Here is a 57,671-nt window from a genome sequence, read left to right as displayed (position 1 = left end):
TCTATGGGCGCCCCGGGAAACCGGGCCAGTGTCGTGCCGGCGGCCGCGCCCGCGGGGCCGCCGCGGGCGGCGCGGACCGGCCCGCCGGCCGGCCCTCGGGTCAGTTCAGCGTGGGGTCGTCCGGGTACGTCGCGAGCAGCGCCAACGGGCCGCGCTGGCGGCGCAGCACGGCGCGCCACAGCCGCTCCGGCTCGGGGCTGGAGATGTCCCCCGGCTCGCAGTCGACCAGGTACCAGGCCCCGGTGCCCAGCTCCGCCTCCAGCTGCCCCGGCGACCAGCCCGCGTACCCGGCGAAGATCCGCAGGCCGCCGAGCTCACCGGCCAGCACCTCGGGCGGCGCCTCCAGGTCCACCAGGCCGATCGCCCCGTGCACCCGGCGCCAGCCGAGCGGCTCCACGGTCTCCGGCTCCCCCGGCGCCACCGCCAGGCCGAGCGCGGAGTCCAGCGCCACCGGCCCGCCCTGGAACACCACGGCGGGGTGCCCGACGAGACCGCCCCAGCCGTCCAGCACGCTGCCCACCTCGACCGGCGTCGGCCGGTTGAGGACCACACCGAGCGCCCCCTCGGCGTCGTGGTCGAGGAGGAGCACCACCGCCCGGGCGAAGTTCGGATCGGTGAGCACGGGCGTAGCGACGAGCAATCGGCCGGTGTGCGACCGGCCTCCGTGCGTATGGGCCGCCGTCATGTCTCACATGATCCCGCAGAACCACCGGGGCCGGACACCTCGACGCGAAGCCGGCCGGCGAGGGCCCGCCACCCGCCGCGGACGGCGGCGCGAACACCCGTACGGACGCACCGGCGGGCGCGACACCCCCGGACGGGAGCACCATCACGGGAGAGGCAGACGGGAACCACCGATACGCCTACTACCATCTACTGATGGTGGACGCCCTTATGCGGTGCCGACTCGGTCACGCCGGGGGCCCGAGCGCGCCCGTACGACCGGTCCACCGCCCGGCTCCCACCCGGAGCCGCACCCACTCCTCTGGCACCCCGGATTGCGAGAACGATGACCGACGACGTCCTGCTGGTCCACGGCGGAAACCCGCTCGAAGGCGAGATCCGCGTCCGCGGTGCGAAGAACCTGGTCCCCAAGGCCATGGTCGCCGCCCTCCTCGGGCAGGGCCCCAGCAGACTGCGCAACGTCCCGGACATCCGCGACGTCAAGGTGGTCCGCGGCCTGCTCCAGCTGCACGGGGTCACCGTGCGCACCGGTGACGAGGACGGCGAGCTGATCCTCGACCCCTCCCACGTGGAGAGTGCCAACGTCGCCGACATCGACGCGCACGCCGGCTCCTCGCGCATCCCGATCCTCTTCTGCGGCCCGCTGCTGCACCGCCTCGGCCACGCCTTCATCCCCGGCCTCGGCGGCTGCGACATCGGCGGCCGCCCGGTCGACTTCCACTTCGAGGTGCTGCGCCAGTTCGGCGCCAGCATCGAGAAGCACCCGCAGGGCACCTACCTGGTGGCCCCGCAGCGCCTGCGCGGCACCCGGATCGAGCTGCCCTACCCCTCGGTCGGCGCGACCGAGCAGGTGCTGCTCACCGCCGTCCTCTGCGAGGGCGTCACCGAGCTGCGCAACGCGGCCGTGGAGCCCGAGATCGTCGACCTCATCTGCGTGCTGCAGAAGATGGGCGCGATCATCACCATGGGCACCGACCGGACGATCCTGATCACCGGTGTGGACGAGCTCTCCGGCTACAACCACCGCGCCCTGCCGGACCGCCTGGAGTCCGCCTCCTGGGCCTGCGCGGCGCTGGCCACCAAGGGCGACATCTACGTCCGCGGCGCCCGCCAGCTGGAGATGATGACCTTCCTCAACACCTTCCGTAAGGTCGGTGGCGCCTTCGAGGTGGACGACGAGGGCATCCGGTTCTGGCACCCGGGCGGCGAGCTCAAGGCGATCGCCCTGGAGACCGACGTGCACCCCGGCTTCCAGACCGACTGGCAGCAGCCGCTGGTCGTCGCGCTGACCCAGGCGACCGGCCTGTCCATCGTGCACGAGACGGTGTACGAGTCGCGGCTGGGCTTCACCGGGGCGCTGAACCAGATGGGCGCGCACATCCAGCTCTACCGCGAGTGCCTGGGCGCCACCCCGTGCCGCTTCGGCGCCCGCAACTTCCTGCACTCCGCGGTCGTCTCCGGCCCGTCCAAGCTGATGGGCTCCGAGCTGGTCATCCCGGACCTGCGCGGCGGCTTCTCGTACCTGATCGCGGCGCTGGCGGCCGAGGGCACCTCGACCGTCCACGGCATCGACCTGATCAACCGCGGCTACGAGAACTTCATGGAGAAGCTGCGCGACCTGGGCGCCCACGTCGAGCTGCCCAACGAGCGGCTGGTCACCGCCTGACCCGGGGCCGGGTTCCCTTCGGGGAGCCCGGCCGCACGGCGAGAGGCCGGGCTCCCCGAAGGGAACCCGGCCTCTCGGCGTTCAAGGGGTTGCTCAGGCGCCCTTGGCGGCTTCCTTGAGCTTGGAGCCCGCGCTCACCTTGGCGCTGTAGCCGGCCGCGATCTGGATCGGCTCACCGGTCTGCGGGTTGCGGGCGGTGCGGGCAGCGCGGTGGGTGCGCTCGAAGGTCAGGAAACCGGGGATGGTGACCTTCTCGTCGCCCTTGGCGACGACCTCGCCGACGATCTCGGCGAAGGCGGCCAGAACGGCGTCGGCGTCCTTGCGGGTCACCTCGGCGCGCTCGGACAGCGCGGCCACCAGCTCACTGCGGTTCATGTGTACTCCTGTGGTCTGTTCGCTTGCGGTGTGCGGGGGCCCATCGGTGCTCCCCTCCGGGGGCACCCGGACAGGCCGCAGGTCCGCACACAGTGCTCATTCAGGCAATGCGTGGTCGCAGGCCGGGTTCGCGCCCTGTGCCGCGGTCGGTGCCGTCGACGGCCCGTCTGCCTGCCTGGATACGAATCCTGCCCCGACCGGCCCCGAGAAAGCCAATCGGGCCCCGGCCGTGCCACCCGAACAAAGCCCGCCCGCCGGAGGTGTGACGCTCCGTCGGCTCCGGCGGACCGGGCGCGGGCGGCGGTCGGGACGACGCGCCGGAAGACCAGGGGGACGTTCCGTACTTGTCGGACACGCCTGCCCCGTGCAGGGCTACCGTACGCCCTAGGCCCGACAAGCCCAAACACGCCCCTCGCCCTTGTGTCGCAAGGGTTCGGGGCGGACTTGGGCGGGTAAGGACGCTAATCGGTCATTTGACCGATCCGCGACACCTGTCGCGTACCGCCATCAGAGCTTGAAGACGGGGAAGGACGAGGTGTCGAGCGTGCCGACGATGCCCGGGGTCGGCCGGGACGGCGCCTGCTCCTCCTGGGGGCCGGCCAGGGCGGCGTCCCGGACGGCGGCGGCCACGGTCTTGGCGACGTCCTTGTGGAAGACGCTCGGGATGATGTAGTTGGCGTTCAGCTCGTCGTCCGCGACGGTGGTGGCCAGCGCGCGGGCGGCGGCGATCATCATCTCGGTGTTGACGGTCCGGCTCTGCGCGTCCAGCAGGCCGCGGAAGACACCCGGGAAGACCAGCACGTTGTTGATCTGGTTCGGGAAGTCGCTGCGGCCGGTGGCGACCACCGCGGCGGTCTGGCGGGCGATCGCCGGGTCGACCTCCGGGTCCGGGTTGGCCAGCGCGAAGACGATCGCGTCCTCGGCCATGGTGGCCAGGTCGTCGCCGTCCAGCACGTTCGGGGCCGAGACGCCGATGAAGACGTCGGCGCCCGCCACGGCCTCCTTGAGGCTGCCGGTGCGACCCGAGCGGTTGGTGTGCTCGGCGATCCAGCGCAGCGAGTCGTTGAGGTCCTCACGGCCCTGGTGGACCACGCCCAGCACGTCCGCGACGGTGGCGTGCTCGACGCCGGCCGCCAGCAGCAGCTTGAGGATCGCGGTGCCGGCGGCGCCGGCGCCCGACATCACCACCCGGATGTCGCCGATCTCCTTGCCGACCACCTTGAGCGCGTTGGTCAGCGCCGCCAGCACCACGATCGCGGTGCCGTGCTGGTCGTCGTGGAAGACCGGGATGTCCAGGGCCTCGCGCAGCCGGGCCTCGATCTCGAAGCAGCGCGGCGCGGAGATGTCCTCCAGGTTGATGCCGGCGAAGCCGGGGGCGATCGCCTTGACGATGGCCACGATCTCGTCGGTGTCCTGGGTGTCCAGGCAGATCGGCCAGGCGTCGATGCCGGCGAAGCGCTTGAACAGGGCCGCCTTGCCCTCCATCACCGGCAGCGCGGCCGCCGGGCCGATGTTGCCCAGGCCCAGCACCGCGGAGCCGTCGGTGACCACGGCGACGCTGTTGCGCTTGATGGTCAGGCGGCGGGCGTCCTCGGGGTTCTCGGCGATCGCCATGCAGACCCGGGCGACGCCCGGGGTGTAGATCATGCTCAGGTCGTCGCGGTTGCGGATCGGGAGCTTCGAGGACATCTCGATCTTGCCGCCGAGGTGCATCAGGAAGGTGCGGTCCGAGACCTTGCCGATCGACACGCCGTCGATGGTGCGGAGCTTCTCGACGATCTCCTCGCCGTGCGCGACCGAGGACGCGGCCACCGTCACGTCGATCCGCAGGGCCTCCAGGCCGGAGGCGGTCACGTCGAGGCCGGTGACCGAGCCGCCGGAGGACTCGACCGCCGTGGTGATCGCACTGACGGCGTTGCCCCTGGCCGGGACCTCCAGCCGCACCGTGATCGAGTTGGAGACACTGGGCACCGTCGCCATCGACGTTTCCTTCTTCCGTCCGTCAGCTGCTTCAACAGAATGTTGAAGCCCTTCGCCTGCGCATGCTAGACCTCGATCGTCGCACCTACCAGGGCGAAGCCAGAAATAACGTTCATTGAGTGTGCGGACTCGACAACTTCTTGCCTCCCCGGGCAGATGCGTTACATTGGACGGGACACCGGCTCGATCCAAGCCCCCGGGCCCAACCTTCGTCCCTTCGAGGGACCACTTGCCGCGAGGCGAGCATGGCGGGTCGGTGTCATCAACGTCTGAAGGCCCCTCACCACCGGTGGGGGGCCTTCTTCGTGCCCGCGGCACGCGACGGTCGGTCAGCCGTGCAGCAGCGCCGGCACCCCGGCCGCGTCCGGCAGGTCGTCCGGACCGGAGAGCACCGTCAGCCGCTGGGTCGCCCGGGTGAGGGCCACGTAGAGCACCCGCAGACCGGCCTCCGACTCGCCGGCGATCCCGGTCGGGTCGGCCACCACGGTCGCGTCGTACTCCAGGCCCTTGGCCTCCAGGCTGCCCAGGGCCACCGCACGGGCGCCCAGACCCTCGATCCAGCCCGCCGCCTCGGCCCGCCGGTCCATCGGCACGACGACCGCCACGGTGCCGTCCACCTCCGCCAGCAGCCGCTCCAGCTCCGCCCGGGCCGCCGCGCCGAAGGCCCGGGGCGACGGATCGGTGACGGCCGCGAAGCGCGGCTCCACGCCGACGTGGCGCACCGCGCTCGGCGAGGGCGTGCCCGGGGCCGCCAGCGCCAGCACCTTGGCCGCGACCTCGGCGATCTCGGCGGGGTTGCGGTAGTTCACGGTCAGCGTGAACCGCCGGCGCGGCTTGCCGGCCAGCACCTCGTCCAGCGCGGCCTGCGCCTCCTGCGGGAACGGCCAGGAGGACTGCGCCGGGTCGCCGACGATCGTCCAGGTGGCCATCCGGGCGCGGCGCCCGATCATCCGCCACTGCATCGGGGTGAGGTCCTGCGCCTCGTCCACGATGATGTGCGCGTACTCGGTGCGCTCCACCGGCACCTTCTCCCGCTGTCTGGAGCTGCGGTCGGCGAAGGTGGTGACCTCGTCCAGCCCGCTCAGCAGGTCCACCGCGTCCACCTCGCGGACCTTCGGGCGGGCCGCCTCGCCGAGCAGCACCTGGAGCTCGTCCACCAGCGCGACGTCGTGCGCCGACAGCGCGCCCTCGCCGCGCTCGGACAGGTGACGCCAGGAGCCGGCCAGCACCCTGGCCTCCTCCGGGGTGACGGCGCGACGGGCGATCCGGTTGGTGTGCCGGCTCTGCTTCAGCGTGGCGAGCACCCGACGCGGGGTCAGCGCGGGCCACCAGGCGTCCAGGAAGTCCAGGAACGGCGCCTCGTCCGAGACGTAGTCGTCGAAGGACTCCTTCTCCTCCTGGCGCTGCTCCCGGGCGTAGTGGTCGGCGGGCCTGGGCAGGTGCCGGGTGAGCTCCTGCCAGAGGGCGTCCAGCAGCAGCCTGCGGGCGCGCGGGCGCAGCAGGTTCAGCGGGGTGCCGCCGGAGCCGATCACGTGGCCGCGGACGGCCTTCAGCCGGCCGGCGTCCAGCCGCAGCACCTCGCCGCGGGCGACCACCTTGAGCTCCTGCGGCGCGCCCAGCTCCAGGGCGCCCCTGGCGGCCCGGCGCAGCAGCTGCGTCATCCGGGCCGAGCCCTTGATCCGGGCCGCCTCCGGGGTGTCGTAGGTGCCCGCCTCGATGCCGTCCACCAGCGAGCCGACCGCGCGGACGGCGACCTGCCCCTCCTCGCCGAGCGAGGGCAGCACGCCCTCGGTGTAGGAGACCAGCAGCGGGGTCGGGGAGACCACCAGGATGCCCCCGGCGTAGCGGCGGCGGTCCTGGTAGAGCAGGAAGGCGGCGCGGTGCAGGGCGACGGCGGTCTTGCCGGTGCCGGGACCGCCGGTGACCAGGGTGGCCCCGGCCGCGGCGGCGCGGATCACCTCGTCCTGCTCCTTCTGGATGGACGAGACGATGTCGCGCATCGAGTGGCTGCGGGCCCGGCCGAGCGAGGCCATCAGCGCGCCGTCGCCGACCACGGCCAGCTCGCGGCCGTCCAGGGTGGGGGTCAGATCGGGGCGGAGCAGGTCGTCCTCGACCCCGATCACCCGGCGGCCCTTGGACCGGATCACCCGGCGGCGGACCACCCGGCCCGGCTCCAGCGGCGTGGCGCGGTAGAAGGGCGCCGCCGCGGGCGCCCGCCAGTCGATCACCAGCGGGCCGTACTCGGCGTCCAGCACCCCGAGCCGGCCGATGTGCAGGGTCTCGGCGACGGCCGGGTCGGCCGGGTCGAGCGGGGTGTCCGAGGGGATGCCGTGCTCCTCCGGCGCATCGGCCTGCTGGAGGTCGATCCGGCCGAAGAGGAAGTCCTCGAATTCGTTGTTGAGCCGCTGGAGGTGCGCGCCGGCTCGGTACACCTGGGCGTCGCGCTCGGCGAGCGCGCCGGGGGTGCCGACCTGCACGCGCTTGGCGGCGTCCTCCAGGATGTACTCGGCCTCGGCGAGCTTCTCCTCCAGGCGGTGGTAGACCGTGTCGAGGTGACGCTGTTCCCCGGCGATCTCGCGCTCGCGGACGGTCTCGGAATCGGTGACGGCGGTGGTGTCCGTGTTGCTCTGCATGGCCTCGGTGGTTGCGGCGGAGTACTGGGTGGAGCCGGTCTCGCCCAAGAAGCCCCCCGACGTACGTCCTGCGATGGATGGGGTCCGGCCCGGCGAAACGAGCGGACGGAAAATCCTACGCCCCCACCCCTCCCCCGCGCCGCACCAGGGCCGGAATGTGGCGCGGGAGGCTCCGGACGGGACCCGGGACGCACGAAGGCCGCCCCCCGCTGAGCGGTGGGCGGCCTTCGATCTTCAAACATGGGGTGGTGGAGATGCCGGGAATCGAACCCGGGTCCAGTGGAGTGGATTCAGGACTTCTCCGAGCGCAGTCCGCTGTGATTTTCTCGGCCCTGGCGGTCACGCGGACAAGCCGCCAACAGGCCCAGCTGCTGTTTGATTTCCCCTCCACCCCCGCAGCCCGGGTGGACGGTTGAGTTCCCTAGATTATGCCAGGATCCGGGTCGGGAACTCCCCGGTCTGACACCCAAGCGCTATCGGTGCTTATTAGGCAGCGAGAGCGAACTGCTGGGAATCGCGCTTAGAGTTGGCGATTATTTGTTTGCGACAGATGGTTAACGAGATCATTGCCGCGTTCCTCGGCTCGCTTCTCCTGTTTCGACTTCCCCTGTCGAAACCGATCATCCCCATGTTTTGTTGAGAAACAACTCGGACGGCGAACCGTCCGTGGTGCTGGCGCCATACTACGCGAGGCGGCCTGCGAGGGTCCAGCGGATTAACTCCGACGTGGCCGCCGGGTCACTGCTGGCGCCGCCGGGCGGCGGCCACGGCGCGGGCCGTCTCGCGGGTGTCCTGCTTCTCCCGCAGCGTCTGGCGCTTGTCGTACAGCTTCTTGCCGACGGCGAGTGCCAGTTCGAGCTTCACCCGGCCGTCCTTGAAGTACAGCGAGAGCGGGATCAGGGTGTGACCCGCGTCCCGGACCTTCGCCTCGATCTTGTGGATCTCCAGCCGGTGCAGCAGCAGCTTGCGCTTGCGCCGCGCGGCGTGGTTGGTCCACGTCCCCTGGGTGTACTCGGGGATGAAGACGTTGTCGATCCAGGCCTCGTGGTTCTGGATGTAGGCATAGCCGTCGACCAGGTTGGCCCGCCCCTCGCGCAGTGACTTGACCTCGGTGCCGGTGAGCACGAGACCGCACTCGTAGGTGTCGAGGATGGTGTACTCGTGTCGCGCCTTCTTGTTCTGCGCGATCAGCTTGTGTCCGGTTTCCTTTGCCATAGCGCCGCCATTCTCGCACCTCGACGCGGTGGCGGGCAGCTCCTTTACCCGCGGTGCCTCAGGTCCGGGTGCCGAGGCCGGCGAGCACCCGCAGGGCCAGCGCGCCGGCGTCCTCGGTGCCGGACGCGGGCACGTCGGGCACCAGGCCGACGCCCTCCGGGGAGCGGCCGGCGGGGGTGTAGTAGCGCCCGACGGTCAGCTCCAGCACCGCGCCGTCGGCCAGCCGGCTGGGCTGCTGGACGGTGCCCTTGCCGAAGGTCCGGCCGCCCACCACGACGGCCCGGCTGCGGTCCTGGAGGGCGCCGGTGAGCAGCTCGGCGGCGCTCATGGTGCCGCCGTCCACCAGCACCACCAGCGGGGTGCGCTGGTCGCCGCCGGGCGGGGCGGTCAGCTCGCGCGTCCCGCCGCGCTCCTGGTAGGAGCCGACCGGGCCGCCGTCCAGGAAGACCGCGGCGGTGCCGGCGGCCTCCTCGACCAGCCCGCCGGAGTTCCCCCGCAGGTCGAGCACCACCCCGTGGGCGCCGTGCAAGGCGGCGCGCACCTGCTCGGCGACGCCGCTGGTGAAGGCCCGCACGGTGATCCGCACGACCCCCTTGTCCAGCCGCTCCACCGCGACCTGCTGACTGTCCAGCAGGGCCCGCCGCAGCCGGACCTCGCGGACCTCGCCATCGCCGCGCCGGACGGTCAGGGTCACCTCGGAGCCGGCCTGGCGCTCGCCCTCGCGGCCGCGCAGCCGGGCGACCACTTCGGTGACCGGCAGCCGGTCGGCCTGGTCCGCGTCGATCGTCAGCAGCCGGTCGCCCACCGCGATCCCGGCGGCGGCGGCCGGACCGGCCGGCAGCACCTGGGAGACGGTGGTGACGCCGTCCTGGCCCCGGCCGACCGAGAGGCCCACGCCGAGGTAGCGGCCGTCCAGGCCCTGGCTGAACTCGGCGTACTCCCGCGCGCTGTAGTAGGCGCCCCAGCGGTCGCCGGTGGCGCCGATCAGGTGCTCGGCCTGCTGCTCGGAGAGGGCCGCGCCGGCCGGGTCCTGGCCGCCCCCGACCGTGGCGACGGCGGCCGGGGCCGCGTCGCCGGAGGGCCGCGGGTGCGGCGCGGCCGGGTCGCCCCAGGCACCGGTCGCGGCCCCGGCCAGCAGCACGGCGCCGAACACCAGGCTGAGGGTGACCACCTGACGTGCTCTGCGCGGAGTTTCTGGCATGGCATCGGAGTGTAGGCGCAGCGTGCGGGGCGGTGGGCCGGATCGGCCGACGGCGAAACCCCGACGGCCCCGGACGGCGCAGTGCCGTCCGGGGCCGTCGGGGCCGTGCGGGGTCAGACCTTGAGGTACTTGCGCAGGGTGAAGAACGCCGCGATGCCGGCCATGCCCATACCGACCACCACCAGCAGCGGTATCACCGCCAGCACCGAACCGAGCCCGATGAAGTGGATGAACTGCACCCGCTCGGCCAGCCAGCTGTGGACGAAGAAGTGCCCGCCGAGCAGCAGTCCGGAGGCCATCACCGCGCCGAGCAGCGCGGCGAACGCCGCCTCGGCGATGAAGGGCATCTGGACGTAGAAGTTCGAGGCACCGACCAGGCGCATGATGCCGGTCTCGCGCCGCCTGCTGAACGCCGACACCCGGACGGTGTTCACGATCAGCAGCAACGCGACGAAGAGCATCAGCACCATGATCACGAAGGCCGCGGTCTGGAGGCCGTTCAGCAGGCCGAACAGGTTCTCCAGGATCTTGCGCTGGTCCTCGACCGACTTCACCCCGGGCTTGCCCGCGAAGGCGCTCTGGATGACGTCGTACTTGGTCGGGTCGTTCAGCTTCACCCGCCAGGACTGCGGGATGGCCTCCGGCCCGAGGACGGAGATGAGCGGGTTGTCCGGGTTCATCTCCTTCCAGTGCTTGTAGGCCTCGGCGGAGTCCTCGAACACGGAGGACTGGACGACCGAGTCCATCTTGTCGAGCTGGGTCTTGATGTCGGCGATCTGCTGGTCGGTGGCCGCACCCGCCTGGCACTGCGGCGAGTTGCGGGCATCCGCCTTGGTGCAGAAGTAGATGCTCACCTCGACCTTGTCGTACCAGTACCCCTTCATGGAGTTCACCTGGTCACGAACCAGCAGGGAGGCACCGGCGAGGGCGAGGGAGAGCGCGACACTGACGACCACCGCGATGGTCATCGTCAGGTTGCGGCGGAGACCCACACCGATCTCCGACAGGACGAACTGGGCGCGCATGCGGGTAACAACTCCAGGGTCGGTTGCTGGTCGGGCGAGACGGGCCGGCGGCCTACGGGATCAGTGCTGGTACCCGTAGACGCCGCGGGCCTGGTCGCGGACCAGCAGCCCCTTGTCGAGTTCGATGACGCGCTTGCGCATCTGGTCGACGATGGCCTGGTCGTGCGTGGCCATCAGCACCGTGGTGCCGGTGCGGTTGATCCGGTCCAGCAGCTTCATGATGCCGACCGAGTTCTGCGGGTCGAGGTTGCCGGTGGGCTCGTCCGCGATCAGCAGCATCGGGCGGTTCACGAACGCCCGGGCGATCGCGACGCGCTGCTGCTCACCACCGGAGAGCTCGCCCGGCATGCGGTCCTCCTTGCCGCCGAGGCCGACCAGGTCCAGCACCTCGGGCACCACCTTGTTGATGGCGCTCTTGGGCTTGCCGATCACTTCGAGGGCGAAGGCCACGTTCTGCGCGACCGTCTTGTTGGGCAGCAGGCGGAAGTCCTGGAAGACGGTGCCCAGCTGGCGGCGCATGTGCGGCACCTTCCAGTTGGACAGCTTGCCCAGGTCCTTGCCCATCACGTGCACCTCGCCGGTGCTGGGGCGCTCCTCGCGCAGGCACAGGCGCAGGAAGGTGGACTTGCCCGAGCCGGACGAACCGACCAGGAAGACGAACTCACCCTTCTCGATCTCCAGCGAGACGTTGTCCAGGGCGGGACGGTTCTGCTTGGGATAGGTCTTGGAGACGTTGTCGAATCTGATCACGGCTGCATCACGGAGGCCATCCTAGGCGGCGCCAGTCCTCGGTCGGTCCACCCCGGGCGCCCGGCCCGGGGGCGGGCGGCGGGAGCGGAAAGGGCCGCTCCCGGCTTGGGACCATACGCGAACCGGCGTCCGGCTCGCAGGGCCGGCCCGGGACGGAAACCTCATCTTGGGAGACAATGTCCGGTTATGCCCGGAAAATTTGGGGGCATCTCACAGCCCAGGGGCCGGAACGGTCGGAACCTGGCAGAGTGGAGGTGGTGGCCGGGGCCGGCCACTCCCCCGCACAGGGCAAGAACAGGAACCAAAGCCCCGTCCGGTGCGTTGGCAGTAGCAGCGAGGAGGAGATCGCATGACCTGCGACCATCTGGTGTGCGCCAACTGCAACGGCCGCGTGAGCGATGGCCGCTGCCCCGTGTGCCGCGCCAACCGGGCCCGGCTGCAGGAGCAGCAGGGCCCGTTCGCCGCGCTCTCCCCCGTGATGCTGCTGGCCCTGCTGGCCGGGCTGATCGCGGTGGCACTGATCGCCCGGCAGGCGCTGGCCTGAGCCACGACGGACAGCCGGAAGGCCCCCGACGGATCTCCGTCGGGGGCCTTCCGTCGTTCACGCTCAGTTCGCGGCGGTCTCGCGCTGCTTGCGCCAGCGGATGCCGGCCTCGATGAAGCCGTCGATGTCGCCGTCCAGCACGCCCTGCGGGTTGCCGACCTCGTACTCGGTGCGGACGTCCTTCACCATCTGGTACGGGTGCAGCACGTAGGAGCGCATCTGGTTGCCCCAGGAGCTGCCGCTGTCCTTCAGCGCGTCCATGGCCGCCCGCTCCTCCTGGCGCCGCCGCTCCAGCAGCTTGGCCTGGAGGACGTTCATCGCGGACGCCTTGTTCTGGATCTGCGAGCGCTCGTTCTGGCAGGAGACCACGACGCCGGTCGGGAGGTGCGTGATGCGCACCGCCGAGTCGGTGGTGTTGACGCCCTGGCCGCCGGGGCCGGACGCGCGGTAGACGTCGATCCGCAGCTCGGACTCGTCGATGTCGACGTGGTCGGACTGCTCGACGACGGGGAGCACCTCGACACCGGCGAAGGAGGTCTGCCGGCGGCCCTGGTTGTCGAAGGGCGAGATGCGGACCAGGCGGTGGGTGCCCTGCTCGACCGAGAGGGTGCCGTAGGCGTAGGGCGCCTTGACGGTGAAGGTCGCGGACTTGATGCCGGCCTCCTCCGCGTACGAGGTGTCGTACACCTCGGTGGGGTACCCGTGCCGCTCGGCCCAGCGCAGGTACATCCGCATCAGCTGCTCGGCGAAGTCGGCGGCGTCCACGCCACCGGCCTCGGCACGGATGTTGATCAGCGCCTCGCGGGCGTCGTACTCGCCGGACAGGAGGGTGCGGACCTCCAGCTCCTCGACCGCCTTCATGACGACCCCGAGCTCCTGCTCGGCCTCGACGCGGGTGTCCGCGTCGTCCTCGGCCTCGGCGAGCTCGAACAGGACGCCCAGGTCGTCGATGCGGCTGCGCAGGCCTTCGACGCGGCGCAGTTCACCCTGGAGGAAGGAGAGCCGGCTGGTCACCTTCTGCGCGTTCGCGAGGTCGTCCCACAGGTCGGGGGCGGCTGCCTCCTCCTCCAGACGCGCGATGTCGGCCCGGATCTTGTCCAGGTCGAGGACTGCCTCGATCGACCCCATGGTCGTGTCGAGGTTCTTGAGCTCTTCGGAAGGATCGACGGCTGCCACGCACCCAGGGTAATGGTTCCGGGGGGGCACCTGGCGACACCGGGGTCGCCGGGCCTCCTACGGGGCCCGCGGCGGCGCGGAGTGGACGGCCGGACGGGGCGCCTGCCCGCCCTCCGGCGCGGTGGCGGCGAAGGCGGTCCAGGCGGCGGCCGCACCGGCCAGCAGCAGCACGGTGGCCAGCAGGACGGCCAGCAGCCGGCGGCGGCGCAGCAGGGCCTGGCGGTCCCGGCGGTGGGTGGCGCCCGGGGCGGTGCGCTGCGCCCGGGACTCGGCGGCGTAGGAGGCCAGCTCCTGCGCGGAGGGGCGGCGCAGGCTGGTGTGGGTGTCCCGGGTGGAGTCGGGGGCGACCCCGGGCACCAGCGGGACGGCCGGGCCGCGGCGGCGCTTGTGGGCGCCGGGGGCGGCGTCCACCTCGGCGTACACCGCCTCGCCGGGGGTCAGCTGCTCCTCGGCCGGGGTCCGGCCCTGCTGCGGGACGGCGAGCACCGGCAGTCCGGCCAGCGCGGGCAGCTGCTCGCGGAGCCGGGTGGCCAGCTCGGCGGCGCGCAGCCGGGAGGCCGGGGCCTTGGCCAGGCACTCGGCGATGATCCGCCAGAGGCCGTCGGGCAGCCCGGGGACGGGCGGCACCTGCTCGGTGACGTGGCGGCGCAGCACGGCGCCGGTGTGGCCGCCGCCGAACGGGGTGGAACCGGCCAGCAGCTCGTAGAGCACGGTGGCGAGCGCGTAGATGTCGACGGCGGCGCGCGGCTCCAGGCCCTCGATGATCTCGGGGGCGAGGTAGTCGGGGGTGCCGATGATCCGGGTGGCGCGGGTCCGGCGTGGGGCGTCGACCAGGCGGGCCACGCCGAAGTCGGTCAGCTTGGCGCGCGGGGCGCCGCCGGGGCCGGGCGCGGCGGCGAGGTCGAGCAGGACGTTCTCCGGCTTGACGTCGCGGTGGACGATGCCGGCGGCGTGCGCGGCGGCCAGGCCGTCGGCGACGTCGGCGATGACCGAGACGGCGGTCTGCGGGGCGAGCGCGCCGTCGCGCTCCAGCCGGGAGCGCAGGTCGGTGCCCTGGACCAGCTCCATCACCAGGGCGAGGTCGCTGCCGTCGACCACCATGTCGCGCACGCCGACCACCCGGGGGTGGTCGAGGCTGGTCAGCGCGGCGCGCTCCTGGACGAAGCGGCCGACCAGGACCTGGTCGGCGGCGAGGTCCTCGCGCAGCAGCTTGACCGCGACCGGGCCGTCCGGGCCCTCACCGAGCCAGACCGTCCCGGCGGAACCCCGGCCGATCACCTGGTGGACGGTGTAGCGGCTGCCGATCTTGCGTGCCAATGCTGCTCCGTGGGCGGCGGGAGCGCGCGGGGGAGGGTCCGGTGCGCTCGGTGGGGCGGGACAACAGCGACCAACCTACGCGCCCGAACGCCCTTCGCGGGCCGCCTGAGGCCGCTCGGCGGGCACTGACGGGCGAGAAATCTCGTGGATTGTCGATAAAGCGTCAATGTTGCCGCCGGGCCCGGCCCCTGGCGCGGCGCCGGGCCCCCGCGGTCAGCTCTTGGAGCTGCCGACGATATTGCTCACCCAGTCGCTCGCCCTGCTGAACCAGTCCTGGACGTCGGCCCAGTACTGCGGGAGCGGTGTGAAGTTCCACAGCGCCACCGCCGCCACGGCCAGCACCAGCAGCACCATCAGACAGCCCTTGAGGCAGCCGAGGCCCGGGATGTACATCCGGTTGCGGCTGCGCCGGCGCGGCTCGCGGGCCGGCGCGGCCTCCCGCCGGGCGGGCTCCGGCGGTGCCTCGCGGCGCTGCGGGGGCTCCCGCCGCTGCGGCGCGGGCGGCTCCGCCCGCCGCTGCGGGGCGGGCGGCGGCGGGGCCGGGTAGCCGCCGGGCGGGCCGGCCTGCGGCTGCTGCCGCCCGTAGGGCTGCGGGGCCTGGTTGTGCTGCGGGGCCTGGTTGTAGCCGCCCGGCGGCTGCGGGCGGCCGCCGGGGGCCTGGCCCCCCTGCCCCGCCTGGTAGGGCGGCGGGGCCACCGGCGGGCGCTGGGCGTAGCCGGGCGGCGGGGCCTGCTGGTAGCCGCGCGGCGGCGGCTGCTGGGGGTAGCCCTGCGGCCCCTGCGGCCGGGGCTGACCGCCCTGGCCGCCCTGGTCGGCCCGGCCGCCCGGTCGGGCCTGGTACGGCGGCGGGGCAACCGGCGGAGCCTCGAAGTCCGCCGGGTCGAAGTAGCCGATCTCGGTCTGCTGGTTGCGGTCGCGGGCGGCGCGCAGCTGGCTCTGCCAGGGGTGCGGCGCCTCCGGCTGCGGCGGTCCCGGCGGGGTGGGCGGCATCACCTGGGTACGGTCCGCGGCGCCGTACGGGGCGGCCGGCGGCGGCTGGGTGCCCATCACCCGGGTCGCGGCGGCCGGGTCGTAGTGCTGCCCGCCCGGCTGGCCGGCCGGCAGCACCTGGGTCCGGTCCTCCGTACCCGGCCCACCCGCGGCGGCGTCGGGCAGGACGCCCGGCGGGTTGCCCGGCACGGCGGCCGGCTGCGGGTCCGGCAGCAGCAGCGCGCCCACCGCGAGCGCCGCGTCCACCGCCGCCGGGGAGGCGTGCACGCCGACCCCGGCCGCGACCACCCGCAGCGCGCGGGCCAGCGCGACGGCGCTCGGCCGCTGCGCCGGGTCCTTGCGCAGGCAGCGCTCGATCACCGTCCAGAGCGGGTCGGGCATGGTGGAGGGCCGCTGCGGCTCCTGGGCGAGGTGCGCCTGGAGGATCTGCAGCGGGCCGTCGCCCTGGAACGGCTGGCGGCCGGTGACCAGCTCGTACAGCATGATCCCGGCGCCGTAGACGTCCACCGCGGAGGTCTGCGGGCGGCCCTCGGCGGACTCGGGCGCGACGTACGCCGGAGTGCCGACGAACTCGTGGGTGCGGGTGATGCCGGGAGAGTCGGCGAGGCGGGCGATGCCGAAGTCGGTCAGCATCGGGTGCATCTGCTCGGTGCCGTCCACCACGGTGGAGGCGAGCAGCACGTTGGCCGGCTTGAGGTCGCGGTGGACGACGCCGTCGGCGTGGCTGGCCGCCAGCGCGTCGGCGACCTGGGCCATCAGCAGGGCGCCGGCGATCGGGCTGAACGGGCCGTTGCCGCGCAGGTAGCGGGCCAGGTCGGGGCCCTCGATCAGGTCCATCACCAGGGCCAGCAGCTCACCCTCGACCACCAGGTCGCGGACCTTGACGATGTTGGGGTGGGTCAGCCGCAGCAGCAGCGAGCGCTCGCGCAGGAAGCGCATCACCACGTCGGGGTCGGCCGCGAGCTCCTCGCGCAGCACCTTGATCGCCACCGGCTGCCCGGGCTCGCTGCCGGGCACCGCGACATCCGCGCGGACCCGTCCGCGCCAGACGGTGCCGGTGGCCCCCCGTCCGAGGGTCTCCTCAAGCAGATACTTGCTGCCGACTGGCCGCACCTGTCGCACTCCTCGCCGTGCCGCCCGCGCGGGGCGCTCCTCCGCAGGTGCGGTGAGCCTGCCGGGCCCGTGTTGCGGCCACTCTAACCGGGTCCGTTCACGTTTTCGGGGCGACCGGCGAGGGTTCCGGACGGGTCTGGGGGACATCCCCTAGGGGGGTCCCCGAGGCCGGCGGGCGGGGCGTTCGGGGGGACGGTTGACCTGACCCTCCGTCGCCCCCACCATGGCGATGATCGCAAGATCGTCAAATCCGGTACCGTGCGCGGACTGTCGGTGACGGATGGCAGGATGACAGTCGCCACTCTTGTGGCCCACCGTCGTCGCAGCCGCCCGCAGGGGCGTCCACCGCAGGCAGCCCGGGCAGCAAGCGTCAGCACCAGGTGTCAGCACCAGCAGAAGGGACCGCGGGCGAGATGCAGATCCGGCTGACCGTCCTCCGACCGCGCAGCGGCCCGGCAGCCGCCGGCTCCGCCATCCCCTACGTGGACGTGCTGGTCACCGCGCCCGTCGGCACCGCGCTCGGCTCCCTCGCGGGCGCCCTCGCGGGCGCCGTGGGCGTGCGCGGCCCACGAGCCGCCACCCATGTACACCTGTACGCCGGGGCGCACCGGGTGGACGAGCACACCCTGCTCGGCCACCCCCCGCTGCTCGACGGCGCCGTCCTCAGCCTCAACGAGCCCGACCCGACCGCCGACGACCCGGACGACGGCCCGGCCGCCGCCGAGCTGCGGGTGGTCGGCGGCCCCGACGCCGGCGGCGTGCACCGCCTGCACGGCCGGGAGATCCGGGTCGGCCGCTCCGGCGAGGCCGACGTCCCGCTCGACGACCCCGACGTCTCCCGCCTCCACCTCGCGCTGCACCTCGGGGAGGACGGCCGGGTCACCGTGCGGGACCTCGGCTCCACCAACGGCACCACCCTGGACGGCCGGATCGTCCCGCCCGGACCGCCCGAGGAGGCCGTCCCGCTGGAGGGCGGCGCCCTGCTGCGGATCGGCGAGTCCACCCTGCGGGTCACCCCGCCGGATCCCGGGTCCGGCCCGGGCGCGCCCGCCCGCGCGGCGCTGCCCGACGGCCACGGCCACCTCCAGCTCGCCGCACCCGCCCCCGCGCGGCCCGCGCCGCCGGTGGCCGAACCGCCCGCCGCGCCCGAGCCCGCCCCCGGCCGCGGCCGGGGCCTGCTCTCGCTCCGGCTCGGCCGCGCCGGCGCCGAGCCGCCCGGCCAGGAGAGCGCCGAACGCCACCACGCCGCCGTCCGCACCCGGCAGGCCGCCGCCCAGCGCGAGCGCTGGCCCGACCTCGCCACCCTGCTGCTCAACGCCCTCGGCCCGGGCCCGCGGCTCTGGGAGCGCGGCCCCGGCCACCCCGACGCGCTCACCCTGCGCCTCGGCACGGCCGACCGGCCCGGCGGGCCCGGCACCACCCCCGGCACGCTGCTGCCCGCCGTCCCGGTCACCCTCGACCTGCAGACCGCCGGCAGCCTCGGCCTCAGCGGCCCGCGCGAGCGGCTGGACGCCCTCACCCGCGCGGTCGTCGCCCAGCTGGCCGCCCTGCACCCGCCCACCGGCCTCAGCCTCGTCGTGGTCGACGCCGACCCGGCGCGGCCCGCGCAGGACCGCGTCGACACCTGGGCCTGGGCGCTGTGGCTGCCGCACCTGCGCCCCGTCGACGGCCAGGACTGCCGGCTGTTGATCGGCCTCGACGACGAGCAGGCCACCGCCCGCCTCGCCGAGCTCACCGCCCGGCTCAGCGGCCCGGTCGGGCTCGGCGGCCAGCCCGCCACCGTGGTCGTGGTCGACGGCCGCCCGCCCGGCGACGCCGCCCGGCAGGCGCTCGACCTGCTGCTGCGCCAGGGTCCGGCCGTCGGCATCTTCCCGATCTGCCTCGCCGAACAGCCCGAGCTGCTGCCGCGCGGCGTCGGCGCCACCGCCCTGATCACCGGCGAGGTCGGCACCCAGCTCTCCCTCGACCGGCCGGTCGCCCGGGGCCGCGAGACGCTGCACGAGGTCTCGCTGGACGCCGTCTCCGACGTCTGGGCCGAACGGCTGGCCCGCGTCCTCGCCCCGCTGCGCGAGGCCGTCCCCGCCGCCCGCGGCCCGCTGCCCGACGCGCTGCGCCTGCTCGACCTGCTGCAGCTCGACACCGTCACCCCGGCCAAGCTCTCGGCCCGCTGGGCCGCGCACGCCGGCGGCATCGGCGCCGCCACCGCCCTGCTGGGCACCACCCGCGACGAGCTCTGCACCCTCGACCTCGCCGACCCCGAGCTCACCCTGCCCTCGCCCGACCCGGGCGGCCCGCACCTGCTCATCGGCGGCGCGCGCGGCTCGGGCAAGACCGAGCTGCTGCGCACCCTGGTCGCCTCGCTGGCCGTCTCCGAGCGGCCCGAGCGGCTGGCCGTCTCCCTCATCGAGGGCCGGGCGACGGAGGAGGGCCTGGACGGCTGTACCGAGCTGCCGCACGTCACCGGGCTGGTCAACGCCGCCACCGACCCGCGCGCCGCACTGCTCGCGGCGGAGGCACTGGAGGACGAACTCGCCCTGCGCGAGCGGCTGTTCGACGGCCTGGACTTCGCCTCCTGGCACGCGGCCCGCATCTTGGACGGCGAGCGGGGCCTGGCCGGAGAGCGAGGCCTGGACGGCGAGCGCGGGCAGGACGACGCCCGGGGCCTGGAAGCGGGGCGGCCGGCCGTCCCGGTACCCGCCGCGGTCGGCGCCGCCGGCACCACGGCGCCGGCGACCACCGCCAGGATCATCCACCCCCGCAACGGCGACTCCCCCCGGTCCGCCGCCCCTGCCCCCGTGGTGCCCGCCCGGCTGGTCGTCGTGGTGGACGACTACGACGCCCTGCTCGCCCCGACCTCCCCGGCCGGCCGGCCCCTGGCCCGCGCCCTCGCGGCCGTCGCCCGCCGCGGCGGCCCGCTCGGCGTCCACCTCGCCGTCACCACCGGCCGCCCCGAGGAGAGCGCCGGCACCGAGGTCGACGAGGCCGCGCTGCTGCGGATCGCGCTGCGCACCGACGACCCGGCCGACTCGGACCTGCTGATCCACCTCGGTGACGCCGCCGCCCTGGGCGAGGACACCCCCGGCCGCGGCTATCTGCGGCTGCCGGACGGCGGTGTCACCGCGTTCCAGAGCGCCCGGATCAGCGGCCGCATCCCGCGGACCGCCACCCTGCGGCCGACGGTGGTCGCGATAGACCCGCTCCAGCTCGGTGCCCCGCCGGCCCGCCGGCCGGTGCGCGAGCTCGGCAACGGCCCGACCGACCTCGCCCTGCTGGCGAGCGCGCTCCAGCGGGCGGCCACGCACTGACACGGCGGCGGGGCGGACCGGTCGCCGGTCCGCCCCGCCCCCGGTCGTCCGGCGCGCGGGTGCTCAGGAGCAGTACATGCCGCGGTTCGCCACGGCCAGGCCGCCGACCTTGTCGCCGTCCAGGGTGAACTCGTACTTCCAGCCCTGCGTGCCCCGGCCGCCCTCGACCGGCATCTCGTACTTACCGCTCTCGGCCAGCTCCAGCCCCTTGTCGCCGTAGGCCTGCCTGAGCGCCTCGACCGTCGAACCGGCCCCGATGCCCTCGGCGGTCCGGGCGCCCGCCGGGGCCACCAGCTCGCGCAGACCCTCCGGGCCGAACCCGGCCCGGCCGGTGGCCAGGAACGCGGCGTCACGGGTCGCCCGCGCGGCCTTCAGCTCGTCGGTGGCCTTGGCCAGCTGTTCGAGCGTCCCCTGGTTGGCCTTCATCCGCTCGGTCTCGGCCAGCAGCAGCGCGGAGTGCGCCTTGAGGTCCTGCAGCGTGGGATTGGACGGGAGGGGCGGCACCGCGCCGGGGGTGCTCCGCCCGGCCTGCGCCTTGGCCTCCAGCTCGTCGATCTTGGCCTGGAGGGCCGCCTCGGCCGCCATCCTGGCCGCGTCCGGCGCCGGGCCGCCCTTGTAGACGAAGTCGGTGCAGCCGTTGAGCAGCGACACCGGGGCCGCCTCCAGGGCGCCGACGGCCAGCGCCGCGTCCTTCGCCATGCCGGGCTTGAGTCCCCGGTAGCCGGCGGCGCCGAACGGCTCCGGGGCCGGGCTCGCGCTGGTCGCCGCCGGGGCGGCCGCGGTCTTCCCGTCGGAGTCACAGGCCGCCGCCCCCGTGACGAGCAGCGCCACGGTCAGCGCGGTCCCCACGGTGCGCCTGATGCGCGTCGTCGTCATGATGATCTTCCCCCTTGTCGCGGGCCACCGTACCGAAGCCGGATCGGCGTCGCGGCCGGTGGGTCCGTGCCACGGACACGGACCCACCGCGGCGAGCGGCACAGGAGGCGCGGCGGCTCAGGAGGACGGCGGAGCGCCGGTCCCGCGGGCGTAGTGGGCGCCGGCGAGGACGGCGGCCATCAACTCCGCGTCCAGGACGGAGGTGTCGGCCAGCCTGGTCGCCGCCGCGTGGGAGTTGAGCAGCGTCTTGGTGACCCGCAGCGCGGCTTCGGGGCGGCGCGTCACGGGCCGGACCCACTCGGCCACCGCCACGTCCAGCTCCTCCTCGGGGACGACCCGCTGGAGGATGGAGAGGTCGTACGCCTCGGCGGCACCGACCGGGCGGCCGGTGAGGATGATCTCGCGGGCCCGGGCCGCGCCCACCTCGTGCAGCAGTCGGGGCAGCAGGCCGCCCCACGCGACGGGCAGGCCGAGGGCGAGTTCGGGCAGCCGGAAGGCGGCCGTGTCGGCGCCGACCCGCAGGTCACAGGCGAGGGCCAGCGCGAAGCCGGCGCCGATCGCCCGGCCCTGGACCCGCGCGATGGTGACGGCCGGGCTGTCGGTGAGGGCCGCGCAGACCTGGCGGGCCAGGGTGCCGGCGGTGCGGATGCCGCCACCCGTGGGGTCCGCGCCGAGCGAGTCGGCGAACTCGTCCCGGTCGCCGCCGAGGCAGAAGTCCGGACCGGCGCCGGACAGCACCACGGCGCGGACGGCCGGGTCCGGCGCGGCCAGCACGGCGAGGAGGTCGCGCAGCACGGCCTCGGTGACGGCGTTGCCGGTCTCGGGGCTGTCCAGCTCGACGTACAGCACCGCGCCCCGGCGCTCGGCGTGGACGGCGCGGGGCGCCGGGGTGTGGGAACCGGCGGGCTCCGGATCGCCCGCCTGGTACGCGGCGCGGTCATGGGCCGCCTCGCCCGCGGGGGCCCGCCCGGGCGGCGCCGGCGGCTGGAGGGGGTACGGAGGGTACGGGATCGCCTCGGAGGAAACGTTCATGCCGCCACTCTCAAGGACATCACCCGGTGGAAGACCATCCGGGGTGCGAACTCGGGCTGGCCCACCACCCGCAGGGTCGGGAAGCGCCGCAGCAGCTGCCCCAGCAGGGTGCGCGCCTCCAGCCGGGCCAGGGCCGCGCCGAGGCAGTAGTGGGCGCCCCCGCCGAAGGCGATGTGGGAGCCCTTGCGGAGGACGTCGAAGGTGTGCGGAGCCGGATTGCGGCGCGGGTCGCGGTTGGCCGCGCCGTACATCACGTGGACCATGGTGTCCTTGGGAATGAACACCCCGGCCAGCTCCGTGTCCTCCCCCGCCACCCGGCTGTTGAGGCGGACCGGCGGGTCGTAGCGCAGCGCCTCCTCGACCGCGTCGTCGATGTGCTCCGGCCGGGCCCGCAGCCAGTCCCAGGTGCCCGGGGACCGGAGCAGCGACCACACCATCAGGGAGAGCGACGCCGCCGTGGCCTCCAGCGACGCGATGGTGACGAACATGGTGAGCTCGTAGACGGTCCGGTCGGTGGCCTCGCGGTCCGACTCCAGCGCGTCCCAGGTGCGGATCCAACCGGACACCACGTCGTCACCCGGATGGGCACGACGCTCCTGGACGAGGTCGGTGAAGTACCGGCGCAGGTGCAGCGTGGCCGCTTCGGAGATCGCCAACTGGCTCTTGGTGGGCAGGAGCTCCTGGGCGTGCACCTGATTGTGGGTGATCTCCAGGATGTGCGCGTAGTCCTCCGGCGGAAGGTCCAGCCAGCGCCCGATGGTGTTGATCGGGAGCCGGTCGCCGACCAGTGAGGCCAGGTCCGCCTCGCCGTCCACGCGTATTCGCTCGGCCAGCCGGTCGAGCAGCTCGGTGACGTCGGCCTCGATCTCCGGCGCCAGGGCCTGGAGGGTGTGGCGGCCGAAGAGGTTCCCGAGGCCCTGCCGCTGCCGGGTGTGGACGGGGGCGTTGAGCCGGTGGAGGGTCCGGCTCATCTCCTGGGTGGCGACGGCCTGCCAGCGCTCGGTCTCGGTCTGCCGCCCCTGCCAGGCCAGGTCGGGGACGAGCCAGTTCCTGCCGCGCAGGACCTGGTCGCACGCGTCGTAACCGGTGACCAGGTACCCGCCCCACGGCGCCGGCACGAGATCGCCCATGGCCCGCAGCTCGTCGTAGATCGGGAACGGATCGGCCAGCCCCTCCGCCGACCGCAGCCGCCGTAGCAACGGCACGGCGGCGCGGCGGTCGACGGTTCCAGCACGGCACTCCGGCGTCCCGGGGCGGGCTTCCATCATGGCGGTCACACGGGGCTCCTTGCGCTGGCGGGCAGTACGGCGGCGACCTACCCACCGGGAGCACGCTCAAGCGTCGAACGGAGTTGCCCCCGTCACATGCGCGAAGTCACCGGACCACGTGCACCGCTGAGCGGTCGTCCGGTCTCCCGCGCCGTCCCGGTCAGAGCCGGAAGACGTCCAGGAAGGAACTCCACCACCCCTTCTGCTTGGCCGGGGCCCGGCCCGCGGCGGGCGCCGCGGCGGTGGCGGCCGGCGGGTGCGGCGTCCCGTTGGCGGCGGCCTGGCCGGCCGGCGGGCCACCGAGGCCGGCTCCCGTGCCCGCCACCGGGGGGCGGACGGGCGCCGGGCTGAACCGCACCGGCAGCGAGACCAGTCCGCGCTGGAACGGGCCCGGCCGCCAGCCCACGCTCTGCGCGGGCACCGCGAGCGTGACGTCCGGCAGCGCGTTGAGCAGGCACTCGATCGCGGTCAGCGCGATCAGCTGGGCCGGCGACTTGGCCGGGCAGGCGTGCGGGCCGGCGCCCCAGGCCAGGTGGGCGCCCTTGCTGAGGGTCAGTCGGGCGTCGGTCAGCGCCGGGTCGGTGTTGGCGGCGGCGAAGCTGATCACCACCGGGCTGTCCGCGGGCATCCGGACCCCGCCCACCTCGACGTCCTGCATCGGGAAGTGCGTCGCGTAGTTGGCGATCGGCGGGTTGTTCCACAGCACGTCGTCGAGGGCGTCCTCGATGCGCATCCCGGAGCCGGCGTCACCGGACAGCAGCAGGAGCAGCGCGTTGCCTATCAGGTTGCGCTCGGGCTCGACCCCGGCGCCCATCAGCATGACCAGCTGGTCCTTGAGCTCCTCGTCGCGCAGCCCGGCCGGGTGCTGGACGAGCCACGAGGTGATGTCGTCGCCGGGCTGGCGGCGCTTCAGCGCGACCAGGTCCATCAGGCAGGCGTTCAGCTCCTCGTTGGCCTGGAGCACGTCCAGCCCGTCGAAGAGCGCGGACATGCTGCGGGTCAGCCGGTCGCCGATGTCGGCCGGGCAGCCGAAGAGCTGGTTGAACAGCAGCAGCGGCAGCAGCTTGGCGTAGTCGTTGATCAGGTCGGCCCGGCCCAGCGGGCTGAACTGGTCGATCAGGTAGCCGGCGATCCGCTCGACGTGCCGGTTGAGCCGGTTGTCGTTGAGCCGCTCCAGGCTCTCGGTGACGGCCTTGCGCAGCCGGAGGTGCTCGGTGCCGTCCGTGAACAGGCAGTTGGGCCGGTAGAACATCATCGGCAGGACGGGGCTGTCCATCGGCACCCGCCCCTCCTTCAGCGCCGACCACCGCCGGGAGTCCCGGGCGAACAGCCCCGGGTTCTGCAGCACCCGCAGGGCGACCTCGTGCGAGGTCACCAGCGTGGCGTCCACACCGGGCGACAACTCCACGGGCGCGACGGGGCCGTGCGCGCGCAGCGCGTCGTAGACCGCCTCGGGGTCGGACGAGAACATCTCCCCGTACAGCGGGGTCGGGCCGCCGTGCATCGGGCAGCCCGGGGGCGGCGACTGCGGGGCGGAGCGCTGCGGAGATTCCATGGGTCGTTCCTCGGAAATGGCCCCGGGCGGGTGCGGCCCCGGGAGGCGGTGACGGGGGGCGGTGACGGGGAAGGGTCAGGAGGCGCGTTCGAGCAGGTGCCGGACGAGGGTCAGCAGCGCGTCGGCCGACGACCGCTGGTCGCGGGCGTCGCAGAACACCACCGGCGTGTGCGGCAGCAGGTCGAGCGCCTCGCGCAGCTCGTCCTCGGTGTAGTCGCTCTGTCGGTCGAAGCTGTTGACCGCCACGGCGTACTCCAGGCCGTACTGCTCGATCAGGTCGATGACGGGGAAGGTGTCCGTGAGCCGGGTCGGGTCGGTCAGCAGCAGCGCTCCCAGCGCCCCCCGCGCCATGTCCTCCCAGAGCTGCATGAAGCGCTGCTGGCCCGGCGTGCCGAACAGGTACAGCACCAGGTCGTCGCCGAGCGTCAGCCGGCCGAAGTCCAGGGCCACGGTCGTGGTCTTCTTGTCCGGTGCGCCCCGGAGGTCGTCGACGCCGGTGGACGCCTGCGTCATCTTCTCCTCGGTGCTCAGCGGGGCGATCTCCGACAGGGCGCCGATGAGCGTGGTCTTGCCGACCGCGAAGTGGCCCACGACCAGGATCTTGACGGCGGTCGTCACCCCGCCCGGGACGTAGATGTCCTCAGGCGAACCGGCGTTGAAGTCCATGCAGTACCTTCTCTAGAAGTCTCGGATCCGGGGCCTGGGCCGGTGGCGGGGCCGCCCGGCGCAGCAGCCGCCCCTCGCGGATCAGGTCCGTCAGCAGCAGCCGGACCACCCCCACCGGGAGCACCAGGTGGGCCGCGACCTCGGCCACCGAGAGGTAGCCGCCGGAGCACAGTTCCCAGATCGCCGTGGTCTCCGGGCTCGGCCGGGCCGGGAGGCCCTGCTCGGGAGCGACGGTGACCAGGGTGATCAGGGACAGGTCGTCCGCACTCGGCAGCTCACGGCCGCCGGTGATGACATAGGAGCGGATGAATCCGCTGGCAACCCGCTGCTCCTCGCCGGGAACCGTCATGAGCCGCTGTGTGTGCTCTGGCGCGGCGCCGCTGTCATGGCCCGTCCGAGCGCGCCCACCTGCTGCTGCATCCGGAAGGACATCGCCTCCATGTCCACGTCGGAGGCGGTGGAGGCCGCGAGGTAGGCGCCGCTGCCGGCCGCGATCAGGAAGATCCAGCCGTGGTCGTACTCCAGGAGCGTCTGGCGCCACGTCCCGCCGTTGCCGCCGACGAACGGGGCCACCGCGCGGCTCAGCGACTGCATCGAACTCATCGCGGCGGCGTTGGTCTCCGCCTCGTCGCGGCCGATCTCGCTGGACCGTTCGAGCAGGAGGCCGTCGGCGGAGACGAGAATGGCGTGCCGGGCACCGCGCACCTGCAGCACGTCGTTGAGCACCCAGGTCAGATCAGGGCTCACTGGATCTCGGTTCCTTCCGTGGTCATGGTGTTGCGCCCGGACAGCGTCCCGCGCTGGAACGCGCCGAGGCGGGACGCCGTCTCCTGGCCGGTGCTCGGCACCGGCTCGTCGACGCGGCCGGAGTCCTGCGGGTGCGGGACCACCGAGACAGTGCGCTGGCGGCGGCGCCTGGGCAGCCGTCCGTCCGCCGTCATCTCCGGGACCGCCTGCGCCGCGGCCGGGGCGACCTGGGCGAGGGCGGCCGGAACGGGCTCGGGCAGCGACGCGAGCCGCTGCGCCCGGGCCGGTACGGGCTGCTCCACCGGCTCCCCCTGGTACTCACCCTGGTACGTGCTCGGGTACGTGCTCTGCTGGGCGCCGTCGTACTCGCCCTGGTAGGCGTTCTGCTGGGCGCCCTGGTAGGCGCCGCTGTAGTCGCCGTGGCCGGCGGCCGCCGGGGGCGCGACCTCGCTGCTGAGCAGTTCGGCGGGCAGCAGCACCACGGCCCGCACACCGCCGTACGGGGAGACCGAGTCGACCGAGACCCGGAAGCCGTAGCGGGCGGCCAGCATGCCGGAGACGGCGAAGCCGAACTTCGGGGGGTTGCCGAGGCCGGTGAGGCTGATCGGCGCACCGGGGTTCAGGAGCGCGGCGGCGCGGTCCTTCTCCTCCTGCCCCATGCCGAGGCCGGCGTCGTCGATGATCAGGCAGACCCCGGTCGGGACGGCCTGGACGCTGATCTCCACCGGGGTGTCCGGCGCGGAGTAGTTGGTGGCGTTGGCCAGCAGCTCGGCCAACACGACGGCGACCGGCTCGACGACCTTGCTGACCAGCGAGACGCTGACCCGGGAGTGGATCTGCACCCGGTCGAAGTGCCGGATCCGGCCCTGGGCGCTGCGGGCCACGTCGTAGATCGAGGCGACGGTCTCCCGGCGGCCCAGCCAGCCGCCGCAGAGCACCGCGATGCCCTGGGCGCGCCGGCCGAACTGGCTGTTGGTGTGGTCGATCAGCATCAGGTCGGCGAGGATCTGCGGGCTGTCGCCGTACTTGCGCTGGACCTTGTCGATGACGACCTGCTGCTCGTCGGCCAGACCCTGCAGGGTCCGCATCGCCGCCTTGAGGACGGCCTTGGTGTCCTCCTCGGCATCCCGGCGGACCTCCGCCAGCACGGCCGCGTGCTGGCTCTGCAGGCGCGAGTTCAGCGCGCCGAGTTCGTCGCGTTGCCGCTGCGCCTGGGCGGCCGTCTCCTCAAGGGAAACGTTTCGCCTGCGCAGGGAGAGGTTCGTCCTGCGGGCTTGGAGGGAGACCCCGACTACTACGAGCATCACCACGATGGAGACCCAGAAAAAGGGTTCCTGCACAAATGACGTCATGAAACTCTCTTCAGGTGGCATCGCGTCAGGAACTGGTCCGGACCGCCCTGCGCGGGTGGGACTGGCGGCCTGCTCCCCGCCGAAAGACACCTGTTGTTCCAGCACGTCGGTGGAGCTCTTCCGGCACGGGACCTGCGGCAACGCCTATCGCGGAGTTAGCTTACTGCAACTCTTGGCATGTCAGAACAGTTGCCAATCAGGGCAGTTGGGGAGGAACTCCGCCACCTGACGACACTTCGGGGCCGACGTACCGGACATTGTGACCCCGCGTTCACCCGCACCTCACATCCGGGCCACAAACGGATTCGCACCCGGAGTGACCGCCCTGACACGCTCCGCCTCGACGCCCTCCCCCCGGCCACCGACCCGGCCGCAGCCCCGGCCGCCGACCCGGAGAACGACGACGGCGGGGCCGCGTCCGAAGACGCGGCCCCGCCGTCCGGGCCGTCCGGCTCCCGGTCGTCAGCGCATCGAACCCGTGCGGAGCAGGGTGCGGATGACGCGCATCGCGACGGAGAGGCTGGACAGCTCGTAGTTGTCCGAACCCCTTATGTCGTCGAGCGTGCTCTTGGCCCGGTTCAGCAGGGTGGAGTTGAGCTCCGCCCAGGCGGTGTACCGCTCCTCGGGGGTCGCGCCCTCGGGGCCGCAGGCCAGGATGTCGGCGGTCAGCGCCGCGTGGGCCGCGAAGAGGTCCTCGCGGATCGCCGCGCGGGCCATCGACGACCAGCGGTCGGTCCGCGGCAGCTCGATGATGCGGTCGAGCAGGTGGGTGATCTGCAGGCGGTCGGCCAGGTCGTAGTACAGCTCGGCGACCTCGGCGACGTCCTTGCCGGACCGGTCCGCGACCTCGGTGATGTCCAGGGTCGGGAAGGTCGAGGACAGACCCGCGATCCGGGTGGCCAGCTCCTCCGGCACGCCGGCCGCGGCGAGCTCGCCGTAGACCGACTCGAACCAGGCCAGGTCCTCGCCGCGCAGCGGCTTGGGCAGCGAGCCCCAGACCTGGTTGACCCGGTCGTGGAAGAACTCGATGGTGCCGGCGATGTCGAGCGGCTGGCGGCGGTTGTTGAGCATCCACCGGGTGGCGCGCTCGACGAGCCGGCGCGAGTGCAGCCGCATCCTGGTCTGGGCGCCGGCCGGGACCCGGTTGTCCAGGGCCTCGATCTCGGACCAGATCTGCTCCAGGCTGAAGACGGCCCGCGCGGCGGTGTGCGTCCGGGCGATCTCCTCGTACGTGGCGCCGGTCTCCTCCTTCAGCCGGAAGGCGAAGGTGCAGCCACCGCGGTTGATCGTGTCGTTGACGATCAGCGTGGTGATGATCTCGCGGCGCAGCGCGTGGTTGTCGATCGCCTCGGCGAACCGGGCCCGCAGCGCGCTGGGGAAGTACTCGTGCAGCGCGGTGCGGAAGAACGGGTCGTCGGGCAGCTCGGTGGCGAGCAGCTCGTCGGCCAGGGTGATCTTGGTGTAGGCGAGCAGCACCGACAGCTCGGGCTGCGAGAGGCCGCGGCCGTTCTGCTGGCGCTCGCGGATCTGCCGCTCGGTGGGCAGGAACTCCAGCCCCCGGTCGAGCCGGCCGTCGCGCTCCAGGCGGTTGATCATCCGGGAGTGGACGTTGACCATGCTGGTCGCCTGGGCGACGGCGTTGGCCAGCACCACGTTCTGCGCGTAGTTGTTGCGCAGCACCAGGTGGCCGACCTCGTCGGTCATCTCGGCGAGCAGCTGGTTGCGCTGCTTGACCGTCATGTCGCCGTCCCCGACGACCTGGTTGAGCAGGATCTTGATGTTGACCTCGTGGTCCGAGGTGTCCACCCCGGCCGAGTTGTCGATGGCGTCGGTGTTGATCCAGCCGCCGGCGCCCTGCGGGCCGCCGGACGCCGCGTACTCGATCCGGCCGAGCTGGGTGCAACCGAGGTTGCCGCCCTCGCCGACGACCCGGACCCGCAGCTGCTCGCCGTTGACCCGGATCGCGTCGTTGGCCTTGTCGCCGACCTCGGCGTTGGTCTCGGTGGAGGCCTTGACGTAGGTGCCGATGCCGCCGTTCCAGAACAGGTCGACCGGCGCCTGGAGGATCCGCTTCATCAGCTCGGCCGGGGTGAGCCGGCTCTCCTCGACGCCGAGCGCGGCCCGCACCTGCGAGGTCAGCTGGATCGACTTGGCGCTGCGCGGGAAGACCCCGCCGCCGGTCGAGATCAGCGACTTGTCGTAGTCGTCCCAGGAGCTGCGCGGCAGCTCGAAGAGGCGGCGGCGCTCGGCGTACGAGACGGCCGCGTCCGGGTTGGGGTCGAGGAAGATGTGCCGGTGGTCGAAGGCGGCGACCAGGCGGATGTGCTCGCTGAGCAGCATGCCGTTGCCGAAGACGTCACCGGACATGTCGCCGATGCCGACGACGGTGAAGTCCTCGGACTGGGTGTCGTGGCCGAGCTCGCGGAAGTTGCGCTTGACCGACTCCCAGGCGCCGCGGGCGGTGATGCCCATGCCCTTGTGGTCGTAGCCGGCCGAACCGCCGGAGGCGAACGCGTCGCCCAGCCAGAAGCCGTACGACTCGGCGACGCCGTTGGCGATGTCGGAGAAGGTCGCGGTGCCCTTGTCCGCGGCGACGACCAGGTAGGTGTCGTCCTCGTCGTGGCGGACCACGTCCGCCGGGTGGACGACCTCGCCGCCCTTGAGGTTGTCGGTGATGTCCAGCAGCGCCGAGATGAAGGTCTTGTAGGAGGAGATGCCCTCGGCCAGCCAGGCGTCCCGGTCCACCGACGGGTCCGGCAGCTGCTTGGCGACGAAGCCGCCCTTGGCGCCGACCGGCACGATGACGGTGTTCTTCACCATCTGCGCCTTGACCAGGCCCAGGATCTCGGTGCGGAAGTCCTCACGCCGGTCGGACCAGCGCAGACCGCCGCGGGCGACCTTGCCGAAGCGCAGGTGCACGCCCTCGACCTGCGGCGAGTACACCCAGATCTCGAACGCGGGGCGCGGGGCCGGCAGGTCCGGGATGGCCTTCGGGTCGAACTTCATCGACACGTAGGAGTGCCAGGCGCCCGCTTCTCCGGTGTGCTGGAAGAAGTTGGTGCGCAGGGTGGCCTTGATGAGGTGCAGGAAGGAGCGCAGGATGCGGTCCTCGTCGAGCGAGGCGACCTCGTCCAGCGCGCCGGACAGCTCCTCCAGGATGGCGTCGGTCAGCTCGGCCGCGCCCAGCTGGTGGCTGGGGCTCAGCCGGGCCTCGAAGAGGTTGACCAGCAGCCGGGTGCTGTGGGTGTTGTTGCGGAGCGCGTCCTCCATGTAGTCCTGGGAGAACGTCGAGCCCGCCTGGCGCAGGTACTTGGCGTACGCGCGCAGCATCATCGCCTGGCGCCAGGTCAGCCCGGCGGTCAGCACCAGCTCGTTGAAGCCGTCGTTCTCGGCCTTGCCGGTCCAGGTGGCGGCGAAGGTCTCCTGGAAGCGGTCGCGCGCCTCGTCGGTCAGCTCGACGGCCTCGCGCAGCCGCAGGCCGAAGTCGTAGACCCAGGCGGTGGTCTGGTCCGAGCGGGTCAGCGCGTAGGGGTGCTCGTCGAGCACCTCGACGCCCAGGCGCTGCAGGACCGGCAGGACCTCGGTCAGCGAGATCGGGCCGCCGACCCGGTAGATCTTGAAGCGGCGCTCGTCGTCGCCCGCGCCGACCGGCTGGTACAGGTTGAGGCGGAAGTCGCCCTCGCCGTGCAGCGACTCGATCTGCTTGAGGTCGGCGACGGCGGTGCGCGCGGTGAAGTCGGCGCGGTAGCCGTCGGGGAAGGCGTTGGCGTACTTGCGGGACAGCTCGGCGGCCCGCTCCTCGCCCAGCTCCAGGTGCAGCTGGTCGTTGAAGCCGTCCATCCAGAACCGGGCGGCCTCGGCGAGCTTGCCCTCGATCCGCTCGATCTCGGCGTCGGTCAGGTGCGGCAGCTCGCTGCCGGGGGTGACCCGGACGACGAAGTGCAGCCGGGTCAGCACGGACTCCGTCGACCAGACCGTGTAGTCGATCGAGGCGCCGTTGAGCTCCTGCACCAGGATGTCCATCAGGCGCAGCCGGATGCGGGTGGTGTAGCGGTCGCGCGGCAGGTACACCAGCGCGGAGAAGTAGCGCCCGTACTCGTCCTGGCGCAGGAAGAGCCGCAGCCGGCGGCGCTCCTGGAGGTAGAGCACGCTGGTGGCGATCTGGAGCAGTTCCTCGGCCGGGGTCTGGAAGATCTCGTCCCGGGGGAAGGTCTCCAGAATCTGCACCAGGTCGCGGCCGTCGTGGCTCTCGGTGGAGAAGCCGGAGCTGAGGACGACGTCCTGGACCTTGCGGCGGACCACCGGGATGCGGCTGACCGACTCGGTGTAGGCGGCGGCCGAGAACAGGCCGAGGAAGCGGCGCTCGCCGACGACCTCGCCGTTGGCGTCGAACTTCTTCACGCCGACGTAGTCGAGGTAGGCCGGGCGGTGCACGGTGGAGCGGCTGTTGGCCTTGGTGAGGACGAGCAGCTTCTTCTCGTGGGCCTTGGCGCGCACCGGCGCGGAGAGCCGGCCGAAGGCCTCGCTGACCGGGTGGTGGTCGTCGTCGTGGCTGAGCGGGTCGGAGCGCAGGATGCCGAGGCCGGTGCCGGCGACGGCCTTCAGGACCTCCTCGCCCTCGTGCTCCACCAGGTCGTACTCGCGGTAGCCGAGGAAGGTGAAGTGGTCGTCGGCCAGCCAGCGCATCAGCTCCCAGGCCTCGCCGACCTCCTGCTCGGGCAGGTGGGCCGGGGGCTCCTCGGCGAGCTCGTCGGCGAGCCGCAGCGCGGACTCGCGCATCTTCGTCCAGTCCTCGACGACCTCGCGGACGTCGCCCAGGACCCGGCGCAGGTCGGCCTCGATCGCGCGGAGGTCCTCGCGGTCGGTCTCGCGGTCGACCTCGATGTGCATCCAGGACTCGACGACGGCGTCGGCGGGCCACTCGGCGCCGGCGGCCTGGCTGCGGGCGCAGGCGTCGATGTCCAGGATCTCCAGCAGCTTGCCGGTGATGTCACGGCGGACCACCAGCTGGGGGTGGATCACGATGTGGATCGCCCGGTCCTGGCGGGACAGCTCGTTGGTGACCGAGTCGACCAGGAAGGGCATGTCGTCCGTGACGACCTCGACCACGGTGTGGCCGCAGGACCAGCCGTTCTCCTCCACCGACGGGGTGTGCACGCGGACCTCGGCGGTGCCCTGCGGGCGCTTGAGGCCGAGGCGGTAGTGGGAGGCGGCCGCGCCGTACACGTCGACCGGGTCGCGGTCGACCAGGTCCTCGGGCGCGGTGTGGAGGTAGTAGTGGTGCAGGTACGCGGTCAGAGCGCCGTTGCTCAGACCCTCCCCCGGCGCCGCTCCCCCCACCTGGCTGTTCTCAGCGGCTGCTGCTGCCTTCGTGAGCAGTTCGGCCTTGGCTGCGTCCAGCTTGGTCTGCATGACTTCTTGGCTCCTGTCGCGCGCCGTTGCGTGACTCGGTGGTGTGTGGTCTCACCGCCGGGTCCACCGCAATCCTGCCGCACCAACCGGCTGAAAGGTCTCCATGGCGCGCATGAAACACCTCCGCAGCGGGTAGGACGAGACGTTCGGCCTGCAGCCACCCGACGACGCCAGCCAGCCTAACGGGCCGATTCGAAGGTGTCAGGGGACAGGGAGGCGCAATCCTGCAGGAAGATCCCGCCGTCCTGGACACCATGTCCAATCCGACCCGCTGTGTTCGCCATCAGCCCATATGCGGGTGAACATACGTGGTCGGCGGGACGAAGGTCTCCTTGATCGACCGCGCCGAGGTCCAGCGCAGCAGGTTCTGGGCGGCGCCGGCCTTGTCGTTGGTGCCGGAGGCCCGGCCGCCGCCGAACGGCTGCTGGCCGACCACCGCGCCGGTCGGCTTGTCGTTGATGTAGAAGTTGCCCGCCGCGAAGCGCAGCTCCTCCACCGCCTGTGCGATGGCGTAGCGGTCCTGCGCGATCACCGCACCGGTGAGGCCGTACGGCGCGCCCGAGTCCACCCGTCGCAGGACGTCTTCCCAGCGGGAGTCCTCGTAGACGTGGACGGCCAGGATCGGACCGAAGTACTCGGTGCGGAAGATCTCGCCCCGGTGGTCGGAGGAGACCAGCACGGTGGGGCGGACGAACCAGCCGATCGCGTCGTCGTACTGCCCGCCGGCCGCCAGCTCCACCGTCGGGTCGGCCTTGGCCCGGTCGATCGCGTCGCGGTTCTTCTCGAAGGCGCGCCGGTCGATCAGCGCGCCCATGAAGTTGGACAGGTCGGTGACGTCGCCGACGGCCAGCGCGTCCACCTCGGCCAGGAACTCGTCCTTGATCGTCTGCCAGAGGCTGCGCGGCAGGTAGGCCCGGGAGAGCGCCGAGCACTTCTGGCCCTGGTACTCGAAGGCGCCGCGGATCAGCGCGGTCCGCACGATCGCCGGGTCGGCCGAGCGGTGGGCGAGCAGGAAGTCCTTGCCGCCGGTCTCGCCGACGATCCGCGGGTACGTCCGGTAGCCGCCGATGTTGGCGCCGACGGTCTGCCAGAGCGACTGGAAGGTGGCGGTGGAGCCGGTGAAGTGCAGCCCGGCGAGGGCGGGGTCGGTGAGTGCCACCTGGGAGAGCTGCTGCCCGTCGCCGGTCACCATGTTGATCACCCCGGGCGGCAGGCCGGCGGCCTCCAGCAGGCGCATCAGGTAGTACGCGGCCAGGGTCTGGGTGGGCGCCGGCTTCCAGACCACGGTGTTGCCCATCAGGGCCGGCGCGGTCGGCAGGTTGCCCGCGATCGCGGTGAAGTTGAACGGGGTGACCGCGTAGACGAAGCCCTCCAGCGGGCGGTGGTCGGTGCGGTTCCACACCCCGGGCGAGGAGATCGGCTGGTCGGCCAGGATCTCGCGGGCGAACCGCACGTTGAACCGCCAGAAGTCGATCAGCTCGCAGGCGGAGTCGATCTCGGCCTGCTGGACCGTCTTGGACTGGCCCAGCATGGTGGCCGCGTTGAGGGTCTCCCGCCAGGGGCCGGCCAGCAGGTCGGCGGCGCGCAGGAAGACCGCCGCCCGGTCGTCGAAGGACAGCCCGCGCCACTCGCGCCCGGCCGCCAGCGCCGCGTCCACCGCGGCCCGGGCGTCCTCCCGGGTGGCGTTGCCCAGCACCCCCAGCTTCGCCGCGTGGTGGTGCGGCTGGACGACCTCGATCCGCTCGCCGCCGCCAAACCGCTGCTCGCCGGCGATGGTCATCGGCAGCGGGATCTGCTCGGCGGCCAGCTCGTCCAGCCGGCGCACCAGCCCGGCCCGCTCCGGGCTGCCGGGCGCGTACCCGTGCACCGGCTCGTTGCCCGGGGTCGGGACCTGGGTGACTGCGTCGATGGGCATGGCGGCTCCGCTCGTCGTCCTGATGGCCTGGCGTCAATCCAGACTGACGAGCGGAGGGCCGGTTCGCCCGCTCGGACACGCCACCGGTGGACGTGGTTCGCGCCACGTCCGGGCGCCGGGCCACCGGACGCCGGGCTACCGGGCCGGACTCAGCCCACCAGGCTCGCGGCCAGCTCGACGGCCTCGGCCAGGCTGTCCACCACCGGGACGCCCACCGGCTCCAGCTTCGCCCGGGTGTGCGAGCCACCTGTGTACAGCACCGCGTGCGCACCCGCGCTCAGCGCCGCCAGCGCGTCGTCCGCGGCGTCGCCGATCAGCACCGTGCGGGCCGGGTCCACCTGTTCCCCGAGCGCGGCCAGGTGCCTGGCCAGGTGCTCCGCCTTCTGGCCGCCGGCGGGCCCGCTGCGGCCGTCCACCCGGAGGAAGTGACCGGTCAGGCCGAAGCCGTCGACCACCGGCAGCAGCTTGTGGTGCTCGTACATCGACAGCAGGGACTGGCTGTGCCCGGCCTCCCCCCAGCCGCTCAGCAGCTCCAGCACGCCCTCGGTCAGCCCGCACGCCACGCTCAGCTCCAGATAGCGGTCGTGGAAGACGTCGTCGAGCCGCAGCCACTCGGCGTCGGAGGGCATCCGGCCGAGCAGCCGCTGGTAGAAGCGGGGAATCGGGATCTCGTACTGCTCGCGGTACTCCTGCATGGTCATCGGGCCGATGCCGATGGTCGCGAACGCGGCGTTGCTCGCGCCGAGCACCGCCTCCATGTCGTGGAAGAGCGTGCCGTTCCAGTCCCAGACGATATGAGTGCGCACGCAGGGAACGGTAACCCCGGTCACCGACGAAGCGGTACGACGGGGTGGCCGGGGCCCGGCGGGCGGGCGGCGCGAGGCGGGCCGCTCAGGCCGCCCCGGGCCGGGCTCAGGGCAGCAGAGCGGCGATCTCCTGGGTGGCGAACCAGAGCAGCTCGTGGTCCTCGGCGCCGTCCACGGTGAACTGGGCGTCCTGATCGCCCTCGTCGGCCGCGGCGACGGCCGCGACCGCCGCCTCGACGTCCGCGACCACCTCCTGGTCGGCCACGTCCGCGTGCACCGCGGCCGCCTTCGCCAGCCGCACCGGCCCGGCCAGCACCACCCGGCCCAGCGAGGCCTGGTCCTGGTACTCGTCGCCGGGGAACGGCCGCACCGCGGAGTCGGCGACGTCCAGCGCCACCACCACCCGGCGGCGCGGCGCCTGCGGGTCGGCGGCCAGCAGCCGCAGCGAGGACTGCGCGGCCCGGTTCAGCGCCGCGTACTCCAGCTCTTCGAGGTCGTCACTGACGTACCACTCGCGCAGCGCGGGGGTCACGGCGTACGCCGCGGACTGCTCCAGGGCGCCGCCCGGGTGCGCCGCTGCCAGGCCGGTCAGGGTGGTGGGCACGTACACGCGCATCGGTGGCACTCTCCGGTTCGTCCAGCGGCACAGCTTCCAGCGCCCCAAGAATAAGCGCCGGGGTGGCATCCGTGATCACGCGCTCACTCCCGCCCGCACCGCCGGCTCCCGGCGACGGCGCCGCGCACCACCGGTGCCGCCGGGAACCGGGCCGGCCGGCGGCCCTGCGGCGTGCCGGACACGGCCGCCGACCACCCGGGGCGCCGACCGGATCACCGCACGCGAGGGGACCGGGCGCCCCCGGCGGCCGGGCACGCCCTCGACCCGAGCACGCGCCCCCGGCCGCCACGACCCGCCGCACGCGCTGCCCCCACCGGCGACCGCCCGCGCGGGCGGATCACCGCACGCCGTCCAGGGCCGCCCGGCTGGTCCGCAGCGCGCTCTCCAGCACCGCTCCGCGGCGGGCCGGGTCCATCATGTTCGGGCCCATCACCGTCAGGTCCGCCAGGGTCGGCGCGAGCAGGTGCACCCGGACGCCGCTCGCCCGCAGCAGCCGGGTCTCCCGCATCAGCTGCCTGGTCACCGCCCGGCGGTAGCGGCCGACCAGCTGGGCGAGCACCCCGCGCGGGCGGTCCCGGGCGCGCCACTCGCGCAGCGCCACCACGGTGCCGCGACCGGGCTCGGCGCGCCCGCGCGGGTGCAGCCGCAGCGCCATCGGGGCGAGCACGAACACCTCGTCCAGACCGCGGCCGAGCATCAGATCGGCGTTGGTGGCCGACCAGCAGCCGCCGTCCACGTACGCCGAGCCGTTCACCCGGACCGGGGCGAACCAGCCGGGGATCGCGCAGGAGGCCATCACCGCGTCGGCGACGGCGGCGGCCGGCGCGCCCGGATCGCCGAAGACCACCCGGCGGCCGCCGCGATAGTCCACCGCCGCCACCCGCAGCGGCGAGCCGGCCGGCCAGCCGTCCCCGCCCAGCAGACCGCGCACCAGCTCGCCGACGGGCTCCAGCGAGCCGCGGCCGTGCGGCGCCATCGCCGACACCATGGTCAGCAGCGGGTACTCGCGCGGGTGGCGGACGGCGTCCCGCAGCAGGCCCGGCGAGCCGATGCCGGCGCGCGGGCGCGGGGGCAGCGCCCCGCCGACCGCGGTCTCGTAGTCGAAGGCCACCCCGGCCAGCGGGCCGTCCGGAATCGGCAGACCGCGCTGGTGGTCGCGGAGCTCGCCGGTACCGACCCCACCGGCCAGCATCGCGGCGAGGATCGCGCCCGCCGACGTCCCGAGCACCACCTCGGCGCCGCCCGGCCGCCAGCCGACCGCCTCCTCGACGGCGCAGAGCGCGCCGACCGTCCACGCCGCGCCCAGCATCCCGCCACCGCCCAGCACCAGGCCGCGCCGGGGCCGGCCGTCGGCGGGCGGCGCCGACGACGACGCCCGTGTCTGCGCTACCCATGTCGTCATGCCGGCCGCCTGTCCTCGTCGGGGCGCTGTCGTGGTCCGTCCTCCACGGTTCCCGGACCGGCTCCGATCGTGCGCGCCCAGGGCCGGGCGGCGCAACGTCGCGCCCGGCGGGCGCGCCGCCCGTCCCGACGGTCCGGGGTGTCCCCTTTCGGGCCTTCCCGCTGGCCCCGGTACGTCAACCGGGCGCCCTCCCGACGGGCCCGGCGGCCCTTGCGGCACCGGGTCTTTCACCCGGATAGGTGAGACCGCGGGCGGGCCCGCCGGATGCGCCGAACCCGCTTGCCGCCCCGTGCGGCACCGGGCTACCAAGGACCCGTCCGTACCCGCACCAACTGCCCGGGAGGGCCCCATGACCACCAGCCCGGTCCCCGCCGCCGCCCAGCCCGCCCCCCGACCCGCCGGGCCGGCCGCCGTACCGCCCGGCGGCCACGGTGGCCGGCCCGTCCGCCCCTCGGCCCACCCGCACCGGCCGCACCACCCCACCGCCCGGACCGGCCACCACCCCTACGACGGCCGGCGACCGCGCCGGCCCCGGACCGCCTGCGCCGCCCCCGCCGCCCCGGGCCCCCACACCGGGCTGAGCACACGGTTCGCCCACCAGCTGGTCGAGGTGCTCACTGGCGCCCGGCCGTCCGGCCAGCTGATGCGGCACACCAGCCTGGACGGCTACGGCCAGCTCGCCTCGCTCGTCCGGATCGGCATCCTGCGGCGCGGCGGCGCCGCCGACCGGCCCCGGCTCGGGCCGGTGCACAACCGGTCGCCCTCGCCCGACGCGATCGAGGCCTGCGTCCGGGTCGACCTCGGCAGCCGGCACCACATGGTGGCGTTCCGGCTGGAGCAGCGCGGGGCGGCCGGGCAGTGGCAGTGCACCGCCGTGGAGGCCCGGTGAACCCGCCCGGCGCGACCGTCCTGTCGCACCGCCCCCGGTCCCGGACGGGCGCCGCACCGGGCCGCGGCGGCCGGCCCGCACCAGGTGCCCCCGGCGGCTTCCGCGACGGCGCCACGCGGCCCGCACGGGCCGCGTGGACCCCGCGGTCCGACCCCGCCCCACGGTCCGACCGGCCCGCCGACGCCGTGGGCACCGGCAGCGGCACCGGCGCAATCCCGCAGGGCGCCACCCCCCTGCGGGAGTGGCGCCCTGCGTGGCGGCGGACCGGGCGGACCGGCCCCGCCTCAGCTCTTGCGACGGCGGCCCTTGGCCGACTTGGCGGCCTTGCGGCGCTCGGCGCGGGTCAGCCCGTCGCCCTCGTCCTCCGGCGCGAGGTCCTCGAAGTCACCCTCGACGACACCGCCACCGACCTCGTCCGAGGGGGCCGTGTAGTGCAGCCGCTGCGGCTTGGGGGCCTCCAGGCCCTTGGCCTTGATCTCCGGACGGGCGGCGTCCTTCTCCAGCTTGTCGAGCAGCACCTCGGCGTCCTCGACCGGCACCTCCTCGACCTGCTGCTCGACCTGGACCTCCAGGTTGAACAGGTAGCCGACGGACTCCTCCTTGATGCCCTCCATCATGGCGGTGAACATGTCGAAGCCCTCGCGCTGGTACTCGACCAGCGGGTCGCGCTGCGCCATGGCCCGCAGGCCGATGCCCTCCTGGAGGTAGTCCATCTCGTAGAGGTGCTCGCGCCAGCGGCGGTCCAGCACCGAGAGGACGACCCGGCGCTCCAGCTCGCGCATGATCTCCGCGCCGAGCTGGTCCTCGCGGGCGCCGTACTGCCCCTGGATGTCCTCCTGGATGACCTTGGTGAGGAACTCCGGGGTGAGTCCGGCCGTGCCGCCGGCGTCCTCCTCCAGCTGCTCCAGGTCCAGGGTGACGGGGTAGAGCTGCTTCAGCGCCGTCCAGAGCTTGTCGAGGTCCCAGTCGTCCTCGTAGCCCTCGCCGGTGGCCGCCTTGACGTACGCCTCGACGGTGTCGTCCATGAAGTGGCCGACCTGCTCCTGCAGGTCCTCGCCCTCCAGGACCCGGCGGCGCTCGCCGTAGATGACCTCGCGCTGGCGGTTCAGCACCTCGTCGTACTTGAGGACGTTCTTGCGGATCTCGAAGTTCTGCTGCTCGACCTGGGTCTGCGCCGAGGCGATGGCGCGGGTGACCATCTTGGACTCGATCGGCACGTCCTCGGGCACGTTGGCCATCGAGAGCACGCGCTCGACCATGCCGGCCTTGAACAGGCGCATCAGGTCGTCGCCGAGCGACAGGTAGAAGCGGGACTCGCCCGGGTCGCCCTGACGGCCGGAACGGCCGCGCAGCTGGTTGTCGATCCGGCGGGACTCGTGCCGCTCGGTGCCGAGGACGTAGAGGCCACCGGCCGCCTTGACCTCGTCCTGCTCCGCCTTCACGGACGCCTTGGCCTTCTCCAGCGCGGCCGGGAACGCCTCCTCGTACTCCTCCGGGGTGTCCACCGGGGTGATGCCGCGCTGGGCCAGCTCGGCCGCGGCGAGGTGGTCGGAGTTGCCGCCGAGCATGATGTCGGTGCCACGGCCGGCCATGTTGGTGGCGACGGTCACGGCGCCCTTGCGGCCCGCCTGCGCGACGATCTGCGCCTCGCGCTCGTGGTGCTTGGCGTTCAGCACCTCGTGCGGGATGCCGCGCTTGCGCAGCTCCTGCGACAGGTACTCGGACTTCTCCACCGACACGGTGCCGACCAGCACCGGCTGGCCCTTCTCGTGCTTCTCGGCGATGTCCTCGACCACGGCGGCGAACTTGGCCGGCTCCGACTTGTAGATCAGGTCGGGCTGGTCGATGCGCAGCGGGTCCCGGTTGGTCGGAATGGGCACCACGCCGAGCTTGTAGATCTGGTGGAACTCGGCGGCCTCGGTGGTACCGGTACCGGTCATTCCGGAAAGCTTGTCGTACAGGCGGAAGAAGTTCTGCAGGGTGATGGTGGCCAGCGTCTGGTTCTCGTTCTGGACCTCCACCCCCTCCTTCGCCTCGATCGCCTGGTGCATGCCCTCGTTGTAGCGGCGCCCGGCCAGGATGCGGCCGGTGTGCTCGTCGACGATCATGACCTCGCCGTTCATCACGACGTAGTCCTTGTCCCGCTTGTACAGCTCCTTGGCCTTGATGGCGTTGTTCAGGAAGCCGACCAGCGGGGTGTTCACCGACTCGTAGAGGTTGTCGATGCCGAGGTAGTCCTCGACCCGGGTGACACCCTCCTCCAGCACGCCGACGGTGCGCTTCTTCTCGTCGACCTCGTAGTCGCGCTCGATCTTCAGGCGCTGCACCAGCTTGGCGAAGTCGGCGTACCACTTGGTCGCCTGGTCCGCCGGGCCGGAGATGATCAGCGGGGTACGGGCCTCGTCGATGAGGATCGAGTCGACCTCGTCGACCACCGCGAAGTTGTGGCCGCGCTGGACGAGTTCGTCCTTCGACCAGGCCATGTTGTCGCGCAGGTAGTCGAAGCCGAACTCGTTGTTGGTGCCGTACGTGATGTCCATCGCGTACTGGCGCTTGCGCTCGGCGGGCGTCATGTTGCCCAGGATCACGCCGACTTCGAGGCCGAGGAAGCGGTGCACCCGGCCCATCCACTCCGAGTCGCGCTCGGCGAGGTAGTCGTTGACCGTGATCAGGTGGACGCCCTTGCCGGTCAGTGCGTTGAGGTAGGTGGGCAGGGTGCCGACCAGGGTCTTGCCCTCACCGGTGCGCATCTCGGCGACGTAGCCGAAGTGCAGCGCGGCGCCGCCCATGATCTGGACGTCGTAGTGCCGCTGCCCGAGCACTCGCCGGGCGGCCTCGCGGACGGTCGCGAACGCCTCGGGGAGGATGTCGTCCAGGGACTCACCGTCCGCGATCCGCTGCTTGTACTCGTCGGTCAGCGCGCGCAGCTCGGCGTCGGTGAGGTTGACGAAGTCCTCTTCGATGGAGTTGACCTGGGCAGCAATCCGCTGCAGCTTGCGAAGGATCTTGCCTTCGCCGGCGCGCAGGATCTTGTCGAAGACGGACACTTGAGCGGGCTCCTTGCCTGTATTGGCACTGGACGACTGCACGACGGGTTTACCCCACCGCACGGGCCATCGTATGCGAGGAGTCCAACACCCCGGGAGGTGCGTCAGCACGCTATTCCCGTGTCACCCGTGCGGGCACATGGCCCGATAGCATCGCCCACCGGGGCAAAACGGTCAGCTGCCCGGGCGGTTGAGCGGTCGAGCCGGTTATTCGGATGCCCGCTTTCCTTTCTGCACGGAATAATCCGTTCATGGCAGAGCACACCGAGCCCACCGCGCCCGACTCCGTTCCGGGCCTCCTGGTCACCGAGCGGCTGTTCCTGCGACCGCCCCGGGAATCCGACCTGGACGCGATCTTCGAGGCCTGCCAGGACCCGGAGATCCAGCGCTGGACGGTCGTTCCCAGCCCGTACCGCCGCGAGGACGCGGAGTACTTCGTCAACGACCTGGCCGTGAACGGCCGTCGCACCGGCGAGAACCTCGTCTGGTGCGTGGTCGAGCGCGCCGGTGGCGCCCTGGTCGGCGCCCAGGGGCTGGTCCGCGTCCCGGGCAGGCCGGGGACCGCCGAGGTCGGCTGGTGGGCCACCCGGGAGCACCGCGGCCGCGGGTACACCGTCGAGGCCGCCCGCGCGGTCGCCCACCACGCGATCACCGAGCTGGGCCTGCGCCGGCTGGAGTGGACGGCGTACGTGGGCAACGAGGGCTCCCGCGCGGTCGCCGAGAAGGTCGGCTTCCGCTTCGAGGGCACCCTGCGCTCGTACGCCGAGCAGCGCGGCGAGTTCCGCGACTCCTGGGTCGGCGGGCTGCTCGCCACCGACCTCGCCACCGACCTCGCGGACTGAGCGGCCCCGTACCCCGACTCCGTACCCCGGCTCCGAGGCCCCGCCCCGCCGCCACACCCCGCCGGCGGCCGCCGACCACGCCCCGGCACCCGGTCCTTCCGGGCCGGGGCGTTGTCGGTGCCGCGGTCTACGCTCGCCGACATGACCGTCATGACTCCCGCCACGACCCTCGGCGCCGACGAGGCCCGCCGGATCGCCCTGCGCGCACAGGGCCTGCTCGGCGCGCCGGACCGCCGGGGCGGCGTCCGCGGAGTGCTGCGCCACCTCGGCGCCGTCCAGCTCGACACCATCTCGGTGCTGGCCCGCTCGCACGAGCTGGTCCCGTACGCCCGGCTCGGCGCCGTCGGCCGGCCCGCCGTCGACGCGGCCTACTGGGCGTCGGGAGCGAGCTTCGAGTACTGGTCGCACGCGGCCTGCATCCTGCCGATCGAGGAGTGGCCGCTCTTCGCGTTCCGCCGCCGGCGCTACCGCGAGCGCGCCCACGTCTGGGGCATGCAGGTGGACGCCGCCACCTACCGCGCCGTCCTGGCCAAGCTGCGCGACGAGGGGCCGCTCACCTCGACCGAGCTGGGCGGCGCCAAGAAGACGGCCGACTGGTGGGACTGGTCCGACACCAAGATCGCGGTGGAGCGGGCCCTGGCCTTCGGGGACGTGGTCTGCACCGAGCGCCGGAGCTGGAAGCGGGTCTACGCGCTGGCCGAACAGGCCATCCCCACCGAGCTGTTCGAGGCGGAGCCGACCGACGAGGACTGCCTGCGCACCCTGGTCGCCCAGGCCGGCGCCGCGCTCGGCGTGGCCACCCGGGCCGATCTGCTCGACTACCACCGCCTGAAGGCCGAGCAGCTGGACGCGGTGCTCGCCGACTCCGGCCTGGTCCCGGTGCGGGTCGCGGGCTGGGGCCCGGCCGGCGCCCCCGCCGCGGCCTGGGCCGATCCGGCCGCACTCGCCACCGCCCCGCGCGGCCGGCACCGCACCACGCTGCTCTCGCCGTTCGACTCGCTGATCTGGGACCGCTCGCGCACCGAGCGGATCTTCGGCATGACGCACCGGCTGGAGGCCTACACCCCCAAGCACAAGCGGGTGCACGGCTACTTCGCGATGCCGCTGCTGGCCGGCGGGCAGCTGGTCGGCCGGGTCGATCCGGCCCGGGCGGGCGGCACCCTGGTGGCCCGTCAGGTCTCGCTGGACTCCGCGCGGCACGTCGGGGCGCTGGCGACCGCGCTGCGCGAGGCGGCCGCATGGGTGGGCTGCGACAGCGTCCGGGTGGAGGCGCTGCACGACGAGGCGATGCGCCCGGCGCTGGAGAAGCTGCTCGCCGACTGAGCCGGCACCGGGCCCGCGACGGGCTCCGCCGTCACCCTATTTCGAGGATCTTCTCCCGCATCGCGTAGACCACGGCCTCCATCCGGGAGTGCAGCTGGAGCTTCTCCAGGATGTTGCGCACGTGGTTCTTCACGGTGTTCTCGCTGATGAACAGCTCCTTGGCGATCTCCCGGTTGTTCATCCCGGTCGCCACCAGCTTCAGCACTTCCAACTCCCGGTCGGTCAACCGGGGTGCGGGCACGAGGTCCCGGTCGTCGGAGCGGCGCTGGATCATCGACTTGAACTCGGTGAGCAGCTTGGAGGCCATCGACGGGCTGATCTGCGACTGGCCGTCGGCGACCGCCCGGATCGCGGTGGCCACCTCGTCGGTGGAGATCTCCTTGAGCAGGTACCCGGTGGCACCCGCCTTGATCGCCTCGTAGAGGTCGGCTTCCTCGTCGCTTATCGTCAGCATGATGATCTTGGTGCTGGGGGCCACGTCCTTGATCGCGGTGCAGGCCTCGATCCCGCTGCGACGGGGCATCCGAACATCCATCAGAATGATGTCGGGCAGCAGGTCGGCGGCCTTGAGCACGGCCTCCGCGCCGTCCCCCGCCTCACCGACGACGGTGATGTCCTCCTCCTCGGCGAGCACGATCTCCAGGCCGCGGCGGAACAGCGCGTGGTCGTCCACCACCAGGACGCGGATCGGCTCCCTCCGGCGCGGGGCGTAGTCGAGGTCCTCCCCCGACCCTCGCGCCACCCCCCCGACCGGCCCCGCACCGGGCCCCAGCCCGAAGTGATCCCCCATCCGCTCCTCCCCCGTCGCCGGTCGTCGTTCGCCAATCATTCCACGCCGCAGGCGTCCTCCGATCACCCTCCGATGCCGATTCCCTCGCACCGGGTGACCTCCCGGCGCCCGGAATCGGCCGGTCACCGGCCCGGACCGGCCCGGCACCCGCTCCGGAGCAGCCCCGAACGCCACGGAACACCCCCGAACGCGCCCGGAACGCCCCCCGAACGCCGGTGACCCCGGCGGCAGCGCCACCGGGGTCACCACTCCCACACCGCTCGGACGGTCAGTCCTCGTCGTCGGCGCCGCCGATGGCGCCGCCGGCACCGCCACCCGGCCCGGTCGTTCCGTCGGCCTTCAGGTGGATGACTCCGTAGTGGTAACCGTGCCGGCGGTAGACGACGCTCGGCAGGCCGCTGTCCTTCTCCACGAACAGGTAGAAGTCGTGGCCGACCAGTTCCATCTCGTAGAGCGCCTGGTCCAGCGCCATGGGGGCGGCCGGGTGGGTCTTCTCCCGGACCACCAGCGGGCCTTCGCCCTCCACTTCCAGGGATCCCATCATGGTCTTGCGGACGGCCCCGTTGGTCTCGCTCTCCGGCTTGGTCGTCTCGGGCAGCGCGGCCAGGGCCGCGGTCGCCTCGGCGACGCTGATGGGAGTACGGCCGTTGCCGCCCTTGTGCACCCGGCGCCGGTCCGCGGACTTGCGCAGCTGCGCGTCGAGCTTCGCCGAAGCCAGGTCGAGCGCCGCGTACGGGTCGCCGGCGGCGGCCTCGGCCCGGATCACCGGACCGCGGGTACGGAGAGTGATCTCCACCCGCTCGGACCGGTCGGCCTGACGCGGGTTGTGCTCCTTGGACACCTCGACGTCGAGGCTGATCACCTTGCCGTCGAACTTCTGGACCTTCTCCAGCTTCTCGGCCACGTGCTCGCGGAACCTCTTGGGCACCTCGGTCTTGCGGCCCTTGACGACGATGTCCACGCAGAACTCCGATCCCTCGTGCTGACGCCGATCCGGGTGCTACCGGATCGGGCTGAGACCCAGCCGGACCAGCCAATTCGCTGCTGACCCTCCACCTCCGCCGCGAGCGACGAAAGCGACTGGCCCTCACCTCACTTCCTCCCCACCAGGGACGGTTGAAACCCCCTGGAGCCTCATCGAACACCTCACACGGGGTTTTCGCCTCCCCAAACGGGAATACGGGTACGACCCGAGGCGGTGGGCTGGCGGTCAAGCTGTTGCACCCTGTCTACCCTCTTGCGAGTGAAGCATGGGTAAATACCTGGACAACACCCCCCGTACGGCGCATCCTGTGCTCACTCTCCGTGCCTGCCGCCGCCAGGAGCAGCCGTGCCGCCCACCGCCGTCCCCACCCGTCCACGGTCCGCCCAAGGGCCGTTCGGCCACGCACTGGCCGGTCTGCTGGAGGTGCTGCTGCCCGCCCGCTGCGCCGGCTGCGGCGCCGACCGCACCCAGCTCTGCCCGGCCTGCCGGCACGCCCTGGCCGCCGCCCGGCCCGGCCCCACCGCGCTGCCCTGGGTGCACGCCGCCGCCCCGTACGCCGGACCGGTCCGGCAGCTGCTGCTCGCCCACAAGGAGCGCGGCGCGCTGCACCTCGCCGGGCCGCTCGGCGAAGCACTCGCCCGGGCCGTGCGCTCCTCGCTCGGGCCGCGCGCGGGGCTGAGCCCGCTGCTGCTGGTCCCGATGCCCTCGGCCCGTTCCGCCGTCCGCGCCCGCGGGCACGATCCGACGCTGCGGCTGGCCGGCGCGGCCGCCCGGTCACTGCGCCGGGCCGGAGTGGACGCCAGGGCGGCGGCCCTGCTGCGGCACACCCGGCCGGTCGCGGACCAGGCCGGCCTCACCGCCACCGAGCGCCGGCGCAACCTGCACGGCGCGCTCACCGTCCTGCCGCGGGCGGACCGCCGGCTGACCGGCCGCCGGCCGGTCCTGGTGGACGACCTGGTGACCACGGGGGCCAGCCTCGCCGAGGCCGCTCGGGCGCTGGCGTCGGCCGGGCTCCCGCCGAAGGCGGCCGCCACCGTCGCGGCCGCCGTCCCGCACCGGCCCGCCGGCCGGGCGTCCCACCCCTGCGGTGGGCCCCGCCCCCGGTAGCCCCGGACCAGCTCGGACGAAGCCGGGACCGAACCGCCCGCTCAGCCGGGACCGGACCGCCGGCTCAGCCGGGATAGACGAAGCCGGGACCGAACCGCCCGCTCAGCCGGGATAGATGAAGGAGGACGCCCGGAAGTTCAGGACGAGCTCACGCCACTGGCTGTTGACCAGCCGGTAGATCTTGCCGTCGGTGCCCTGCCGCGCGAGCACCGGCGGAGCCTGGTCCATGGTGTCGGCGGGCGCCTCCGAGGCCTGGGCCGAGGCCATCCCCTCGCCGCCCTGGGGCGGGGCCTCGCTGCTCTGCGAGCCGTCCGTACTGATGTAGTGCAGCTGCTGGAGGCGGCCCTTCTCCTTGCCCAGCACCAGCAGCTGGTCGGCCTCCGCCCAGGACACCGAGGAGACCTCGGTGATCGCGGGGGCCACCCGGCGCAGTCCGGTGATCCGCGCGGTCGGGGCGTCCTTGGTGCCGCCGTGCACCACCAGACCGAGCCAGAGCGACTGCGCCCCGCGCTGGTCCTTGAACACCAGGGCGATCCGGACGGCGTCCGAAGAGATCTTGAGGTCCTGCAGCACCTGCCCGTCGGGGCTGTCCACCGGCACCGGGACCGGGGGCTGGTTGCCGCGCACCATCACCACCCGCCGGTTCTGCGGGTCGCGGTCCACCACCCAGAGGTCGCCGCGGCCGTCCCAGCTGGGCGAGGTCAGGCCGTCCTCGTCCTTCTGCCCGGTGCGGACGGGGGTGGTGAGCACCGGCTCGGGCATGGCCTGCACGCCGTCCGCCAGCGGCACCGTGTAGAGCTGGTGGCCCCTGCCGCCGATCGCCGCGGCCCGCTCGCCGTCCCGGGCCACCGCGATCGTGCCGAGCGGGTCCCGGCCGGCCGGTTGCGGACGGCCCAGCGGGCCGCGCACCGGGCTGCCGTCGCCGGTCTCCTGAGCCTCGGTCAGGACGCCGTTGTCGGCCCGCTGGAAGAACTGCCGCTGGGAGCCGGCCCCGGTCAGCGCGCCCGGTCCGGTCTGCGGGAGGTCGCCGCGGGTCGCCTGGCAGCCGCTGTTGCGCGGGCCCTTCAGGTCCAGCCTGTCCACCTGCCCCTTGCCCTGGTCGGCGAGGGTGTAGAAGAGCTGAGTGGCCATCCGCTTGCAGAGCATCGCGCCGCCGAGGTCGACACCGGTGAGCACCACGTGGGCGGTGCGGGCCTCGTCGACGCTCACCCGCTCGACGGCGGTACCGGTCGGGAAGGCGCTCCGGGCCACCGGCGAGAGCCAGTCGGACGGCCCGGCGACCACGGCCCTGGCGGCCGAGGTCAGCGGGTCTATTCGGCGCCGCAGGTAGATCGGGTCGGCGATCAGCACGGCCGGGGAGCGCAGCGTCGCGGCCGCGGACGGGTCGTCGGCCGCGTAGAAGAAGCGGTCCACCTGGCGGTAACTGTTGCGGAAGTTGGTTTCGTTGATGAGCAGGCCGTCGGGCAGCGCGTCGATCCGCCACTCGCCGCTCTTCTTGTCCCGGACGAACGAGAACTGGAAGTCCACGTCCTTCTGGCCGTCCAGGAAGGTGTACGAGTGCTTGGCGTCCACCTCGGCCACCACCATGCCGGACACCGGGACGGCGAAGGAGGTGTCGGCCTCGGTCAGGGTCTGGACGGGCAGCGACGGGGTCGCGGAGAGCACCTGGATGCGCTCGTCCGGCTTCCACTTCGCCGCCGCCTCCTCGGTGAGGTACATCCGGGCGGTGTCGTAGCTCTCGTCCGCCGTGACGGCGTCCAGGAACCCGGCCAGCAGGTCGCGCGGCTTGGCGCCCTTGTCGGGCGCCTTCGGGAAGACCCTGACCTGCAGGTTCTTGTCCACCGAGTCCTGCGCCAGTTCGACCTTGCTGACGCCGCCGGAGTCCGGCATGGCCGCGCAGCCGCCGGCCAGCAGGGTGCCCAGCACCACGCCGGCCACCGCGGCCAGCCGCGGCTCAGTCCCGCTCGTCCCTCGCACGCTGCGACCCCTCCGTGTCCGTCCCGGCCGTGCCGTGCCCGGCCTCCGCCGGGCCCGGTTCCGCCGTCCGCTGTGCCACCGACGGCCAGCCGGGCGTCGGGTCCACCATCACCTGGGCTCCGGTGGCACCGTACCCGGCGCCGGCGGTCCGGACGTCCGAGGGGTCGGCCCGCGGGCCCTGGGGCAGCCGACTGGTGCCCAGGCCCGGGCCGATGCTCAGTACGCCGCCGAGGCCGCTGCCGAACCCACTGCCCCCGGAGCCCTCCGGGGTCTCCGGGACGGCCGGCTCGTCGGTGGCGGTCAGCGCGGTGGCGCCGCCCGGCCGGATCGCCCGGCGGTACGGCACGCCGTACGAGCCGAGGCCCCGGTTGTTGCGCGAGTCCTCCGGCTCCAGCCGGAACGGTGCCCGGTTGATGTCGCCGCCGCGGGTGCGCGGCAGGGTGAGCCGGAAGTGCGAGCCACCGCCGGGCTCGCCCCAGGCCTGCAGCCAGCCGCCGTGCAGGTGCGCGTCCTCGACCGCGATGGACAGCCCGAGGCCGGTGCCGCCGGTGGTCCGCACCCGGGACGGGTCGGCCCGCCAGAAGCGGTGGAAGACCCGGGACGCCTCGCCGGGCTTGAGCCCGATGCCGTAGTCGCGCACGCCGACCGCGACGGCGCCGTCCGCCGAGCCCAGCCGGACCACGACGTCCCGGCCCTCGCCGTGCTCCAGCGCGTTGACCACCAGGTTGCGCAGGATGCGCTCGATCCGGCGGGAGTCGACCTCCGCCAGCACCGGTTCGCCGTCGCCGCGGATCACCACGGCGCTGCCCTTGGCCTGGGCCAGCGGGTCGGCGGCCTCCACCACCCGGGTGACGATCTCGCGCAGGTCGACCGGCTCGGCGTCCAGGATCGCGGCGCCGGCGTCGAAGCGGCTGATCTCCAGCAGGTCGGCGAGCAGCGACTCGAAACGGTCCAGCTGGCCCTGGAGCAGCTCGGCCGAGCGGGCCGCCATCGGGTCCAGGTCCTCTCGGCTGTCGTAGATCAGGTCGGCGGCCATCCGGACGGTGGTCAGCGGGGTGCGCAGCTCGTGCGAGACGTCGGAGACGAACCGCCGCTGCACCCGGGAGAGCTCCTCCAGCTGGCGGATCTGCGCCTGCAGCGCGTTCGCCATCCGGTTGAAGGACTCGCCGAGGCGGGCGATGTCGTCCGTCCCGGTGACCTTCATCCGCTCTTCCAGGTGGCCCGCGGCCAGCCGCTCCGAGATCCCGGCGGCCATCCGGACCGGGGTGACCACCTGGCGCACCACCAGCCAGGCGATCCCGCCCATCAGGATCACCACGAAGACCCCGGCCGTGGCGAGGGTCCCGGTGACCAGGTCGAGGGTGTCCGTCTCCTGGCCGAAGGAGAAGATGTAGTACAGCTCGTAGGAGACGCCGTTGGGGCCGGTGAACTGCATGCCGATGGCCAGTCCGGGCTCGGTCCGCCCAGCGCCGTCCACGCGGTGGATCCGCGTCGGCTGGTCGAAGATCTGGCCGGGCTCCGCCGAGACCCTGGCCCGCAGCGTGTCGGGGATGCTGACCGGCGAGATGTCACCGGTGTAGCGCGGTCCGAGGCCGGCCGTCTCCGGCGAGACCGTCTTGCCGCCGCGCACCACCGCGATCACCGAGTAGACGTTCTGGCCGCTGGCCGCGAGGTCGCCGACCTGGTTGAGCAGCCAGGTACCGGTCTCCTCGACGGCCTGGTCGGCGGGTGCGCCGACCTTGAGCCGCAGGTCCTTGGCCTCGTCGATCTTCTTCTGCTCGGTCTGGAAGCCGGCCCGGGCCTGGCTGTGCGCCGAGTCCCGCTTGGTGCCCAGCAGTCCGTTGCGCACCTGGGCCACCACCACCACGCCCAGGACCAGGACCACCACGACGGAGAGCATCAGGGTGGCCGCGACCACCCGCAGCTGGATGGAACGGCGGTACAGCGCCGAAACCCGGTGCAGGGGCCGGCGCAGCTGACGGGTCACCGGCGCGAGCAGTGCCGCGGGCCCTCGACGGCGGCGGCTGCGCGTGGTCGAGCTCAGCACGTCGCCGCGCACGGCGGAGCCCCCGTCGGTCGAGGACTCCGACGGGGTGTCGTCAGCCTGGTACGTCACGTCAGCTGGGTCCGGCCTTGTAGCCGACGCCACGGACGGTCACCACGATCTCGGGACGCTCCGGGTCCTTCTCGATCTTGGACCGGAGCCGCTGGACGTGGACGTTGACCAGTCGGGTGTCCGCCGCGTGGCGGTAGCCCCAGACCTGCTCCAGCAGCACCTCCCGGGTGAACACCTGCCAGGGCTTGCGGGCCAGTGCGACGAGCAGGTCGAACTCCAGCGGGGTCAGCGGGATGCCCCGGCCGTCCCGCTTGACGGAGTGGCCGGCCACGTCGATCACCAGATCGCCGATGGTCAGCTGCTCGGGAGTCGGCTCCTCGGCACGGCGAAGTCGGGCACGTACCCGGGCCACCAGCTCCTTGGGCTTGAACGGCTTGGTGACATAGTCATCGGCACCCGATTCCAGACCGACCACGACGTCGACCGTGTCGGTCTTCGCGGTCAGCATGACGATCGGGATGCCGGACTCCGCCCGGATCTGCCTGCAGACATCGATGCCGTCCCGTCCGGGCAGCATCAGGTCCAGCAGGACCAGATCGGGCTTGGTCTCCCGGAACGCAGCTAGTGCCTTGTCCCCATCCGCGACGAAAAACGGCTCAAAACCCTCACCACGCAGCACAATGCCGAGCATCTCGGCCAGTGCGGAGTCGTCATCAACGACGAGGACGCGTCCCTTCATGCGTCCATCTTCTCATTACCGGATTGTGACCTGCCGCACAGCAGTCCCTTTGCTCCAGAACGGCCAAGTGGCAGCCCGGCGAATTCCGGCCATACCGGACGAATGACCTGGCCCGAACCGGCCCCTCCGGCCCCACCGGTCACCCCCGGGCCGCGTCCGGACCTCGTCCCGCCCGCCCGACGGCCTCCCGTTGCCGTTCAGCAACCGGATACCCCTGGGGGCCGTCCGACCACCATGGCACGATGGGCGCTGCGCGCGGGTGAAGATCCACCCGGCCCCGCGAACCCTGACGCCCCTCCGAGGAGCAGTGATGACCGACACCCCGGGCTGGGCCTCGCCCAGCTCGTCCGAGCCGTCCCGCGACGACAACCGGCCCCCGGCCGACACGTCCGCCGCCGCGCCCGGGCCGTCGGTACCACCCCAGGCCGCGCCCCCCGCCTGGGGCGCCGGCTACGGCGGCCCCGGACCGGGCGGCCCCCAGTACGGCGGCCAGGGCCCGCACGGCCCCCACGGCCCCCACGGCCCCCACGGCCAGTACGGCTGGGGCGCCCCGGTCAGCCCCAAGCCGGGCATCATCCCGCTCCGCCCGCTCGGCCTCGGCGAGATCCTCGACGGAGCCGTCTCCACCATCCGCACGCACTGGCGCACGACGCTCGGCCTCTCGCTCGGCGTCGCCGTCGTCGAGCAGGCCGCCGTCACCGGCACCCAGCTGGCCGTGCGGGGCGACACCGGCGACCTCACCCCGGTGATCTCCGCCCTGGTGAGCCTGCCGGTGACCATGCTGCTCAGCGTGGTCGCCGCCGCCCTGCTGACCATGGTGGTGAGCCGCGCCATCCTCGGGCAGTCCGCCACCATCCGCGACGCCTGGCGGGACGCCCGCCCCCGGCTGCTCCAGCTGACCGGCCTCACCCTGCTGACCGCCCTGATCGGCGCCGGCGTGGTGCTGATCGGCTTCGCCCCGATGATCGGCTACCTGCTGACCGGCGCGGACGAACCCGCCATCGCGGGCCTGCTCTTCGTGGTCGGCCTGCTCAGCATCCCGGTCGCGATCTGGATCTGGATCCAGCTCAGCCTGGCCGCCCCCGCCCTGATGCTGGAGAAGCAGGGCGTCATCACGGCGCTCTCCCGCTCGCGCCGGCTGGTCCGCGGCTCCTGGTGGCGGCTGTTCGGGATCAACCTCCTCAGCCAGGTCCTGGCCGGCATCGTCGCCGGCATCATCAGCGTGCCGTTCACGATCGTCGGCCTGGCCCTCGGCTTCGACGACCTCGTCGGCCAGGTCGACGCGGGCGACCCGGCCACCCTGCCCACCGCCGTCCTGATCACCACCGCGATCGCCGGCGTGATCGCCTCCACCGTCACCATCCCGTTCACCGCCACCATCGGCGTGCTGCTCTACGTCGACCAGCGGATCCGGCGCGAGGCCCTGGACATCGAGCTCGCCCGCGCCGCGGGCCTGACCGAGTACGGCGGCACCGGCTGGGGCGACCAGGCCGGCCAGAACCCGGCGAGGCTCTGAACCGGATGCCGAACTGGGGGGAGAGGACGCTGGCGGCGAGCGGCGCCCCGGTCACCGTTCCACGGGACCCGGCCCGCGACGCCGCCCGCGACGAACTGCTCAACGCGGAGTACCACCGGCACGACCCGAGCCTGCAGCAGCGGGTCTACGACTGGGTCATGGACCGGATCGACGACGCGCTCACCACCATCGCCGGCGACGGCACCAGCGGCACCACCGGACTGATCCTCTTCCTGGTGATCGCCGTGCTGATCGCCGCCGCCCTCTGGTGGCGGTTCGGCGCGCCCAAGCGGGCCGCCCGCACCGTGCTCGACGTCTTCGGCACCGCCGGACCGCGCAGCGCCGACCAGTACCGGGCCGACGCCGAACAGCACGCCGCGGCCGGCCGGTGGACGGAGGCCGTCCGCGAGCAGATGCGCGCCCTCGTCCGGGCCCTGGAGGAGCGCACCCTGCTCGACGCCCGGCCCGGCCGCACCGCCGACGAAGCCGCCGCCGAGGCCGGCCGGGCCCTCCCGGCGCACGCCGACGCCCTCCGCGCCGCGGCCCGCACCTTCGACGACATCGCCTACGGCGACCGCACCGCCGACCGCACCGCGTACCAGCTGCTGCGCGACCTCGACCAGACCCTGGAACGCGCCCGCCCGGCGTTCGCCCCGGCCGCGGGAGGAGCGGCATGACCAGCCCCACCCCCGGCCCGGCCGCTCCGCCGGCCCCCGGCGGGCCGCCGCCCGCCGCACCGCCGCAGACCGCGCCCGCCGCGGCCGGCAGCCTCGCGCCCACCGGCCGCGGCCTCTGGCACCGCTCCCGCTGGTACCTGCTCACCGCCGTGCTCCTGCTGCTCGCCGCCGCCGTGCTGGCCGGGCTCAACCAGGACCGCCGCTACCCCCCGCTCGACCCGCGCTCCTACGACGCCTCCGGCTCCCACGCCGTCGTCGCGCTGCTCCAGCGCCAGGGCCTCGACGTCGACGTCACCGCCGACCTCCCCGCCCGCTCCACCGGCAACGACACCCTCGTCGTCCCCGAACCCGACCTGCTCGGCCCCGACCAGCTGCGCGCCCTCGCCGCCGCCCGGCACGGCCGGCTGGTCCTCGTCTCCCCCGGCCCCGCGGCCCTCAGCGCGCTCGCCCCCGGCGTCCGCCCCTCCGAGGAGGGCGGCGGCGCCCCCTACGCCGCCGTCCGCAGCACCGCCGCCCAGTGCGCGCTCACCGAGGCCGTCCGGGCCGGCACCGCCCACCTCGGCGGCCTGCTGTACACCGCCGGCAGCCGCGGCGAGGGCTGCTACCCGCGCGGCCACGGCTACCCGCTGGTCGCCGTCCGGACCGGCCAGGGCACCGACGTCGTCGTCCTCGGCAGCGGTGACTTCCTCAGCAACGAGCTGATCAAGAAGGACGGCAACGCCTCGCTCGCGCTCGGCCTGCTCGGCTCCCAGCCCCGCCTCACCTGGCACCTGCCGGACTACACCGCCCCGCTCGGCGACAGCGTCGGCGACAAGCGGTTCACCGACTACATCCCCGACGGCTGGCGCTGGGCCGCCGTCCAGCTCGGCATCGCGACCCTGCTGGCCGCGCTCTGGCGGGCCCGCCGGCTCGGCCCGGTCATCAGCGAGAACCTGCCCGTCGTGGTCCGCGCCGCCGAGACCACCGAGGGCCGCGCCCGCCTCTACCGCCGGGCCAGGGCCCGGGGCCGCGCCGCCGACGCCCTGCGCCGCGCCGCCGCCCACCGCCTCGCGCCCGTCCTCGGCGTGCCGCCCACCGGCGGCGCACCCGACGCCACCGCGCTCTGCGCGGCCGTCCTCGACCGCCTCCCCGACCGACCCGCCGGGGACGTACGGGCCCTCCTCTACGGCCCGCCCCCGACCGACGACGCCGCGCTGCTGCGGCTCGCCGACGACCTCGACGCCCTCGAAAGGCAGGTACGGAAGCCGTGACCGAACAGGCCACCGCCACCCCCGTCTCCACCCCCGGCACGGCGACCGGCACCCCCGGGACCACCGACGACCCGCGCCAGGCGCTCACCGCCCTGCGCGCCGAGATCGCCAAGGCCGTGGTCGGCCAGGACGCCGCCGTCACCGGCCTGGTCGTCGCCCTGCTCTGCGGCGGCCACGTGCTGCTGGAGGGCGTCCCCGGCGTCGCCAAGACGCTGCTGATCCGCACCCTGTCCACCGCGCTCAGCCTGGACACCAAGCGGATCCAGTTCACCCCCGACCTGATGCCGGGCGATGTCACCGGCTCCCTCGTCTACGACGCCCGCACCGCCGAGTTCTCCTTCCAGCCCGGCCCGGTCTTCACCAACCTGCTGCTCGCCGACGAGATCAACCGCACCCCGCCGAAGACCCAGGCCGCCCTGCTGGAGGCCATGGAGGAGCACCAGGTCACCGTCGACGGCTCGCCCCGCGCGCTGCCGGTCCCGTTCCTGGTCGCCGCCACCCAGAACCCGGTCGAGTACGAGGGCACCTACCCGCTGCCCGAGGCCCAGCTCGACCGCTTCCTGCTCAAGCTGATCCTGCCGCTGCCCGACCGCGACCAGGAGTTCCAGGTCCTCGCCCGGCACGCCGGCGGCTTCGACCCGCGCAACCTCGCCGCGGCCGGCGTGCGCCCGGTCGCCGGCCCCGAACACATCACCGCCGCCCGCGAGCAGATCGCCAAGCTCACCGTCTCGCCCGAGGTGCTCGCCTACATCGTCGACCTCTGCCGGGCCACCCGGCAGTCCCCGTCGCTCTCGATCGGCGTCTCCCCCCGTGGCGCCACCGCCCTGCTCGGCGCCTCCCGCGCCTGGGCCTGGCTGGCCGGCCGCGACTACGTCACCCCCGACGACGTCAAGGCACTCGCCCTGCCGACCCTGCGGCACCGCGTCGCGCTGCGCGCCGAGGCCGAGATGGAGGGCGTCACCGCCGACTCCGTCATCCAGGCGGTCCTGGCCCAGACGCCCGCCCCCCGCTGACCGACCGCCCCGCCCCGTTCACGAAGGAGCGCAACCGCATGGCCCTCACCGGGCGAACCGCCCTGCTCGCCGCACTCGGCGCGCTCGTCGTGGGCCTGCTCCTGCCGTCCTGGGGCGGGATCGCGGCCGTCACCGGCACGGTCCTGCTCGCCGTCGTCGTCGACCTCGTGCTCGCCGCCCCCGTCCGCAGCCTGCGGATCACCCGGGGCGGCGACACCACCGTCCGGCTCGGCGAGCCGGCCACCGTCGAACTGACCGTCACCAACCCCAGTGGCCGCCCGCTCAGAGGCCGCGTCCGCGACGCCTGGGCCCCGTCCGCGTGGCGGCGCGGCACCGAGATCGCCGCCTCCCGGCACACCCTGCGCATTCCCGGCCGCGAGCGGCGCCGGGCCACCACCGTGCTCACCCCGACCCGGCGCGGCGACCACCACGCCCAGCGGGTGACGGTCCGTTCGCTCGGCCCGCTCGGACTGGCCGGGCGGCAGGGCTCGCACCTCGTCCCCTGGACGGTCCGCGCCCTGCCGCCGTTCAACAGCCGCAAACACCTGCCGTCCCGGCTCGCCCGGCTGCGCGAACTCGACGGCCGCACCTCCGTCCTGACCCGGGGCCAGGGCACCGAGTTCGACTCCCTGCGCGAGTACCTGCCCGGCGACGACATCCGTTCCATCGACTGGCGCGCCAGCGCCCGCCGGAACACCGTCGCCGTCCGCACCTGGCGCCCCGAGCGCGACCGGCACATCCTGATCGTCCTGGACACCGGCCGGACCTCCGCCGGCCGCGTCGGCGACGCACCCCGCCTGGACGCCTCCCTCGACGCCGCGCTGCTGCTCACCGCGCTCGCCACCAAGGCGGGCGACCGGGTCGACCTGCTCGCCCACGACCTGCGCAAGCGCGTCTCGGTGGCCGGCCGCTCCCCCAGCGAGATCCTGCCGGCCTTCACCAACGCGATGGCTGTCCTGGAACCGGCCCTCTACGAGACCGACATGCGCTCGCTGGTGGCGACCGCGCTCAAGATGGCGCCGCACCGCTCCCTGATCGTCCTGCTCACGGGCCTCGACGCGGCCCCGGTCGAGGACGGGCTGCTGCCGCTGCTCCCGCTGCTGACCAAGCGCCACGAAGTGGTTCTGGCCTCCGTCGCCGACCCCCACCTGGACGAACTGGCCACCGGTCGCGGCACCGTCGAGGCCGTGTACGGCGCGGCCGCCGCCGAGCAGACCCGCGCCGACCGCCGGCTCACCGCGGACCGGCTCACCCGGCACGGCGTGACCGTCCTGGACGCCCCGCCGACCGCAGTGGCCCCGGCCCTCGCCGACACCTACCTCGCCCTCAAGGCCGCCGGCCGCCTCTGAGCCCCCGGCCGTGCGGCCGGTGTGAGACCGCAAGACTGAGCCCCCGCCACGGATGTGGCGGGGGCTCAGTCGTACGCCTTGCCCGTGGACGGACGTCCGGTCAGCGGGCGCCCTGACGACCGCTTCGGCTGCTTCGGCCGCTTCGGGGAGGGTCTCTGTCCCTGGTGCCCTGTGGTGGCCACCAACCGCCCTCTACTCTGCTGGCGGTCGAGCGAGGAGGCCTGCCTGCCCCCAGGGCTTGCTGTCGTCTCTCGCCACCGGCGCCTGGTGACCCCGCAACGAAGTGCCGCCTGCGGCCCGAAGCTTGCCCTTATGGTCCCCGGCGAGCCGCAGCCACCCATCGCGAATGCCGCCGGAGAATGCCTCTGGAAACGCAAAGAACCCCCTGATCCGTAGATCGGGGGGTTCTTTGGAATGATTGTTCGGCGGCGTCCTACTCTCCCACAGGGTCCCCCCTGCAGTACCATCGGCGCTGTGAGGCTTAGCTTCC

At 73.3% G+C, this 57,671-nt stretch carries 42 protein-coding genes and 1 other RNA gene; 12 read left to right on the top strand and 31 right to left on the bottom strand.

The features are described from left to right. Positions 1 to 100: 100 nt before the first annotated feature. On the bottom strand, positions 101 to 685 hold the full coding sequence (locus ACIF6L_RS30155; protein ID WP_329487876.1) for a YqgE/AlgH family protein: 585 nt from the start codon (positions 683 to 685) through the stop codon (positions 101 to 103). A 324-nt stretch (positions 686 to 1,009) separates the two neighbouring features. Between ACIF6L_RS30155 and murA the strand changes: the two genes are divergently transcribed. Then, positions 1,010 to 2,350, top strand: coding sequence for a UDP-N-acetylglucosamine 1-carboxyvinyltransferase (gene murA / locus ACIF6L_RS30150; RefSeq protein ID WP_329487877.1), 1,341 nt, complete (start codon positions 1,010 to 1,012; stop codon positions 2,348 to 2,350). A gap of 93 nt (positions 2,351 to 2,443) precedes the next feature. Here the strand turns inward: murA and ACIF6L_RS30145 are convergent, their stop codons facing one another. The 8 genes from ACIF6L_RS30145 to ftsE form a co-directional block, all read right to left on the bottom strand. Further along, a complete protein-coding gene (locus ACIF6L_RS30145; protein WP_030059737.1) occupies positions 2,444 to 2,725 on the bottom strand; it encodes an HU family DNA-binding protein in 282 nt (93 codons plus the stop codon). A gap of 507 nt (positions 2,726 to 3,232) precedes the next feature. Further along, positions 3,233 to 4,705 (bottom strand): NAD-dependent malic enzyme, encoded by a 1,473-nt coding sequence (locus ACIF6L_RS30140; RefSeq protein WP_329487878.1) that lies wholly within the window; start codon positions 4,703 to 4,705, stop codon positions 3,233 to 3,235. Between the two features lie 329 nt (positions 4,706 to 5,034). Beyond that, a complete protein-coding gene (locus ACIF6L_RS30135) occupies positions 5,035 to 7,338 on the bottom strand; it encodes a UvrD-helicase domain-containing protein (protein WP_329492116.1) in 2,304 nt (767 codons plus the stop codon). Positions 7,339 to 7,584: 246 nt separating this feature from the next. Further along, positions 7,585 to 7,966, bottom strand: a transfer-messenger RNA (tmRNA) gene (gene ssrA / locus ACIF6L_RS30130). 110 nt (positions 7,967 to 8,076) lie between these two features. Further along, the gene (gene smpB, locus ACIF6L_RS30125; RefSeq protein WP_329487879.1) at positions 8,077 to 8,553 is read right to left on the bottom strand and encodes an SsrA-binding protein SmpB; all 477 of its coding nucleotides are present in this window, start codon (positions 8,551 to 8,553) and stop codon (positions 8,077 to 8,079) included. Between the two features lie 58 nt (positions 8,554 to 8,611). Further along, on the bottom strand, positions 8,612 to 9,754 hold the full coding sequence (locus tag ACIF6L_RS30120) for a S41 family peptidase (protein ID WP_396490690.1): 1,143 nt from the start codon (positions 9,752 to 9,754) through the stop codon (positions 8,612 to 8,614). Positions 9,755 to 9,867: 113 nt separating this feature from the next. Further along, the gene (gene ftsX / locus ACIF6L_RS30115; RefSeq protein WP_329487881.1) at positions 9,868 to 10,779 is read right to left on the bottom strand and encodes a permease-like cell division protein FtsX; all 912 of its coding nucleotides are present in this window, start codon (positions 10,777 to 10,779) and stop codon (positions 9,868 to 9,870) included. A 60-nt stretch (positions 10,780 to 10,839) separates the two neighbouring features. Continuing rightward, positions 10,840 to 11,529 (bottom strand): cell division ATP-binding protein FtsE, encoded by a 690-nt coding sequence (gene ftsE / locus ACIF6L_RS30110; protein WP_329487882.1) that lies wholly within the window; start codon positions 11,527 to 11,529, stop codon positions 10,840 to 10,842. A gap of 349 nt (positions 11,530 to 11,878) precedes the next feature. On the opposite strand from ftsE, the gene ACIF6L_RS30105 reads away from it, so the two are divergent. Continuing rightward, positions 11,879 to 12,073, top strand: a complete 195-nt coding sequence (locus tag ACIF6L_RS30105) for a hypothetical protein (RefSeq protein ID WP_329487883.1) — start codon at positions 11,879 to 11,881, stop codon at positions 12,071 to 12,073. A gap of 63 nt (positions 12,074 to 12,136) precedes the next feature. Here the strand turns inward: ACIF6L_RS30105 and prfB are convergent, their stop codons facing one another. The 3 genes from prfB to ACIF6L_RS30090 all read right to left on the bottom strand — a co-directional run bounded on the left by prfB (position 12,137) and on the right by ACIF6L_RS30090 (position 16,669). Beyond that, on the bottom strand, positions 12,137 to 13,249 hold the full coding sequence (gene prfB / locus ACIF6L_RS30100; protein ID WP_329487884.1) for a peptide chain release factor 2: 1,113 nt from the start codon (positions 13,247 to 13,249) through the stop codon (positions 12,137 to 12,139). Positions 13,250 to 13,306: 57 nt separating this feature from the next. Further along, the gene (locus ACIF6L_RS30095) at positions 13,307 to 14,566 is read right to left on the bottom strand and encodes a serine/threonine-protein kinase (RefSeq protein WP_359809219.1); all 1,260 of its coding nucleotides are present in this window, start codon (positions 14,564 to 14,566) and stop codon (positions 13,307 to 13,309) included. A 213-nt stretch (positions 14,567 to 14,779) separates the two neighbouring features. After that, a complete protein-coding gene (locus ACIF6L_RS30090; RefSeq protein ID WP_359838802.1) occupies positions 14,780 to 16,669 on the bottom strand; it encodes a serine/threonine-protein kinase in 1,890 nt (629 codons plus the stop codon). A gap of 413 nt (positions 16,670 to 17,082) precedes the next feature. On the opposite strand from ACIF6L_RS30090, the gene ACIF6L_RS30085 reads away from it, so the two are divergent. Further along, on the top strand, positions 17,083 to 19,974 hold the full coding sequence (locus tag ACIF6L_RS30085) for an FtsK/SpoIIIE domain-containing protein (RefSeq protein ID WP_396490691.1): 2,892 nt from the start codon (positions 17,083 to 17,085) through the stop codon (positions 19,972 to 19,974). A 63-nt stretch (positions 19,975 to 20,037) separates the two neighbouring features. Here ACIF6L_RS30085 and ACIF6L_RS30080 read toward each other — a convergent pair whose 3' ends face one another. The 13 genes from ACIF6L_RS30080 to ACIF6L_RS30020 form a co-directional block, all read right to left on the bottom strand. Continuing rightward, positions 20,038 to 20,850: a hypothetical protein gene (locus ACIF6L_RS30080; RefSeq protein WP_359809214.1), complete on the bottom strand. Its 813-nt coding sequence runs from the start codon at positions 20,848 to 20,850 to the stop codon at positions 20,038 to 20,040. A gap of 117 nt (positions 20,851 to 20,967) precedes the next feature. Further along, positions 20,968 to 21,882 (bottom strand): enoyl-CoA hydratase/isomerase family protein, encoded by a 915-nt coding sequence (locus ACIF6L_RS30075; RefSeq protein ID WP_396490692.1) that lies wholly within the window; start codon positions 21,880 to 21,882, stop codon positions 20,968 to 20,970. Continuing rightward, a complete protein-coding gene (locus ACIF6L_RS30070) occupies positions 21,879 to 23,012 on the bottom strand; it encodes a cytochrome P450 (protein WP_359809231.1) in 1,134 nt (377 codons plus the stop codon). Before ACIF6L_RS30070 ends, ACIF6L_RS30075 begins: the two co-directional genes overlap by 4 nt. Positions 23,013 to 23,310: 298 nt before the next feature. After that, positions 23,311 to 24,705, bottom strand: coding sequence for a cytochrome P450 (locus tag ACIF6L_RS30065; protein ID WP_396490693.1), 1,395 nt, complete (start codon positions 24,703 to 24,705; stop codon positions 23,311 to 23,313). A 75-nt stretch (positions 24,706 to 24,780) separates the two neighbouring features. Next, positions 24,781 to 25,371: an ATP/GTP-binding protein gene (locus ACIF6L_RS30060; protein ID WP_329487891.1), complete on the bottom strand. Its 591-nt coding sequence runs from the start codon at positions 25,369 to 25,371 to the stop codon at positions 24,781 to 24,783. Next, complete coding sequence (locus tag ACIF6L_RS30055; protein ID WP_329487892.1) at positions 25,346 to 25,720, bottom strand: DUF742 domain-containing protein; 375 nt, start codon at positions 25,718 to 25,720, stop codon at positions 25,346 to 25,348. Before ACIF6L_RS30055 ends, ACIF6L_RS30060 begins: the two co-directional genes overlap by 26 nt. Further along, entirely contained in the window at positions 25,717 to 26,118 is a 402-nt protein-coding gene (locus ACIF6L_RS30050) for a roadblock/LC7 domain-containing protein (RefSeq protein ID WP_329487893.1), read from the bottom strand. The genes ACIF6L_RS30055 and ACIF6L_RS30050 overlap by 4 nt, the downstream gene beginning before the upstream one ends. After that, positions 26,115 to 27,470, bottom strand: a complete 1,356-nt coding sequence (locus tag ACIF6L_RS30045; protein WP_329487894.1) for an ATP-binding protein — start codon at positions 27,468 to 27,470, stop codon at positions 26,115 to 26,117. The genes ACIF6L_RS30050 and ACIF6L_RS30045 overlap by 4 nt, the downstream gene beginning before the upstream one ends. A 462-nt stretch (positions 27,471 to 27,932) precedes the next feature. Further along, positions 27,933 to 32,882 carry an NAD-glutamate dehydrogenase gene (locus ACIF6L_RS30040; protein WP_396490694.1) on the bottom strand — a complete coding sequence of 1,650 codons (4,950 nt, stop codon included), beginning with the start codon at positions 32,880 to 32,882 and terminating at the stop codon, positions 27,933 to 27,935. Positions 32,883 to 33,165: 283 nt separating this feature from the next. After that, a complete protein-coding gene (pruA, locus tag ACIF6L_RS30035; RefSeq protein ID WP_396490710.1) occupies positions 33,166 to 34,791 on the bottom strand; it encodes an L-glutamate gamma-semialdehyde dehydrogenase in 1,626 nt (541 codons plus the stop codon). Between the two features lie 155 nt (positions 34,792 to 34,946). Next, positions 34,947 to 35,603, bottom strand: a complete 657-nt coding sequence (locus tag ACIF6L_RS30030) for an HAD hydrolase-like protein (protein ID WP_329487896.1) — start codon at positions 35,601 to 35,603, stop codon at positions 34,947 to 34,949. A gap of 106 nt (positions 35,604 to 35,709) precedes the next feature. Then, positions 35,710 to 36,219: a DUF6912 family protein gene (locus tag ACIF6L_RS30025; RefSeq protein WP_329487897.1), complete on the bottom strand. Its 510-nt coding sequence runs from the start codon at positions 36,217 to 36,219 to the stop codon at positions 35,710 to 35,712. Between the two features lie 337 nt (positions 36,220 to 36,556). Next, positions 36,557 to 37,621 carry a patatin-like phospholipase family protein gene (locus ACIF6L_RS30020; RefSeq protein ID WP_359809208.1) on the bottom strand — a complete coding sequence of 355 codons (1,065 nt, stop codon included), beginning with the start codon at positions 37,619 to 37,621 and terminating at the stop codon, positions 36,557 to 36,559. A 349-nt stretch (positions 37,622 to 37,970) separates the two neighbouring features. On the opposite strand from ACIF6L_RS30020, the gene ACIF6L_RS30015 reads away from it, so the two are divergent. Beyond that, the gene (locus tag ACIF6L_RS30015) at positions 37,971 to 38,510 is read left to right on the top strand and encodes an Rv3235 family protein (RefSeq protein ID WP_396490695.1); all 540 of its coding nucleotides are present in this window, start codon (positions 37,971 to 37,973) and stop codon (positions 38,508 to 38,510) included. 284 nt (positions 38,511 to 38,794) lie between these two features. Here ACIF6L_RS30015 and secA read toward each other — a convergent pair whose 3' ends face one another. Then, positions 38,795 to 41,557: a preprotein translocase subunit SecA gene (gene secA, locus ACIF6L_RS30010; protein ID WP_329487900.1), complete on the bottom strand. Its 2,763-nt coding sequence runs from the start codon at positions 41,555 to 41,557 to the stop codon at positions 38,795 to 38,797. A 251-nt stretch (positions 41,558 to 41,808) separates the two neighbouring features. Between secA and ACIF6L_RS30005 the strand changes: the two genes are divergently transcribed. Beyond that, positions 41,809 to 42,399, top strand: a complete 591-nt coding sequence (locus ACIF6L_RS30005; RefSeq protein WP_396490696.1) for a GNAT family N-acetyltransferase — start codon at positions 41,809 to 41,811, stop codon at positions 42,397 to 42,399. A gap of 141 nt (positions 42,400 to 42,540) precedes the next feature. Then, entirely contained in the window at positions 42,541 to 43,722 is a 1,182-nt protein-coding gene (locus ACIF6L_RS30000) for a winged helix-turn-helix domain-containing protein (RefSeq protein ID WP_396490697.1), read from the top strand. Between the two features lie 31 nt (positions 43,723 to 43,753). Here ACIF6L_RS30000 and ACIF6L_RS29995 read toward each other — a convergent pair whose 3' ends face one another. Both ACIF6L_RS29995 and hpf read right to left on the bottom strand, forming a co-directional pair. After that, on the bottom strand, positions 43,754 to 44,512 hold the full coding sequence (locus tag ACIF6L_RS29995; RefSeq protein ID WP_329487903.1) for a response regulator transcription factor: 759 nt from the start codon (positions 44,510 to 44,512) through the stop codon (positions 43,754 to 43,756). Positions 44,513 to 44,780: 268 nt separating this feature from the next. Continuing rightward, positions 44,781 to 45,473: a ribosome hibernation-promoting factor, HPF/YfiA family gene (hpf, locus tag ACIF6L_RS29990; RefSeq protein ID WP_396490698.1), complete on the bottom strand. Its 693-nt coding sequence runs from the start codon at positions 45,471 to 45,473 to the stop codon at positions 44,781 to 44,783. A 369-nt stretch (positions 45,474 to 45,842) separates the two neighbouring features. Between hpf and ACIF6L_RS29985 the strand changes: the two genes are divergently transcribed. Then, a complete protein-coding gene (locus ACIF6L_RS29985; RefSeq protein WP_396490699.1) occupies positions 45,843 to 46,604 on the top strand; it encodes a ComF family protein in 762 nt (253 codons plus the stop codon). A gap of 102 nt (positions 46,605 to 46,706) precedes the next feature. Here ACIF6L_RS29985 and ACIF6L_RS29980 read toward each other — a convergent pair whose 3' ends face one another. From ACIF6L_RS29980 to mtrA, 3 genes are read right to left on the bottom strand one after another with little or no spacing between them, the layout of a single operon-like run. After that, positions 46,707 to 48,581: an LpqB family beta-propeller domain-containing protein gene (locus ACIF6L_RS29980; protein ID WP_396490700.1), complete on the bottom strand. Its 1,875-nt coding sequence runs from the start codon at positions 48,579 to 48,581 to the stop codon at positions 46,707 to 46,709. Next, complete coding sequence (mtrB, locus tag ACIF6L_RS29975) at positions 48,559 to 50,697, bottom strand: MtrAB system histidine kinase MtrB (RefSeq protein ID WP_396490701.1); 2,139 nt, start codon at positions 50,695 to 50,697, stop codon at positions 48,559 to 48,561. Before mtrB ends, ACIF6L_RS29980 begins: the two co-directional genes overlap by 23 nt. Position 50,698: 1 nt before the next feature. Continuing rightward, a complete protein-coding gene (gene mtrA, locus ACIF6L_RS29970; RefSeq protein ID WP_030061806.1) occupies positions 50,699 to 51,376 on the bottom strand; it encodes an MtrAB system response regulator MtrA in 678 nt (225 codons plus the stop codon). Positions 51,377 to 51,686: 310 nt separating this feature from the next. On the opposite strand from mtrA, the gene ACIF6L_RS29965 reads away from it, so the two are divergent. The 5 genes from ACIF6L_RS29965 to ACIF6L_RS29945 all read left to right on the top strand — a co-directional run bounded on the left by ACIF6L_RS29965 (position 51,687) and on the right by ACIF6L_RS29945 (position 57,181). Further along, complete coding sequence (locus ACIF6L_RS29965) at positions 51,687 to 52,892, top strand: hypothetical protein (RefSeq protein ID WP_396490702.1); 1,206 nt, start codon at positions 51,687 to 51,689, stop codon at positions 52,890 to 52,892. Positions 52,893 to 52,897: 5 nt separating this feature from the next. Continuing rightward, on the top strand, positions 52,898 to 53,569 hold the full coding sequence (locus ACIF6L_RS29960) for a DUF4129 domain-containing protein (protein ID WP_359809197.1): 672 nt from the start codon (positions 52,898 to 52,900) through the stop codon (positions 53,567 to 53,569). Further along, positions 53,566 to 54,819: a DUF4350 domain-containing protein gene (locus ACIF6L_RS29955; protein WP_396490703.1), complete on the top strand. Its 1,254-nt coding sequence runs from the start codon at positions 53,566 to 53,568 to the stop codon at positions 54,817 to 54,819. The genes ACIF6L_RS29960 and ACIF6L_RS29955 overlap by 4 nt, the downstream gene beginning before the upstream one ends. Before the next feature lie 92 nt (positions 54,820 to 54,911). After that, entirely contained in the window at positions 54,912 to 55,832 is a 921-nt protein-coding gene (locus ACIF6L_RS29950) for a MoxR family ATPase (RefSeq protein WP_329492121.1), read from the top strand. 38 nt (positions 55,833 to 55,870) lie between these two features. Then, the gene (locus ACIF6L_RS29945) at positions 55,871 to 57,181 is read left to right on the top strand and encodes a DUF58 domain-containing protein (protein WP_396490704.1); all 1,311 of its coding nucleotides are present in this window, start codon (positions 55,871 to 55,873) and stop codon (positions 57,179 to 57,181) included. The last annotated feature ends 490 nt before the right edge of the window (positions 57,182 to 57,671 follow it).

It is taken from the genome of Kitasatospora sp. NPDC086009 (assembly GCF_044540385.1).
Classification (GTDB): Bacteria; Actinomycetota; Actinomycetes; order Streptomycetales; family Streptomycetaceae; genus Kitasatospora.
Note: the sequence above shows the minus strand (reverse complement) of the source record. Positions and strands in the feature narration are given on the sequence as shown.

Bases quoted from the DNA above. Each gene is read 5' to 3' on its own strand.
- ACIF6L_RS30155 (WP_329487876.1), bottom strand. From the start codon at position 685: ATGACGGCGGCCCATACGCACGGAGGCCGGTCGCACACCGGCCGATTG.
- murA (WP_329487877.1), top strand. From the start codon at position 1,010: ATGACCGACGACGTCCTGCTGGTCCACGGCGGAAACCCGCTCGAAGGC.
- ACIF6L_RS30145 (WP_030059737.1), bottom strand. From the start codon at position 2,725: ATGAACCGCAGTGAGCTGGTGGCCGCGCTGTCCGAGCGCGCCGAGGTG.
- ACIF6L_RS30140 (WP_329487878.1), bottom strand. From the start codon at position 4,705: ATGGCGACGGTGCCCAGTGTCTCCAACTCGATCACGGTGCGGCTGGAG.
- ACIF6L_RS30135 (WP_329492116.1), bottom strand. From the start codon at position 7,338: ATGCAGAGCAACACGGACACCACCGCCGTCACCGATTCCGAGACCGTC.
- smpB (WP_329487879.1), bottom strand. From the start codon at position 8,553: ATGGCAAAGGAAACCGGACACAAGCTGATCGCGCAGAACAAGAAGGCG.
- ACIF6L_RS30120 (WP_396490690.1), bottom strand. From the start codon at position 9,754: ATGCCAGAAACTCCGCGCAGAGCACGTCAGGTGGTCACCCTCAGCCTG.
- ftsX (WP_329487881.1), bottom strand. From the start codon at position 10,779: ATGCGCGCCCAGTTCGTCCTGTCGGAGATCGGTGTGGGTCTCCGCCGC.
- ACIF6L_RS30105 (WP_329487883.1), top strand. From the start codon at position 11,879: ATGACCTGCGACCATCTGGTGTGCGCCAACTGCAACGGCCGCGTGAGC.
- ACIF6L_RS30085 (WP_396490691.1), top strand. From the start codon at position 17,083: ATGCAGATCCGGCTGACCGTCCTCCGACCGCGCAGCGGCCCGGCAGCC.
- ACIF6L_RS30080 (WP_359809214.1), bottom strand. From the start codon at position 20,850: ATGACGACGACGCGCATCAGGCGCACCGTGGGGACCGCGCTGACCGTG.
- ACIF6L_RS30075 (WP_396490692.1), bottom strand. From the start codon at position 21,882: ATGAACGTTTCCTCCGAGGCGATCCCGTACCCTCCGTACCCCCTCCAG.
- ACIF6L_RS30070 (WP_359809231.1), bottom strand. From the start codon at position 23,012: ATGGGCGATCTCGTGCCGGCGCCGTGGGGCGGGTACCTGGTCACCGGT.
- ACIF6L_RS30065 (WP_396490693.1), bottom strand. From the start codon at position 24,705: ATGGAATCTCCGCAGCGCTCCGCCCCGCAGTCGCCGCCCCCGGGCTGC.
- ACIF6L_RS30060 (WP_329487891.1), bottom strand. From the start codon at position 25,371: ATGGACTTCAACGCCGGTTCGCCTGAGGACATCTACGTCCCGGGCGGG.
- ACIF6L_RS30055 (WP_329487892.1), bottom strand. From the start codon at position 25,720: ATGACGGTTCCCGGCGAGGAGCAGCGGGTTGCCAGCGGATTCATCCGC.
- ACIF6L_RS30045 (WP_329487894.1), bottom strand. From the start codon at position 27,470: ATGACGTCATTTGTGCAGGAACCCTTTTTCTGGGTCTCCATCGTGGTG.
- ACIF6L_RS30040 (WP_396490694.1), bottom strand. From the start codon at position 32,882: ATGCAGACCAAGCTGGACGCAGCCAAGGCCGAACTGCTCACGAAGGCA.
- ACIF6L_RS30025 (WP_329487897.1), bottom strand. From the start codon at position 36,219: ATGCGCGTGTACGTGCCCACCACCCTGACCGGCCTGGCAGCGGCGCAC.
- ACIF6L_RS30020 (WP_359809208.1), bottom strand. From the start codon at position 37,621: ATGACGACATGGGTAGCGCAGACACGGGCGTCGTCGTCGGCGCCGCCC.
- ACIF6L_RS30015 (WP_396490695.1), top strand. From the start codon at position 37,971: ATGACCACCAGCCCGGTCCCCGCCGCCGCCCAGCCCGCCCCCCGACCC.
- ACIF6L_RS30005 (WP_396490696.1), top strand. From the start codon at position 41,809: ATGGCAGAGCACACCGAGCCCACCGCGCCCGACTCCGTTCCGGGCCTC.
- ACIF6L_RS30000 (WP_396490697.1), top strand. From the start codon at position 42,541: ATGACCGTCATGACTCCCGCCACGACCCTCGGCGCCGACGAGGCCCGC.
- ACIF6L_RS29995 (WP_329487903.1), bottom strand. From the start codon at position 44,512: ATGGGGGATCACTTCGGGCTGGGGCCCGGTGCGGGGCCGGTCGGGGGG.
- mtrA (WP_030061806.1), bottom strand. From the start codon at position 51,376: ATGAAGGGACGCGTCCTCGTCGTTGATGACGACTCCGCACTGGCCGAG.
- ACIF6L_RS29965 (WP_396490702.1), top strand. From the start codon at position 51,687: ATGACCGACACCCCGGGCTGGGCCTCGCCCAGCTCGTCCGAGCCGTCC.
- ACIF6L_RS29960 (WP_359809197.1), top strand. From the start codon at position 52,898: ATGCCGAACTGGGGGGAGAGGACGCTGGCGGCGAGCGGCGCCCCGGTC.
- ACIF6L_RS29955 (WP_396490703.1), top strand. From the start codon at position 53,566: ATGACCAGCCCCACCCCCGGCCCGGCCGCTCCGCCGGCCCCCGGCGGG.
- ACIF6L_RS29945 (WP_396490704.1), top strand. From the start codon at position 55,871: ATGGCCCTCACCGGGCGAACCGCCCTGCTCGCCGCACTCGGCGCGCTC.